We start from the raw sequence: 56,112 nt of genomic DNA, 5'->3' as shown, positions 1-56,112 counted from the left end.
TTGCCGGCGGAGGTGACGCAGCAGGGCATTCGCGTCACCAAGGCGACGAAGAACTTCATGATGGTCGTGGGTTTCATCTCCACCGATGGCAGCATGAACAACCAGGATATTTCGGACTACATCGCCTCCAACATCCAGGATCCGCTGACGCGGGTGACGGGGGTGGGCGACTTCACGCTGTTCGGGTCCGAGTATGCGATGCGGATCTGGATGGACCCGGGCAAGCTGTACAAATACGCGCTGACGGTGGGCGACGTGGTAGCCGCCATTACGGCGCAGAACATCCAGGTCTCGTCGGGCGAAGTGGGTGGGCTGCCGAGCACGCCGGGCCAGCGGTTGGACGCGACCATCATCGGGCCGACGCGGTACGAGACGAAGGAAGAGTTCGAGAACCTGCTACTGAAGGTCAGCACCAACGGGTCCCAGGTGCTGCTGAAGGATGTGGCGCGGGTAGAGTTGGGGGCGCAGACCTACTCCATCACGTCGGCGTACAACAACCAGCCGGCGGCGGGCATCGCGCTGAAGCTGGCGCCGGGTGCGAACCAGCTTTCGACCGAAAACTCGGTGCGCGCGGAGTTGAAGACGCTGCAGGCGTTCTTTCCGCCGGGTTTGCAAGTGGTTTATCCGCTGGATACCGAGCCGTTCATCACCCTGTCGATCACCGAGGTGGTGAAGACGCTGATCGAGGCAATCGTGCTCGTCTTCGTGGTGATGTATATCTTCCTGCAGAATTTCCGTGCCACGCTGATCCCGACGATCGCGGTGCCGATCGTGCTGTTGGGCACGTTCGGGGTGCTGGCGGTGCTGGGCTACAGCATCAACACATTGACCATGTTGGCCATGGTGCTGGCGGTCGGGTTGTTGGTGGATGACGCGATCGTGGTGGTGGAGAACGTCGAGCGCGTGATGGCGGAGGAGAAGCTGTCCCCCCGGGACGCCACGCGCAAATCGATGGAGCAGATTTCGGGCGCGCTGGTGGGCATCGCGCTGGTGCTGTCGGCGGTGTTCCTGCCGATGGCGTTCCTGGGTGGGTCGACGGGCGTGATCTACCGCCAGTTCTCGGTCACGATCGTGTCGGCGATGGTGCTGTCGGTGCTGGTGGCGTTGATCCTGACGCCGGCGCTGTGCGCGACGTTGCTGAAGCCGAGCCATGGGGCGGCCAAGCGGGGGCCGTTCCGCTGGTTCAACCGCGGGTTCGATGGGCTGAACCGCGGCTATGTGGGCGGTGTGGGGCGGATGATCGGCGGGTCGATCTGGTCGATGCTGGCGTTCGTGCTGATCGTGGCGGCGATGGGGTACATGTTCACCCGGATCCCGTCGGGGTTCCTGCCGGATGAGGACCAGGCGTTGTTGTTCGGCCAGGTGGCGCTGCCGGCGGGCAGCACGGCGGAGCAGACGGCGGAGGTGAACAAGGACGTCGTCGACTATTTGCTGAAGACGGAGAAGGACAATGTCGTGTCCGCCTTCTCGGTGGTGGGGTTCAATTTCGGCGGGCAGGGTCAGAATGCCGGGTTCCTGGCGATCAGCCTGAAGGATTGGTCGGTGCGGCCGCTGGCGTCGCAATCGGGGGCGGCGATCGCAGGGCGGCTGATGGCGCATTTCGCGGGGTCCCGTGCGGCGATGATCTTCGCGTTTCAGCCGCCGGCGGTGATGGAACTGGGCAATGCGTCCGGCTTCGACATGGAGTTGGTGGACCGGGCGAATTTGGGGCATGCCAAGTTGCTGGCGGCGCGCAACCAGTTGTTGGGGATGGCGGCGCAGGACCATCGGGTGGCGGCGGTGCGGCCCAACGGGTTGGAGGACGCGCCGCAGTATCAGCTGGTGATCGACAACAACAAGGCGAACGCGCTGGGCGTGGCCAATGCCGACATCAACACGCTGATCCAGGGCGCGCTCGGGTCCACCTACGTGAACCAGTTCATGCGGGAGGGCCGGGTGAAGCAGGTGTACGTGCAGGGCGAGGCCAATGCCCGCATGTTGCCGGACGATATCGGCAAATGGTACCTGCGCAACTCCAGCGGAACGCTGGTGCCGTTTTCCGCCATCGCCAGCGGGAAATGGCTGGTGGGGCCGCAGAAGGTGGAGGGGTATAACGGCGAGACGTCGTTCGAAATCCAGGGCAGCCCGGGGCCGGGCGGCAGCACTGGCACGGCGATGACGGCGATGCAGGACATCGCCAGTAAATTGCCGGCGGGGGTGGGCATCGAGTGGACCGGGCTGAGCTACGAGCAGCAGCAGGCCGGGTCGCAGACGACGGCGCTGTATTCGATCTCGGCGATCGTCATCCTGTTCTGCCTGGCGGCGCTGTATGAAAGCTGGCCGATCCCGTTCGCGGTGGTGATGGTGGCGCCGCTGGGCGTGCTGGGGGCGGTGTTGGCCACCTGGGGCCGTGGGCTGGATAACGACGTGTATTTCCAGGTGGGGCTGCTGACCACGGTGGGGCTGGCGGTGAAGAACGCGATCCTGATCGTGGAATTTGCCAAGGAGTTCTTCGATGAGGGCGCCAGCCTGCGCGATGCGGCACTGCAGGCGGCGCGGGAGCGGTTGCGGCCGATCCTGATGACGTCGCTCGCCTTCGTCTGCGGTGTGTTTCCGCTGGCGATCGCATCCGGCGCGGGTGCGGCCAGCCGGATCGCGATCGGCACGGCGGTGGTGGGCGGCATGGTCACGGCGACGCTGCTGGCGGTGTTCTTCGTGCCGGTGTTCTTCGTGACCGTGTTGGGCGTGTTCCGGGTGAAGCCGCGGCCAAAGCACGCCGCTGCACCCGACCAGCCCGCGATCGAGGCGAAGGCATGATCATGCGCCGTGTTCTCGTGGCTTCGGCTCTGTTGGCGTCGCTATCCGGCTGCACGCTGATCCCGGATTATTTCAGGCCGGGGCTGCCGGTGAGCGACAGCTATCCGTCTGGCCCGGCGTTTGGTGGCCCGGGGTCGGTGCCGGGCAATGTTGCGGGAGTGCCCGCCGCGTCGCTGGGCTGGCGGGATTTTTTCACCGATCCAGTGATGCAGGACCTGATTACGCTGTCGCTGGAGAACAACCGCGACCTGCGGGTGGCGGCGTTGAACGTGTCGGCGGCGGAGGCGCAGTATCGCATCCAGCATGCGAGCCTGTTCCCGACCATCGATGCCACGGCGAGTGGGGATTTCGAGCGGGAGCCAGCGGGTGCGACCGGGTCGTCGGGGGCGTTGCACATCAACGCCTACAGCCTGGGCCTGGGTGCGGCGTCGTACGAACTGGATGTGTTCGGCCGGCTGCGCAGCCTCAGCCGGCAGGCGCAGGAGCGATACCTGAGCTCGGCCGAAACGCAGTTGAGCACGCAGATCGGCCTGGTGGCGAGCGTGGCGTCGTACTACCTGGCGTGGCTGGCGGACCGGGATGCGATCCGGGTGTCGACGGATACGGCGAAGGCGCAGCAGCGGTCGTACGATTTGGAAAGGCTGATCCTATCGCAGGGCAGCGGCACGGCGTCGGACGTGGCTCAGGCGGAATCGACGTTGCGGACGGCGCAGGCGAGTCTGGAACAGTATACGCGGCAGGCGGCGCAGGATTTGGACCAGATCGTGCTGCTGGTGGGGGCACCGCTGCCGCCCGATTTGCAGACGCGGATGATGGCGCAGGCCGGACTGGGGGATAAGTCGGTCTTCCCGGTGCTGCCGGCGGGGCTGCCGTCCGACCTGCTGACCCGGCGGCCGGATATCCGCGCGGCGGAGCACACGCTGCTGGCGGCCAATGCCAATATCGGTGCGGCGCGGGCGGCGTTCTTCCCCTCCGTCGTGCTGACGGGCAGTGGCGGCACGACCAGTGGGACGCTGGGCAGTTTGTTTGGGGCGGGGACGGCATCCTGGCTGTTCCAGCCGCAGATTAGCGTGCCGATCTTCGACGCCGGGTCGAACTTCGCGAATTTGGATTACGCCAAGCTGCAGAAGCGGATCGAGATCGCGAATTACGAGAAGGCGATCCAGTCGGCGTTCCACGACGTGGCCGACGCGCTGGCGGCGCGGGCGACGTACACGCGGCAGGTGGATGCGCAGACCAAGCTGGTGGCTGCGGATACGCGGTTCTTCAATATCTCGCAGTTGCGGGTAAATGCCGGGGTGGACACGTACCTCAATGAATTGGTGGCGCAAAGCTCGCTGTTCGGGGCGCAGCTGAACCTGGTGAGCCTGCGGCTGGCGGAACAGCAGAACCTGGTGACATTGTATAAGGCGTTGGGTGGCGGGTGGACCGACCGGACCAAATCGTGAGGGAGCGGGCGCGGTGGCACTGAAGCGAGACAGCTTGCTCTTCACGCTTTTCCTTGGTGCCGTCTGCGCGTTGCCGCCGTTATCGATCGATATGGGTCTGCCGGGGATCCCGGCCATCGAGGCGACGTTCGCCGATGCGGCCGGGCGCGGGCCGCTGACACTGAGCCTGTTCCTGGTCGGGTTCGCGATCTCGCCGATCATATGCGGGCCTTTGGCGGACCGGTTCGGCCGGCGCTGGACGTTGCTGGTGGGGCTCGGCGTGTTCAGCATTGCCGCGACTGGCTGCGCGCTGGCGCCATCGTTCCACGCGTTGCTGGCGGTGCGAATGGTGCAGGGCCTTGCGGCGGGGTGCTGTGCCATCGTGCCGTTCGCCGTGGTGCGCGACCTGTTCGAGGGTGCGACCGCCCGGCATCGCCTGTCGCAGGTGACGGCGGTGCTGGGCATTGCGCCGATGGTGGCCCCGGTGTTCGGCGCCTGGGTGATGGCGATCGGCGATTGGCGCAGCATCTACGCGCTGCAGGCGCTCAGCGGGTTGATCCTGCTGGGTCTGACGGCGATCGGGTTGACGGAATCGCTGCCGGTGGAACGCCGCCGCTCGGTCTCGCCGACGCATCTGGTGCGCAGCTATGGCATGGTGCTGTCCGACCGGCCGTTTCGCGGGTTTTGTCTGGTCTACGCGCTCGGGTTCGCGTGCATGTTCAGCTATATTTCGGGGTCGCCCGGCGTGGTGATGGGGACGCTGGGGCTGGGCGGATCGGCGTTTTCGCTGCTGTTCGGGGCGACATCCTGCGGGGTGCTGGTGGGCTCGTTGATCAGCGGGCGGCTGAGCAAGCGGGCCGTGTCATCGCGCAAGGTGCTGTCGTTCGGGTTGGCCCTGATGTTCGCCAGTGCGCTGGGGGCGTTGGGGCTGGTGGCGATGGGCGTGGTCTACACCTACACGCTGATGCCGCTGATGGGGCTGGTTATCTTCTGTTTCGGGCTGATCGCACCATCCACCAACCACGAGGCGATGCATAATCTGCCGCAAGTGGCGGGCGCTGCATCCGGCATCATGCGGTGCGTGCAGATGGTGACGGGGGCGGTCGCGAGTGCCTCCGTGGCGTTGCTGGAGCCGTTGCATCATCCGGCGTTGGTGATGACGTTTCTGATGGCGCTGTTCGTCGTGCTCGCCAGTGGCACCTATCTGTGGCAGCTGCGTGGGGAGCGGGCGTTGCGGGTCGCCCCGGCAAATGTGACCTAGGCCCGGATTGCCGCCCGGCAGAATGTGCCGGGGCTGATGCGGCGCCGGGCATTGAATAAACACATTATTTATTCTGGCACCCCTATTGCAGTGACGTGTGGGCTTAGTTCCCACGCCATTCGGAATAGTTAATATGTCAGTTGGATCGGTTTCCAGTTCATCCAGTGCCATCTCGCAATGGCAGGCCTTGCAGCAACAGCGGGCAGCGCAGGACGCCAGTAGCGCGTCGTCTACGTCGTCCAGTAGCACCACCAGCCTTGCGTCGTTTCCGCCGCCGCCACCGCCCGGGCCGCCGCCCAGCGCCGATGATAGCAGCGCCACCGACGCGAGCAGCGATACGAGCGCCACCAGCACGGATGTGTCCAGCTCCGCTTCGAAGCTGATCAGCGATCTGCAGGCGTTCCTAGTCAATCTGCAATCGGGTGACACGTCCGCCAGCAGCAGCACGGCGACCAGCAGCACGGCGACCAGCGGCACTGCCGCGAGCGCCACGGCGACGAGTGCGGTCGCGACGGGCGACACGTCGATCGATGCCGCATCGACGGCGAGCAGCAGCAGCACGTCCAGCGCGTCCAACATCGCGTCGGATCTGACGTCGTTGATCAGCAGCCTGACGGATGGTTCGTCGGGCGCGAGTGGCACGCAGGCGGCGGGTGAGGCGCATAAGGGGCATCATGGCGGGCATCATGGTCCGCCGCCGGACCAGTCTGCCGGGTCGTCGAGCAGCACGGCGCAGGACCCGTTCAGCAGCACGGCCAGCAGCAGCGCCAGTAGTACGAGCAGCACCAGCACGGCGTCGCAGAGCGATCTCCTGCTGAGCCAGCTTGCGGACGCCATCCAAAGCTATTCGTCGCAGGCAACGCAGTCGGCGGCGCAATCCAGCACCAGCACCTCAATCAGCGTTTAGGAGATTAGCATGAGCGGAATCGGGTCGGTTTCATCGGGTTCCACGGTCGCATTGTCGGCTACGAGGTCGTCGTCTTCGTCATCCAGTTCGTCGTCGACGCTGACCACGGACGAGGCGGCGGCCAAGACGGCGGATGCGGCGGCCACCAAGGCGGCGGCGCAGTTGCAGACGGACGAGGCGGCCAAGGCGAAGGCCGCCACGATCAAGGCGGACCAGACGGCTGAGCAGACTGCCCAGGCGGCGGCGGACGTGGCGGACGCCAAGGTCACGGCCGACAACGCAAGCAGCAGCGGCCTGAACGTCACGGTCTAGCCGGCGTTTGCCCAGCCCAAAACGGGCCGGGCGCTGCTGGTTTAGGCCGCTCGGGCGCCGACAGAGTTGCCTTCGACCGTGGTGCGATACATCAGCCGTTGGTAGCGCGATGCGTCGAACAGGCTGGCGGTGTGCAGCACGGCGCGGTTGTCCCAGATCACCAGATCGCCCCTGCGCCAGGCGTGGCTGTAGACGAAGCGCGGTGCGTCGGTGTGCGCCATCAGTTCGGCGATCAGGACCTGGCTGGCGGCGCGGTCCATGCCTTCGATATGACTGATGACGGACGGGCACAAATAGAGCGACTTGGCACCGGTGACCGGGTGGGTGCGCACCAGATCCTGGCTGATCGGTGGCCACATGGCGCGCTTTTCGGCCGAGAACGGGGCGCGGCCCGGGTTGAACGGCAGGCTCCATTCATGCAGGGTTTCGAGCGAATGCACGGCGCGCAGGCCGTCGATGCGGGCCTTTGTAGCGTCGTCCAGCGCGTCGTAGGCGGCGGTGGCGTCGGCGAACATGGTCTGTGCGCCCTCGGGCGGCACGATTTCGCCGTAGAATAGCGAGACGTCGCTGGGGACCTCGCGGAACGAACTATCGGCGTGCCATTGCTCGACCCCGGTGGAGAAGGACGCCTTCATCCCGTCGCGCTGGACGTTGCCGACGCAGAAGACTTCGCGGTGGTCGCGCAGGGTGTTTTCGATGTTGGAGTGGATTTCCAATGGCCCGAGCCGCCGGCTGAACGCGACCAGGTCGCCTGGTGTGACAGCGATTTCGGGAACGATGAGCACACGAAAGCGGTGCAGCAGGTCGACCAGCGTGTCCAACTGCGCCTCGCCGACATCGCCATGGATCGGCACGCCGGCCACCTCGGCAGCGAAGCTCGGCGCCACCTGGCGGACGGTGATGCCGGGGGCGGCCTGGATGGCGTCGGCCGTGTGGGGGAGTTGCAAGTCCAAGTCCTCTCGTTGCGCTGCTCAGGCGGGGGTCGCGACAGCAAAGGTTAGCAAAATGCGTGCCCGGAGGGCGCCATCGGCCTTGACTTGGCGGGCCCGGGTCGGGCTTTTTGCAGCGAGTTCAGGAGATCCGACATGAACGTGATGACGCAGCCGGCATTCGATGGTCTGGATGATGAGCGCCGCCAGGCCCGGGTCGACATGGCCGCGGCGCACCGCATCGCCGTGTTGCATGATTTCCACGAGGGCGTCGACAACCACTTCACGCTGATGAAGCCCGGCGACGCGGACCGGTTCTACCTGAACGAATTCGGCCTGCATTGGTCCGAGGTGACGGCCAGCAACCTGATCGAGGTGTCGCATGCTGGCGAGGTCGTGGCCGGCAGCGGGGTGGCCGATTTGTCCGCCATCTGCATCCACGCGCCGATCCATCGCATCGTGCCCAATGCCGCCTGCGTGCTGCACACTCACATGCCATACGCCACGGCGCTGGCGCAGCTGGCGGACATGACGATCGAGATGACGGGCCAGGCGGCGCTGTATTTCCTGGACAAGGTTGCCTACGACAACGACTACAACGGCTTCGCCGACGACCAGGCGGAGGGTGAGCGGATGGCCCGGGTGATGGGCGACAAGCCGATCCTGATGCTGGCCAATCATGGCGTGATCGTCACCGGCAAGAACGTGGCCCAGGCCTATCACCGGCTGTATTTCCTGGAGCGCGCCTGCCGCACCCAGTTGTTCAGCATGTGGACCGACAAACCGCGCCGCTTCATCTCGGATGCGGTGATCGCCCGGGTGCGCGAGCCGAAGCCGCCGAGCACGCGGTTGAAGATGAGCGAGGCGGATTACCATTTTGCCGCGCTGAAGCGGATCCTGGACCGGACCGAACCGAACTATCTGGACTGACCCGGCCGCCGGGTCATCCAACCTCGCATCGCTCTCGTGCCGGCCTGGTGAGCACTGCCGGGGCTGGAAGAGGCATGACATGACATCGATCCACACCCAGGACACGGACGGCGTCGCGCCGGCGCAATTCGCGTGGGCAGTCATTGCCGTGGCCATCGGGCTGGTGATGGCGGTGCTGGACAGTGCCATCGCCAATATCGCGTTGCCGACGATTGCGCGCGATCTGCAGGTGACGGACGCGCAGTCGATCTGGGTGGTGAACAGCTACCAGCTCGCGGTCACCATGTCCCTGTTGCCGCTGGCCTCGCTGGGGGAGGTGTTTGGGTATCGCCGGGTGCATATCTTCGGGCTGGTGCTGTTCGTGGTGGCGTCGCTGCTGTGCGCGCTGTCGGGCAGTTTGGCGGTGCTGACGGTGTCGCGCGTGCTGCAGGGCTTGGGTGCGGCGGGCATGCTGAGCGTGAACGTGGCGCTGATCCGGTTCATCTTTCCGCGGCGCAGATTGGGCAGCGGCATCGCGATGAACGCCATGGTGGGGTCGGTCGCCACGGCGGTTGGGCCGACCATTGCCTCGGCCATCCTGTCGGTGGCGCACTGGCCCTGGCTGTTCGCGGTGAACGTGCCGATCGGGCTGTTTGCGCTGCTTGCGGCCTGGCGGGCGCTGCCGCAGACGGCGACCACCAGTTCGTACGACGCGATCAGCGCGGTGCTGAGTGCGGCGACGTTCGGGCTGTTCATCAGCGGCCTGGATGGGTTGGCGCATGGGCAGCAGCCGGTGCTGGTGGCGGCGGAGCTGATCGGGACGGCGGTGATCGGCACGCTGCTGATCCGGCGGCAGATGACGATCACCTCGCCGATGTTGCCGGTGGATCTGCTGCGGCTGCCGCTGTTCGCGCTGTCGGTGGCCAGCGCGGTCGCCTGCTTCGTGGCGCAAGGGGCGGCCTATGTGGCGATGCCGTTCCTGTTGCAGAACACGCTGGGGTTCAGCCAGGTGAGCACCGGGTTTCTGCTGACGCCATGGCCGCTCGGCGTGGTGGTGATCTCGCCGTTGGCGGGGCGGTTGGCGGATCGGTATCCGGCGGCCATTCTGGGCGGTATCGGGCTGGCGGCGATGGCGGCGGGGGTGTTTCTGATGGCGACGCTGCCGGCGCATTCGTCCGATTTCGCGATCATCTGGCGGACTGCGGTGTGCGGCATCGGGTTCGGCTTCTTCAACGCGCCGAACAATCGGGCGATGATCGATGCCACGCCGCCGCATCGCAGCGGCAGTGCCAGCGGGCTGTTGGCGACGGGGCGGATCCTGGGCCAGACCATCGGCGCGGCGCTGGTGGCGATGTGTTTCGAAATCACCCCGGCGCATGGGGCGACGCTGGCCTTGCTGGTGGGCGCCGGGTTCGCGGCGTTCGCGGCGCTGGCCAGCCTGATGCGGATTGCCGCCCCGTCTGAGGTGTAGCCTACGCCGCCAGCATACCCAATGCGCCGTCGACGGCGCCCTGCAGCACGGGGCGTTGTGGTCGGGTACGGGCCAGCACGCGGACGCCCAGTAGCAGGCTCAGCAGGAGTTTCGCCAACGCCCCGGCGGGTTGGCGGGTGGTGATGGTGCCGTCGGCCTGCCCAGCGGTGATGCAGCGTTGGAAGAAGGCCTCCAGCATCGCCATCTCCTGCACGACGACATCGCGGAACTCTTCGTCGTAGGGGGCCATTTCCAGGGCGGCGTTGACCAGCAGGCAGCCGCGTCGTTTGCCGTCGGTGGCGGAGCGTTCGACGATTTCGCCGAAGAAGGCGTGCAAGGCCTGCATCGGCGGCAGTTTGCCCAGGCGGGCGACCCGGTCGTGGACGCTTTGTTCCAGGTAATGGTCCAGCGCCTTGCGATAGAGCGACCGTTTGTCGCCGAACGCGTTATAGAGGCTGGCCCCGGTGATGCCCATGTGGTCTGCCAGGTCGCGGACCGAGGTCGCCTGATAGCCCTGGGCCCAGAAGCAGTGCATTGCTGCCTCCAGCACTGTGGTGTCGTCGAATTCCCGCGGGCGTGCCATCGCGTTTTGTAGATCGGTGCGGCTAAAACGACAAGATTGGCCGGGCGCACCCGATCCGGCGCGATGCCTGTGTCAGGGGCTGCTGGCGGCAAAGCTTTCGCTTTGCAACGTGTGGCGCAGCGGTCATCAAGGGCGCGGGGAGAGGCTGGAACGGAGCCGATACAATGCGCACCAAGGTTGCGATCATAGGCGCCGGGCCGGCCGGGTTGATGCTGGGGCATCTGCTGGGGCGGGAGGGGATCGACAGCCTCATCCTGGAACGGCAGTCGCCCGGCTACGTGCTGCAGCGTATTCGCGCGGGGGTGCTGGAGCAGGGCACGGTCGATCTGTTGCGTGACAGCGGCGCCGGGGCGCGGATGCTGGCGGAGGGGTTGCCGCATACCGGCATCGAACTGTCGTTCGACGGGGATACCCATCGCATCGATCTGGCCGCGCTCACCGGGCGCTCCGTCATGGTGTATGGCCAGACGGAGGTGACGCGGGATTTGATGGCGCTGCGGGCGCAGTCCGGGGCGGCGACGGTGTATGAGGCAGCGGACGTGGCGCTGCACGATGTGGGTGGCGCGCCGCGCGTGACCTATGTGAAAGATGGGCGGACGCACGAGCTGGCCTGCGATTTCATCGCCGGGTGCGACGGGTTTCATGGCGTGTCGCGTGCCAGTATTCCGCCGAGTGCGCTGACGGTGTTCGAGCGGGTGTATCCGTTCGGGTGGCTGGGCGTGTTGGTGGATAAGCCGCCGGTCGCGGATGAGTTGATCTATGCGCATCATGCGCGGGGGTTCGCCCTGTGCTCGATGCGGTCGGCGACGCGCAGCCGGTATTACCTGCAATGCCGCATTGAGGAGAGCGTGGAGGCGTGGCCGGACGACCGGTTCTACGCGGAATTGCGACGGCGGCTGAGCCCGGCGGCTGCGGCGGCGCTGCAGCAAGGCGTGTCGATCGAGAAATCGGTGGCGCCGCTGCGCAGCGTCGTGGTGGAGCCGCTGCGGTTCGGCCGGTTGTTCCTGGCCGGGGATGCCGCGCATATCGTGCCGCCGACCGGGGCCAAGGGGCTGAACCTCGCGATGAGCGACGTGCGCTGTTTGTTCGAGGCGTTTGCCGATCATTACCGGGGCAACTCGGCTGCGGGGATCGACCACTACTCCGCCAGGGTGTTGCGGCGGATTTGGAAGGCGGAGCGGTTTTCGTGGTGGATGACCACGCTGCTGCATGCCTTCCCGGAGAGTGACGGGTTTTCGCGTCGCATCCAGCGGGCGGATTTCGACTATCTGGTGTCGTCGCAGGCGGCGCAGACGGTCCTGGCGGAGAATTATACCGGGCTGCCGATCGAGGGCTGACGTCACCATAATTGCTTGGCGGGGGGTGCCGAGCCTATAAGGCCGCCCAATGTCCTCGCCAGAATTCGAGCCCATGCCCTGGATTGAGGATGAGCGCCTTGCCGCGCTCGACCGGACCGGGCTGTTGGACACGCCGCCGGAGCAGGCGTTCGACGATCTGGTGCGGCTGGCGGCGGATATGCTGGGCATGCCGATGGCGGCGATCCATCTGGTGGCGAGGGACCGGCAGTTCGGCAAGTCGCAGATCGGCTTGGACGCGCGGGAGATGCCGCGCAGCATTGCGTTCTGCCCGCATGCGATGTTGGCGCCGGACGGGCTGGTGGTGCCCGACGCCACTGTTGACCCATTGTTCGCGGACAACCCGCTGGTGACTGGGCAGCCCGGGATCCGGTTCTATGCCGGGGCGCCGCTGCAGGCGGAGGGGCTGCCGATCGGTGCGCTCTGCGTCATCGACACGAAGCCGCATGCCGAGGGGCTGAGCGAGCAGCAGCGCTTCGTGCTGAAGACACTGGCGGCGCAGGTGAGCAGCCAGATCGCGCTGCGTCGCGCCGTGTCGGATCGGGACGCGTTGCTGACGGCGCGGTCGCGGAGCGAGGCGCTGCGGCGGCAGACACTGAACAGCGCCACCGACTTCGCCATCTTCAGCACGGATCTGGAGGGGGCGATCAACGGCTGGAATGCCGGGGCCGAGGCGATCCTGGGCTGGTCCGAGGCGGAGATGCTGGGACAGAACGCGGAGCGGATCTTCACCCCGGAGGACAGCCGGGCGGGCGCGATGGAGGACGAGCGGGCCACGGCCTTGTCGACCGGGCGGGCCGCGGACGAGCGCTGGCATGTGCGCAAGGGTGGCGAGCGGTTTTGGGCCAGTGGCGAGATGATGCCGTTGCGCGATGACACCGGAGTGGTGGTGGGCCTGGTGAAGGTGCTGCGGGACCGGACGGAACAGCACCTCGCCGGCCAGCGCATGGCGCAGAGCGAGGCGCGGTATCGGACGCTGTTCGAGGCGATCGACGCCGGGTTCTGCGTGATCGAATTGGGCTACGATGCGGCGGGCCAGCCGAACGATTACCGCTTTGCCGAAGTCAACCCGGCGTTCGAGCGGCAGACCGGGCTGGTCGATGCGGTGGGGCGTTGGGTGCGCGAGTTGATCCCGGACCACGAGCAGTATTGGTTCGAGACCTATGGCCGCGTCGTCGCCACCGGTGAGGCCGTGCGGTTCGAGAACCATGCCGTGGCGTTGGGCCGGTGGTATGAGGTCCATGCGTTCCGGGTCGGCCAGCCGGGCGATGAGCGGGTGGCCGTGCTGTTCAACAACATCACCGACCGCAAAGAGGCCGACCAGGCCCTGCAGCGCAGCGAGGCACATTGGCGCGGCCTGTTCGAGCGGTTGGAGGAGGGGTTCATCCTCGGCGAATTGGTGCGCGAGGGCGACCGCGCGGTGGCTTGGCGTTACCTGGAGGTCAACCCAGCCTGGGGGCGGATGATGGGCGTGCTGCCGAATGCGGCGGTGGGCCACACCATTCGCGAGATCCTGCCCGGGATCGAGGATGCGTGGGTCGACGAGATGGCGCGGGTGGTGGAAACCGGCCGCACCGCCACGTTCCTGCGCCAGGTCGGCGCGCTGGACCGGTGGTATGAGGGCCGGGCGCACCGGGTGGACGACAACCGCTTTGCCGTGATTTTCCAAGAGGTGACGGATCGGCAGAAAGCCGAGCGGCGGCGCATGGCGTTGCTGGACTTGGGCGACCGGCTGCGGGACATGCAGGACCCGGCCGAGATGTCCTATCTGGCGGCGGAGATCATTGGCCCCACGATTGGCGCGGACCGTGCCGGCTATAGCCTGATGACGCCGGACAACGAGCTAGCCACGGTCGAGCGGGACTGGGTGCGGCCGGGGCTGCCTAGCATCGCGGGGGATCATACGATGCGCGACTACGGGTCGTTCATCGACGATCTGGTGCAGGGCAATCACGTCCTGGTCGAGGACGTGGCGAGCGATCCGCGCACGGCGGCCTGGCTGTCGAAGTGGGAGGCGACCGGGGTCCGCGCCTTCATCAACCTGCCGTTGGTCGAGCAGGGGCGATTGGTTGCACTCATCTTTGCCTATAGCGCCTCGCCCCGGGCCTGGTCGGCGGAGGAGGTCTCGTTCGCGCGCAACGTGGCCGAGCGGACGCTGGCGGCGATCGCGCGGCGGCGGGCGGAGGATGAGCTGCGGCGGTTGAATGCCTCGCTGGAAGACGCGGTGCAGGCGCGGACGTCGGAATTGCTGGAGGCGTCCGAGCAGTTGCGGCAGTCGCAGAAGATGGAGGCGGTGGGGCAACTGACCGGCGGCATCGCGCATGACTTCAACAACCTGCTGACCGGGATCGTGGGAAGCCTGGAGTTGATGAGCACGCGGCTGGGCCAAGGGCGGGTGGCGGATCTGCCGCGCTACGTGCAGGCCGCCCGCGGTGCGGCGGATCGGGCGGCGGCGTTGACGCACCGGCTGCTGGCGTTCTCGCGCCGGCAGACGCTGGACCCGCGGCCGACCGCGCTGAACCCGCTGATGCACGGGATGGAGGATCTGGTCCGCCGCACCATTGGGCCGCTGATCGATTTGCAGGTGACTGGGGCGGCGGGGTTGTGGACGACGTTGTGCGACCCGAACCAGCTGGAGAACGCATTGCTGAATTTGTGCATCAACGCACGCGATGCGATGCCGGGGGGCGGACATCTGACGATCGAGGCTGCCAACACGAGTTTGGACGCGCGTGCGGCTCGGGCGGCGGATCTGCCGCCGGGACCGTATGTGGTGATGAGCGTGACCGACACTGGCTGCGGCATGCCGCAGGACGTGATCGCGCGCGCGTTCGATCCGTTCTTCACCACCAAGCCGCTGGGGCAGGGCACCGGGCTAGGCCTGTCCATGGTTTACGGTTTTGCCCGGCAGAGCGGCGGCCAGGTGCGGATCTATAGCGAGCCGGACCGGGGCACGACGATCAAGCTGTATCTGCCCCGGCATGATGGCGAGGCGGAGGTCGCGCCGATGACCGGTGACCTCAACGCCGCCCCGCATGCCCCGGCACACGAGACGGTGCTGGTGGTGGATGACGAGCCGACGGTGCGCATGCTGATCGGCGAAGTGCTGCACGAGCTGAACTACGCCACGGTGGAGGCTGCCGATGGCGCCACGGGGTTGCAGATCCTGAATTCGGATGCGCGGATCGATCTGCTGGTGACGGATGTGGGGCTGCCCGGCGGGATGAACGGGCGGCAACTGGCGGATGCGGCGCGAATCGGGCGGCCGACGCTGAAGGTGCTGTTCATCACCGGGTTTGCCGAGAACGCCGTGATTGGCAGCGGTATGCTGGAGCCGGGGATGCAGGTGATGACCAAGCCGTTCTCGATGGAAGCGATGGCGGCGAAGGTGCGCGACCTGATCAACCAGGGCTAGCGGCCTGGCCTCCGGGCCTGTCTCGTGTTATGAGAATGGCCTCCTTATTGAGGCAGATCTTCGCATGAAACTCGCTTGCATTGTACTTCTTGGCACCTTGCTGGTTGCGCCTGTCGTGCAGGCCCAGATGATGCCGGGGCGGCCGAATCCGGACCATAAGCAGACGGTTTCGATCAACTTCCAGATCAACTATCCGACGAAGCCGGACATGGCGGATGGTGAGTTGACCCGGTCCATGTCGGAGGCGAGCCGGTCGTTGTACGACATCGTTGACCATGAGTGCATCGTGCTTGCCGCGTCGCTGAAAGGAAGCTGTCGCTTGGTGCAGATGACCATTGGCGGCAATGCGGGCAATCGTGCGACGAATAATCCGGTGATCTTTGCCAACGTCAACGCGACGTTCGAGATTACGCCCGCGCCTGCCGTCGAGACGCCGGCCGCGAAGTAGGGTCGCTAGAGCAAATTTCGTGCTGAAAGATGCACGAACTTTGCTCTAGCTCCGGAGGATTGCCTCGACCACCGTCTGTACCTCGAACGCTTCGGTGGCGGTGGCGAGGGGGTGGGGCTCGCCGCGGGTCATGCGGGCGACCGACTCCAACTGGCGTTGCAGGACCAGCGGGCGGGCCTGGACGTGCGGGATGGCGTTGGGGTCCGGCTGCCAGTCTTGCCCGGCCAGACGCTCCGCCGTGGCCCAGTTGCGCAGGCGGACGGAGCCGTTGGGGCCGGAGACGGTGAAGCTGTTGAGGTCGTCCTCGGGCGTTTGGCCAACCGTGCCGGTGAGGGTGACGGGGAGCGTGCCGGCTTGCAGCCGGGCGGTGATCGCGCGCTCGCTACGGGCGGCATCGGGGAAGGCGGCGTGGGCGTCGCGGAGGGTGAGCGGGCCGAACAGGCGGCGGGCGAGGAACAGGAAGTGGGAGACGACCTCCCGCGTGAAGCCGCCTTGTTCCGGACGGTCCAGCCAGGAGGCGGCGGCGTGTTGCCAGCCGCGGGGCCAGGTGGCGAAGGCGACGGTGATGGCCAGGGCGTTGGGCGTGCCGGTGGCGCCTTCCGAAAGCCAGTGGGTGAGCTGCGCCACGGCAAGAGATGAGGCGAAGGGGAAGTTGACCGCGATGCGGCTGCCGGCGGTTTCGGTGAGGAAGCGTTTGCCGTCGGCGACGTCGACCGAGAGCGGCTTTTCGCAGAACACCGCCTTTCCGGCGGCCAGGGCGGCGCGGGCGTGGCCGAGATGGCTGGCCGGTGGGGAGGCGATGTAGACGCAATCGGCCGCGGCGATGACGGAATCGGGCGAGGGCAGGGTTGGGGTGCCGGGGAGTTCGGCGACCAGGCGGGCGAGGGTGTCGGGCGCCGGGTCCCAGATGCCGGCGATGTGGATGCTGGATTGGCCTTGGGCGGCGCGCAACAGGCGTTCCCCCATGATACCGGCGCCGATGATACCGAGTTCCATGCCGTCGCTTGTACTGGCGATTGCCGGACGGATCAAACTGTCCCAGCCTTGCACGGCGAGGGGGCGGGTTGTATCTTACCGTTGTCTTACACGGAGCCGCATATGACGGTGAACCTTACCACGACGGTGTCGACCAAGGGGCAGGTGATCCTGCCGAAAGCAGTTCGTGACCGGCTGCATTGGGATGCTGGAACCCGTCTGGTCGTGGAACACACAGCCGACGGCGTGTTGCTGCGTCCGCTGGTGGATGTGTTTGCGCCCACGCGCAGCGAGGATGTGTTCGGCTGCCTGCACTACGCCGGCCCCGCGAAATCGGTGGAAGAGATGGATGCTGGCGTGCAGCAGGAAGTGAAGCAGCGGCATGCGCGCAGTCGATACTAACATCGTCGTCCGCTATCTGACGGGAGACGACCCGAAGCAAGCCGACAAGGCCCGCGCCTTGATTGGCAGCGAGCCGGTCTTCATACCCCGCACCGTCATGCTGGAGACGGAGTGGGTGTTGCGCGGGGTGTACGAGTTGCCGCCGGGCCAGATCATTCCGGCTTTGCGCGCCCTGGCCGGCCTGCGCGGCGTGAGCGTGGAAGATGCCGCCCTGGTGGCGACGGCGATGGATTGGGCGGAGGCCGGGATGGACTTCGCGGACGCCCTGCATCTGGCGGCCGCGGCCGAGTGCGAGGCGTTCATCACGTTCGACAAGCGGTTCGCCAGGTCTGCAGCGCGATCGGGCGGCGTGCCGGTTACGGCCCCCTGATGATCCGGTCGGGATGAGTGAACACCTCGAACCCGTCTGACCGGGCGACGGCGACCATGGTGATGCCGGCGGCTTCGGCGACGCGGATGGCGAGTGCGGTGGGGACGGAGACGGCGGCCATGATTCCGATGCCGGCGCCGGCGGCTTTCTGCACCAGTTCGACCGAGACGCGGCTGGTCAGCAGCAGGATGCCGCTGGCTGGATTTTCTCCGGCGCGCAGCAGCGCCCCGGTGAGTTTGTCCAGGGCGTTGTGGCGGCCGACGTCTTCGCGGGCGGCGAGCAATCCGTTGCGCCAGAAGCCGGCGGCGTGGACGGCGCGGGTTTGGCGATTGAGGTGCTGCGCCGGGTGCAGGCTGGCGACGGCTTCGGCGATCTGGGTTGCGGTCCAGGCTGGGCCGGGCGGGACGGTGGGCGGGGTGCGCATGGCGTCGGCCAGGCTGTCCATGCCGCACATGCCGCAGCCGGTGGCGCCGGCGATTTGGCGGCGGCGGCGTTCCAGACGGTCCATCCGGTCGGCGGCGATCCACATGCGGAGTTCGATGCCCTGCGGCGCGGGGACGATTTCCAATTCTTCCAGATCGGTGGGGTGGTCGATGATGCCCTCGGCACGGCTGAAGCCGGTGGCGAAATCCTCCAGATCGGCGGGCGTGGCCATCATCACCGCGTGGGTGGTGCGGTTGTAAGTGAGGGCGATGGCGACCTCTTCCGGCACGCAGCGCTCGGCCGGTGTGGCGCCGTTGCGCCTTGTGGGGACGGTGGTGGCGGGCGGCGGGTGGCGGGCCGTGTCGGTCATGCGCCCCAATGTGGCGAGAATTCGGGCGTGGGCAATGCCGGGCTACGCCGGCGCGTGCTCCAACGCGCGGACGACCAACTCGTCCACGCCCTCGGCACCAGTGGCGATATGCGTCTCCAGCGTGTGGATCATTGCCGGGGTCCAGAAGGCGACCAGGTGGTGCTTGATGCCAGGTGCTGCCTCGGCCGCCGGGTAGGAGCGGAAGAAGCTGGCGATCTGGTTTGCCATACTGGTGAGTTTCTCCGGCTGCACGGCGTTACTCCGCGGCCTGGGGGTGGGCGATGCGGGTGAGCGACTCATCCTCGTCGAAGAAGCGGGCCTGCCAGTCGGACACCCGGTTGGTTTTGCGCACCTGCACGGCGGTCACCTTGTATTCGGGGCAGTTGGTGGCCCAGTCGGTGTAGTCGGTGGTGATGACGTTGGCGCCGGTCTTCGGGTGGTGGAAGGTGGTGTAGACCACGCCGGGCTGCATGCGGTCGCTGATGCGGGCGCGCAGGGCGACGTCGCCGGAGCGGCTTTCCAGCCGGACCAGGTCGCCCTCCACGATGCCGCGGCTTTCGGCGTCGTTGGCGTGGATTTCCAGCACGTCTTCCTCGTGCCAGCGGCTGTTCTCGGTCCGCCTGGTCTGCGCGCCGACATTGTATTGCGACAGGATGCGCCCGGTGGTGAGGATCAGCGGGAAGAGCGGCCCGGTACGTTCCTCGGTCGGGATGAATTCGGTGATCATGAAGCGGCCCATGCCGCGCACGAATTTGTCGACGTGCATCATGCGCGTGCCCTCGGGGGCTTCGTCGTTGCACGGCCATTGGATGGAACCGAGTTCGTCCAGCCGGGCGTAGGATACGCCTTTGAAGGTGGGCGTGCTGGCGGCGATTTCGGCCATGATCTGGCTGGGATGGGTGTAGTCCATGCGGTAGCCGAGCGCGTTGGACAGGGCCATCGTCGCCTCCCAATCGGCGAGGCCGCCCAGGGGAGGCATCACCTTGCGGACGCGGCTGATGCGGCGTTCGGCGTTGGTGAAGGTGCCGTCCTTTTCCAGGAAAGACGAGCCGGGCAGGAAGACGTGGGCGTATTTCGCCGTCTCGTTGAGGAAGATATCCTGGATCACCACGCATTCCATCGCGCGCAGCCCGGCGGTGACGTGCTGGGTGTCGGGGTCGGATTGGGCGATGTCCTCGCCCTGGATATAGAGGCCCTTGAACTGGCCCTCCACCGCATCGTCCAGCATGTTGGGGATGCGGCGGCCCGGGTCGCCGGCGAGGGGGACGCCCCACAGATCCTCGAACAGGGCGCGGGTGGCGGTGTCGGAGACGTGGCGGTAGCCGGGGAATTCGTGCGGGAAGGACCCCATGTCGCACGAGCCCTGCACGTTGTTCTGGCCGCGCAGCGGGTTCACGCCGACGCCGGGCCGGCCGATATTGCCGGTGGCCATGGCCAGGTTCGCCATCGCCATGACGGTGGTGGAGCCCTGGCTGTGTTCCGTCACGCCCAGGCCGTAATAGATCGCGGCGGCGCCGCCGGTGGCGAACAGGCGGGCGGCGGCGCGCAATTCTGCCGGGTCGACGCCGGTGAGGGTCGCGGTGGCTTCCGGCGAGTGGCGGGGGTCGGCGATGAAGCTGGCCCAGCCCTGGAACGCGTCCCACTCGCAGCGCTCGCGCACGTAGTCCTCGGCGACCAAGCCTTCGGTGACCACGACATGCGCCATGGCGTTGATGACGGCGACATTGGTGCCGGGGAGCAGCGGTAGGTGGTGGGCGGCGCGGATGTGGGGGCCGCTGACCAGGTCGATCCGGCGCGGGTCGGCCACGATGAGCTTGGCGCCGGCGCGCAGCCGCTTCTTCATGCGGGAGGCGAACACCGGATGGCCGTCAGTCGGGTTGGCGCCAATGACCAGGATGACGTCGGAATGGTCGACGGAGGCGAAATCCTGGGTGCCGGCGGAGGTGCCGAGCGTGGTCATGAGCCCGTAGCCGGTGGGGGAATGGCAGACGCGGGCGCAGGTATCGACGTTGTTGTTGCCGAAGGCGGCGCGCACTAGTTTCTGCATGAGGTAGGTTTCCTCGTTCGTGCAGCGGGAGGATGTGATGCCGCCGACGCTGTCGCGCCCATAGGTTGCCTGCAGCCGCTTGAACTCGCTGGCGGCGTAGGCGATGGCTTCGTCCCAACTGACCTCGCGCCACTCGTCGGTGATCGCCTTGCGGATCATGGGCTTGGTGATGCGGTCCTTGTGGGTGGCGTAGCCCCAGGCGAAGCGGCCCTTGACGCAGGAATGGCCCTCATTCGCCTTGCCGTCCTTGTGCGGGACCATGCGCACGACCGTGCTGCCCTGCATCTCCGCCTTGAAGGAGCAGCCGACGCCGCAATAGGCGCAGGTGGTGATGACGGAATGCTCCGGCTGGCCCTGCGCGATGACGGTTTTTTCGGTCAACGTCGCGGTGGGGCAGGCCTGCACGCAGGCGCCGCAGGAAACGCATTCGCTGCCGAAGAAATCCATGCCGCCGGGCGACACCTTGGAGTCGAAGCCGCGCCCAGCGATGGTGAGGGCGAAGGTGCCCTGGGTTTCCTCGCAGGCCCGCACGCAGCGCGAGCAGACGATGCATTTTGACGCTTCGAAGGTGAAGTACGGGTTGGTTTCGTCCTTCGGGGACTGGGCGTGGTTGGCGCCGGAGAAGCCGTAGCGCACGTCGCGCAGGCCGACCGTGCCGGCCATGTCCTGCAACTCGCAATCGCCATTGGCGGAGCAGGTGAGGCAGTCGAGCGGGTGGTCGGAGATATACAGTTCCATCACGCCGCGGCGCAGGGTGGCGAGCTTGGGCGATTGCGTGTGCACGACCATTCCGGCCTCGGCCGGGGTGGTGCAGGAGGCGGGGGTGCCGCGACGGCCGTCGATCTCCACCAGGCACATGCGGCAGGAGCCGAACGGCTCCAGGCTGTCGGTGGCGCAGAGTTTAGGGATTTTGGTGCCCATCATCATCGCCGCCGCCATGACGGAGGTGCCGACCGGGACGGTGACGGGTTCACCGTCGATGCGGAGGGTGACGGTCTGCTCGCTGGTGTGGATCGGCGTGCCGTAGTCGATGTCTTTGATGAGGCCCATCGGGATCGCTCCGTTCATGCAGCCGCGGCCGCGGGGGCGCGGTCGAAATCTTCGGGGAAGTGGGTGAGTGCGCTCATCACCGGCACGGGGGTCAGCCCGCCCATGGCGCAGAGGGAGGCGTCGGCCATCAGGGTGCAGAGATCGGTGAGCAGCGCGAGGTTCTTGTCGCGCTGGGTGCCGGCGGTGATGCGGTCCACCACCTCCATCCCGCGCACGGCGCCGACCCGGCAGGGGGTGCATTTGCCGCAGCTTTCGCCAGCGCAGAATTCGAAGGCGAAGCGGGCCTGGGCGGCCAGGTCCACCGTGTCGTCGAACACCACTACGCCGCCATGGCCGATGAGGCCGCGGACGGCGGCGAAGGCCTCGTAATCCAGCGGCGTGTCCAGCAGGTGGTCGGGGAAATAAGCGCCCAGCGGGCCGCCGACCTGCACCGCGCGCACCGGGCGGCCGCTGGCGGTACCGCCGCCGAAGTCTTCGACGATCGTGCGCAAGGACAGGCCGAAGGGGATTTCGAACAGGCCGCCGCGGCGGATATTGCCGGCCAATTGTACCGCCAGCGTGCCGAGCGAGCGGCCGGTGCCATAGGCGGCGTAGGCGGCGGCGCCCTCGGACAGGATGAATGGCACGGCGGCGAAGGACAGGACGTTGTTCACGATGGTCGGCTGGCCGAACAGGCCCTGGATGGCGGGGAGCGGCGGCTTGGCGCGCACCGTGCCGCGCTTGCCCTCGAGGCTTTCCAGCAGGGAGGTTTCCTCGCCGCAGATATACGCGCCGGCGCCCATGCGGACCTCCAGCGTGAAGGCGCGGCCGGAGTTGGCGATGTTCGGCCCCAGGTACCCGGTGGCCTCGGCGGCGGCGATGGCGCGCTGCAGGGCGCGGACGGCGTGTGGGTATTCGGAGCGGCAGTAGATGAAGCCCTTGGTCGCATCCACCGCCAGTCCGGAGATGATCATGCCTTCGACCAGGCACAGGGGGTCGCCTTCCATGAGCATGCGGTCGGCGAAGGTGCCGCTATCGCCCTCGTCGGCGTTGCAGACCACGTAGCGTTGGGCGGCGGGGGCGTTGCGGACGGTGTTCCACTTGATGCCGGTCGGGAAGCCGGCGCCGCCGCGGCCGCGCAGGCCGGATGCCTTCACCTGGTCGACGATGGCGGCGCCATCCATCGCCAGCGCGCGGTCCAGCCCGGCGAAGCCGCCATGGGCACGGAAGTCGGTGACGGAGGCCGGGTCGATCACGCCGCAGCGGGCGAAGCTGAGCCGGGTTTGGCGGCGCTGGAGGGAGTGTTGGTCGGGTGCGCCGATGGCGAGGGGATGGTCGGCGCCGTCGAGGAACCCGGCGGCGAAGAGGCCGGGCACATCGGTGGGACGCACTGGGCCGTAGCCGATGCGGCCGGCGGGGGTTGCGACCTCGACCAGCGGCTCCAGCCACACCATGCCGCGGGTGCCGGTGCGGACCAGTTCGATGGCGATGCCGCGCTGGGTGGCTTCCCGCTCGATCGCAGTGGCGACGCGGTCGGCGCCGAGGGCGAGGGCGGCGGCATCGCCGGGGAGGAAGATGCGGATCATCAGCGTGCGTCCGCCAGGATGTCGTCCAAGGCTTCGGCGTCGACGCGGCCGATCGGGGCGCCGTCATACAGGGCGGCGGGGGCGCAGGCGCATAGGCCGAGGCAGAAGACCGGTTCCACGGTCAAGGCGCCATCCGCGGTCTTGCCGCCCCATTCCAGGCTGAGCCGGCGCAGGAGTCCGCGGGCCAGCGCGTCGGCGCCCATGGCCTGGCAGGCCTCGGCGCGGCAGAGCTTCAGCACATGGCGGCCGCCGGGTTCGCGGCGGAACTCGTGATAGAAGGAGATGACGCCGTAGACCTCGGCCCGGGACAGGTTCAACGCCTCGGCGATTTGTGGTTCTGCTTCGGTGGGAACATAGCCGAAGGCTTCTTGCATCGCATGCAACAGGGGCAGCATCGGGCCGGCCATGGTGCGGTGGGCATCGATGATTTGCTGGGCCTGCTGCGCGCCGGGCCAGGACGGGGCTATCGGCCGGGCGGGCGGCCTGCCGCGCGAAGACTTCGCCATCTCACGACCTTCAATCACACGCATGGGTTAGGTTGGGACCGAAAACCTGATCAAACAAGCGAGTTGTCAGGTGTTGCGATAGCAAAGGACTATCAAAGGGTAGGACGAGGTGCTCCCGGGGGAACACCTCGCCTTGGCCTCAGCTGGTCTGGCTGATCTTGCTCAGGGTGCTGTCGGGCACGCCGGCCATGTTGTTGGAGAGCAGGTATTTCGGCGCGGTTTCCATCCAGTGCTTGAGGGTGATTTCCTCGAACCTGCCGGAATCCCAGGTCTGCACCATTTCCAGATCCTCGGTGCCGGTGTTGACCATGGCGTGGCCGTAGCCGGCGGGGATGTAGGCGGAGTCGCCGGCCTTCACGTTGGCGACCTTGCCGCGGCCGCCGGAGCCGAACAGGGCGACCTGCCCGGTGCCCTTCAGGTAGTAGTGGAACTCGTTGGCGTTCGGGTTCCAGTGCAGTTCCTTCATCTGGCCCGGCTTGATGACCATGAGGCCGCCGGACATGGTCTTGGCGATCGGCCACTCTTCGACGGTGGCGAGATGGAAGCTGCCGCCGTCGAAATCGCGCCGGGCGCGGACGTCCTTCAGAAGGCTGAATTTATGGGTCGATTCTTTCGGCCACGGGGCGTCGATCGCCATGGAGGCGGGGACGATCGGGCCGGATTGGATGTAGGTCTCGCCCTTGGGGAAGACGTTGAACGCGGCCGGGGTGAGGCCGAAATTCTTCGCCAGCATGTCCTTCGGGGTGAGATCGATCCAGTCGGTGATCGAGAAGGTGCCGTGTTCGGAGAAGGCGCCGTTGTCGAAGGACAGGATGAAATGGCACGGCTCGTCGCCGATGGTCTGGATGGAGTGGCCGTGGCCTTTAGGGAAGAACCAGAGGTCGCCGGGCACGTAGTTGTTGAACTCGGTCTGGCCGGACGGGTCGAGCACGGTGGTCTGGCAGCGGCCGGCGATGACGTAGGCCCATTCGGCGGCGATGGCGTGCCAATGCAGTTCGCGCGAGCCGCCGGGATTGAGGAACATGTGGACGCCGGCGAGGCCGGTCATGATCGGGAGCTGGTGCTCGGTCGATTCCTTGGCCCAGCCGCCGGAGGTGACCTTTGGCGTCGAGCCATCGAGCGACCGGGTAAATTCCGGCATCTCGGCGACGTCTTTCGGGTCGTGATAGGCGACGGTGGCGCCGGGTGCGAGTTGGGTCGATTGCCGGCCGAAGCCGCCTTCGCCGGGTTTGCCGTGATCCGATATCAGGGTTTCGGCGGCGACCGCGTTGGCCAAGGTGACGAACCCGCCGACGCCGATTGCGGCACTGCCCAGGAAATTCCGCCTGCTGTTGTTCATGTTTATCTGCCTCCCTTCGTTGTTGATCAGAACAGATTAGCCACCTGCGACAGCGTCATCCAGACGCCCCAGGCGATCGGGACCAGCACCACGAGCCAGGCGGCGGCCACGCCCGGGCTGAAGCCGCCGAGCCCGATGCCGAACGAGCCGCCTTCGTTGAGGCGGGGGCCTTGGTCGGCCTGGAGTGCGGCGACCTCGCTGGGCGCCATGAAGTGGTGTTGCGCCAGTGGGCGGATGAGCAGGTTGGCGATGAGGCCGATCACCAGCAGCACCGCCAGAACGTATAGGGTCGTGTCGTAGATGGCGGTCTTTGGCACGCCGTTGGCCCCGGCGGCCTGGCTGATGTAGCTGACCAGGAGCGGGCCGAGCACGCCGGCGGTGGACCAGGCCGTGAGCAGGCGGCCGTGGATGGCGCCGACGAATTGGGTGCCGAAGATATCCGCGAGGTAGGCGGGGATGGTAGCGAAGCCGCCGCCATACATGGATAGGATGATGCAGAAGAACGCGACGAACAGCGCCTTGCTGCCGCTATGCGCGGCCCAGGGCGAGGCGGCGTAGAGCACAATGCCGAGGACGAAGAACACGGCATAGGTCGCCTTGCGCCCGATCCGGTCGGAGATCGAGGCCCAGAAGAAGCGGCCGGCGATGTTGAACAGGGAGAGCAGGCCGACGAACCCGGCGGCGGTGGCTGGCGGGGCGGCGAAGATCTGCTGCAGCATGGGGGAGGCGACGCTCAGCACGCCGATGCCGGCGCTGACGTTCATCAGCAGCACGATCCAGATGAGCCAGAATTGCGGCGTGCGCCAGGCCTGGCTGAGGTGGACGTGGCCGATGGCGCTGAGCCGCCTGGTGTTGGGTTGGGTCCAGCCGTCTGGTTTCCAATTCGCGGGCGCGACCCGGTAGGCGAAGCTGCCGCCCAGCATGAACACGGCGTAGACCAATGCGAGCACAAGGAAGGTTTGCCACACGCCGGGTCCGCTGGCGTCGTGGAAGCGGGCCATCAGCAGGTTGGCCAAGGGCGCGCCGATCATGGCGCCGCCGCCGAAGCCCATGATCGCCATGCCGGTGGCCATGCCGCGGCGGTCCGGAAACCACTTCACCAGCGTCGAGACGGGGGAGATGTAGCCGATGCCGAGCCCGATGCCGCCGAGCACGCCCATGCCGAGCCATAGCAGCCAGAGTTGATGCTGCATGATACCGACCGCCGCCACCGCGAGGCCGAGCGACCAGCAGACGCTGGACACCACGCCGGCGCGGCGGGGCCCCACGCGTTCCAGCCAACCGCCCCAGATGGCGGCGGAGGCGCCGAGGAAGACGATGCCGATTTCGAACCCGACCACGAGGCTCGCGACGGTCCAATCGCAATTGGTGGCGGACAGATAGGTGACGAAGCCCATGTCGGCGGCGCAGGCCGTGCCCACCGAGCGGGTGAGTGGCAGCCAGAATACCGACATGCCGTAGATCATGCCGATGCAGAGATGGATCGCCAGCGCGGCCGGGGGCACCAGCCAGCGATTGAAGCCGGGTTGGGCGACGATGCGGGCACGGTCCAGGAGACCCGCGGACTTGCCGAGTTTTCCGAAATCCGTTGTGGCGCTCATACTCTGGTCCCCAAAATTTCTTCGGCAAAGGAGCGACCTAATCGGTGGACCACAATTGTGTGGTCCGCGAATCGCATTCTGCCGTGGCTGTTATCGCCAGTGCCTTATGACAAGGCTGGGCTAGCAGAAATACCCTAGCAAGTGGCAGGTTAGGTGCGGCGATAGCGAAGCACTATCAAACCGGCGCGCTCAATTGCTCCACCACTCGAAGCAGGGCTGTGACGGTGGGCGGATATGGCTGGCGGTCCGGCAGCACGAGGCCGACCTGGAATGCGGCGTCCGGCTCGGTGATCGGGAGCATGCGGAACGGCTCGCCAGCGGCAATGGTGGCGGCGACGCGTTCGGAGACGATGGTGGCCCAGCCGCCGCTGCGGACATGGGCGAGCAGGGCGATGACGGAGTCGGATTCGATGGCGCAGGCCACGGGCGGCATGCCTGCCGGGGTGAGCAGGCGGTCCAGGATGCGGCGGTTCTGCATGTCCGGCGTCAACAGGCAGAGCGACAGCCGGCTGGCCTGGGCCCAGGTGACGCTGGTCTGCCGGCCGGCGGGGCCGTTCTTCGTCGTCACCAGGCGGTAGCGTTCGGTGAACAGGGGGATGGCGCGGAGGCGGCCGATCGTCTCGGTTCCGAGATAGGTGATGCCTATGTCGGCGCTGAAGTCGCCGAGGGCTTGCAGGATTTCGGCCGAACTGCGGGATTGTATGGTGACCCGGACATCGGCGTGCAGGGCCTGGAAGGCTTGGGTCAGGACGGGGATGTAGGGCAGGGCGGTCGGGATTGCGGCGATCGACAAATGGCCGGACAGGCCCTTGCGGAAATTCCGCACCTCGTCGCGCATGGCGCGGGCGTCGGCGACCAGGCGGCGGGCCCATTCCAGCACCCGCTCCCCCTCCGGCGTTAACCCTTGATAGCGGGAGTTGCGGCGGACCAGCATCACGCCCAGGCTTTCTTCCAATTGCTTGAGCGCGGCGGACAGGGTTGGTTGGGCGACGCCGCAGGCCTCGGCAGCGCGACGGAAATTCTGCTCGCGCGCGATGGCGATGAAGAATTCCAGCTTGTCGATCAATCGGCCACCTCTGTTCTAGCCGGCGCCCGTTGGCCGGGCCGTTGCCTTATTCAGCCCCTTACCATGCGCTGCGGCCAAGGCAATTGCCAGGATGCGCGCGGCGCCGTCCCTTGCTACTCCAGACCCGCCCGCAACCATGCAGAGGACCCGGCCATGCCCGAGATCGAATGGAACCGCCTGAGCGCCGAGAGCCTGCGCGACCTGGCGGAACGGGACGCGATCGTCCTGCTGCCGGTGGCGTCGACCGAGCAGCATGGGCCGCATTTGCCGACGGGGGTGGATGATATCTTGTGCAGTGCCGTCTGTTTGCGCACGGCGCAGATCGTGGCGGCCGGGCGGCCGATCGTGGTCGCGCCGACGCTCTGGTGCGGGCTGGCCGACCATCATGTGGCGTTCGGCGGCACGTTCAGCCTGTCGCTGGCGACGTATCATGCGGTGTTGCGGGATTTGTGCCGTTCGATCCTGGGGGCCGGGTTCGGCCGGGTGGTGATGGTGAACGGGCATGGCGGGAACATGGCGGCGCTGACGGTGCTGGTGGGGGAGTTGACGCGCGAGTTGGAGGCGCCGATCGCGACCGTGACGTATTTCATGGAGGCGCAGGCGGAGGCCGCTGCCATCTTGGACGACCAGCCCGGCGTGATGCATGCCTGCGAGGCCGAGACGTCCCTGATGATGGCGCTGGCCCCGGATTTGGTCGACCGGGCGCGGCTGGGAGAGGCGCGCGGGCCGGATTTCGACATGCTGGCGTCGCTGACGCCGACGCTGAAGCGGTTTCACCGGTTCAAGGAGATCACCGGGTCCGGTGTGGTGGGCGATGCACGCCGGGCGAGTGCGGAGAAGGGCGCGGCTTTGCTGGAGGCGTATGCGAACGGCCTGGCCGAACGGCTGCTGGCCGGGGAGCCGTGGGGGTAGCGCCATGCAATTCAATCATGTGGCCAACAGGCTGGACCCGCGGCATTTCGAAACCGTGGTGGAGATGCTGAAGTTGCAACTGGGCTTCATCGAGTTGCGGCGGACCGAGCGGGCGATCTGGCTGCGCCAACCCGGCAGCAACGTCGATTTGCAATTCAGCCGCAGCGAGACGGCGAACCGGGATGCGGACAAGCTACGCTCCCAGGTGTCGTTCCTGAGCGACACGCCACGGGAGGCGCTGGAGGCGTTGGCCGTTTGGTTTGGGGCGCGGGGGTTGGCGGCGACGGTGGGCAGTTACTCGGACCGGGAGTTCTATTTGGACGCGCCCGAGGCGTTCGTGGACTTCGTGGTGGAGGCGATGCGGCCCGAACTGGCGGATTATGGAGTTTAACGCCGGACGACATTAACTTTATTTCAAGCCGGGCGGGGTGGAATCCGGCGCATGCGCTCCATCCTCCGTCTTGCTCCAATCCTGGCCCTGGGCTTGGTTCTGTCACTGCCGGCGCCGGCTTTCGCCATGCGCTTCGTCTATCAGCCGGATGGGGCGACGGGCGGGTTCGTCGTCGCGACGGGCGTGGTGAGCCTGGGGGATGACGAGCGGATGCGGGCGGTGCTGCACAGCCTGCCGCCGAATACGCGGCTGGAGGGGTTGTCGCTGAACAGCCCCGGTGGCGATTTGGAGGAAGGGCTGAGGCTGGCGACCAGCGTGCATGATGCGCATGTGCCGACCGTTGTCGGGCCGGGTGCGATCTGCGCGTCGGCGTGTTTTTTGGTGTTTGCCGCCGGGTCACCGATGTTCGCCAGCACCTCGGCATTGGTGGGGGTGCATAGTGCGTCCTACCGCGGCACGGAGAGCGCGGACGCCCAGCTGGCGACGCTGCGGATGGTGCGGCGGTTGTCGGAGTTCAACGTGCCCGATGCGATCCTGGGCAAGCTGGTGACGGCGCATCCGAGCCAGATCTGGTGGCTGACCCGGGCGGAATTGGAAAGCATGCGGGTCGACATGACTGTGCCGCAAATGCCGGCGGCGCCCGTGCAGGTGGAGGAGCCGGCCGACAAACCGGCCGTCGCCCTGGCCACGCCGGACGTGCCGGCGGCGGCCAAGGCGTCGCAGGTTAAAGTGGCGCCGGTGAAACCGGGGCCGGTTAAGACGGACGCGGCCAACAGCCAGGCGGCCAAATGGGGTTTCCGGATCGAGCCGCCGGCGAATGGGTTTCACGTCTGGTAGGCTGGGTCGCCACCGGGTTCGAAGCCGTCGACCTCGCGCGCCTGGCCACGATCGATCGCGAGGAAGCGGGTGCCGATGGTTTGGACGAAGCTGCGGTCGTGGGACACGAGGACGCAGGTGGCGCCTTGGGCCAGTAACTCGGTTTCGAGTTGCTCCTGGCCGGGGATGTCGACGTGGTTGGTCGGTTCGTCCAGCAGGTAGAAATTCGGTTCGGTGAGGCGGAGGGCCAGTAGCCCTAGCCTTGCCTTCTGGCCCGGCGATAGGCGGCCGATCGGGCGGTGCTGTGCTTCGACGCTCAGCCCTACGCCGGCGAGCAGGCTGGTGGCGCGGGCGTCGCCGATGCCGGGTCGCGCGGCGATGAAACCGTGCGGGGTATGGCCGTCCGGCAGGTGCGCCATGCCCTGGTCGGCGTGGCCGAGGACCAGGCTGGGGGTGATCCGCAGGCCGGGGGTGGGCGTGGTCATGGCGTGGCGCAAGAGGCGGATCATCTGGGATTTGCCGGCGCCGTTGCGGCCGAGCAGGACCAGGCGATCACCGACACGGATGTCCAGCTTCTCGATGTGGAAGAGCGGGTCGGCGTTTGGGCTCGTGACGGCCAGATCGCGGATCTCGACCAGGATCTTGGCGTGGGTGGTTCGGCTGGCCAGGCGAATGTCGCCGGATTTCTCGCGATGGGCGGGGCGCAGCGTGGCTTCCAGCCGCTCGGCGCGCTCACGCAATTGCATGGATTTTTTCTGCAGCAGGTCGCTGCCACTGTTGACGCCGATGTTGCGCAACTCGCCGGCGTTGCGGCGGAGGCGGGTGACTTCCTTGGCGCCCTTGGCCTGCTGGCGTTCCTGCGCGGCGTCGTCATCGGCGAGCAGGGCGCGGGCGGTGGTGTAGGGGTGGGCGTAGAGGCGGCTGGTGCCGGGGCGGAGGAAGAGGGTCCGGGTGGCGCAGGCATCGAGGAAGCTGCGGTCGTGGCTGGCGATCAGCATGGGGGTGCGCGCGGCCGGGCCGGCGATCCAGCGTTCCAGCAGCGCGATCTTCTCGGCATCGAGGTGGTTGGTCGGCTCGTCCAGCAGCAGGGCGTCGGGCTGGGTGATCCAGATCCGGGCCAGTAGAGCGAGCCGCTGCCAGCCGCCACTGAGGGCGGCGAGGGGGCGGTCGCGCAGGGTGTCGGGGGTGGCGAATTCGTCCAGCACGGCACCGACGCGCCACGCCTCGTGCGTGCGCTGGGCCGGCGGGAGGGCGCGGCGTAGGGTTTCGGCAAGGGTGAGGCCGAGCAAGCCGGGGGGCACGTCCTGTTCGACATAGCCGAGGGTGGCGCCGCGGGAGAGGGTGACGCTGCCCATGTCCGGCTCGGACTCGCCGGCGATGCAGCGCAGGAGGGTGGACTTGCCGGCGCCGTTGGCCGCGACGATCCCGATGCGGTCGCCGGGGCCGAAGCTGAAGGTGAGGTTCTGGAACAGTGGGCGGGGCGTGACCATGCCGAGGTCGCGCAAACTGATGAGGGCCATTGGGTGTCAATCCGTTCGGACGCCGGCCGTGATTGGGCAGGCGGATGCAAGTGGGGCAGTCCGGAACGGAAGCGTGTTGGCTTCGGGCGGCCTGCCCTGCGAAAAGCGTTATCGCAGGGCGGAACAAGGTCCTCTGGGGTGGCGCTGGTTGTATGCGTGCATCCAGCCCTCCCGTGGCCTGGCGTTGCATGAGCTTAGCGGGTTGGGGGCGCCGGGTTCAAGCGTGCTGTCAAGGATTGGGCGGGGGAAGGCCATTCTGGGGCGGTTGCCCAGCCGTGCGTTCTCGTGGATGGTTCTTCCAGAGAAACGGGAACTGGCCGCAAGCAGCCAGGCAGGGAGACATCGATGGACCTAACGCGACGCGGATTGATCGGGGGGGCGGCGATGGCCGCCACTGCCACGCCCAGGCTGGTGCGGGCGCAGACCCCGGGGCTGAAGATCGGCGTGCTGACCGATATGTCCGGCACGTATCGGGACGCGTCCGGCCCGCTTTCCATCGTGGCGGTGCAGCAGGCGCTGGAAGAGTTCGGCGTGGGTGGCGGCGGCATTCAGGTGGACGTGATTTCCGCCGACCACCAGAACAAGCCGGATATCGCCGCCAATCTGTCGCGCCAGTGGTTCGACCGCGATGGCGTGGACATGATCGTCGACGGCACCAACTCGGCCTGCGGTCTGGCGATTGCCGGGGTGGCGAAGGAAAAGAACAAGATCCATATCAATAGCGGTGCGGCGACGTCCGACATTACGGGGGTGCAGTGCAATGCGAATACGCTGCATTGGACGTACGACACCTACATGCTGGCGAAGTCGACCGGCGGGGCGATGGTGAAGGCGGGCGGAGATAGCTGGTTCTTCATCACCGCGGATTACGCGTTCGGGCATACGTTGGAGCGGGATTGCACGGGGTTCGTGACCGGGGCTGGCGGCAAGGTGTTGGGGGCGGTGGCGTATCCGTTTCCGACCACGACGGATTTCTCGTCCCAGTTGCTGCAGGCGCAGAGCAGTGGGGCCAAGGTGATCGGGCTGGCGACGGCTGGCGTCGATACGGCGAACCTGGTGAAGCAGGCGCATGAGTTCGGCATTACGCAGGGCACGACCAAGCTTGCCGGGCTGCTGACGTTCATTTCGGACGTGCACGCGATCGGGCTGGAGGTGGGGCAGGGGCTGATCATCACCAACAGCTTCTATTGGGACGGCAATGACCGAAGCCGCGCATTGTCCAAGCGGTTGGAGGCGAAGTTTCCGTCGTTGCGGCCGGGGATGATCCATGCGGGGGATTACTCGGGCGTGCTGCACTACATGAAGACGGTGAAGGCGATGGGCGTGGCGGAGGCGAAGAAGAGCGGCGCTGCCACCGTTGCGGAGATGAAGAAGATGCCGACCGAGGATGATGCGTTCGGGGCTGGCAGCATCCGGGCGGACGGCCGGGTGATCCATCCGTCGTTCCTGTGGGAGCTGAAGAAGCCCAGCGAGTCGAAATATGCGTGGGATTATTTGAAGCCCGTCGCGAGCACGCCGGCGGCGGAGGCGTTCCGGCCGCTGGCGGATGGGAAGTGCTCGCTGGTGGGCTAGTGTTCGGCAGATACGTTCTGTCCGGGGGGCCAATTGCTGGCCCCCCGGTATTCCGACGGGATCTAGGTTGGTAATTACCAGGGTTGGCCCTGGCCGAACGACCAATCTTCGCGGTCGACGAACACCATGTTGATCATAACGTCGTCAGGGCGCACGCCGAGCTTGCTGCCGAGTTCGTCGACGATCTGCCGGTAGAAGGCGAGCTTGAGGTCCTTGGTGTTTCCGACGGTGCTGGTCACCTGGATCAACATGAAGTCTGGCGATCGCTTCATGCCGAGGAAGTCGGGGTCGTAGATGAGGTTTTCGGGCTGATGCTCGTTGACGACGATGAAGCGGTCGCCGTCCGGAGCCTTGAGGACACCGACAATGGCTTCGTAGACGATATTGGCCGCTGTGGTGCGGTACGCGGCGGGTTTGCCTTGAGCCAGATCAATGCGGGCAAACGGCATGATATTCTCCTGTATGTTTCGGTCGAGTGAGAGACGGGCCAGAGAGGCAGCTATCGAGTTGCAGCACACGGCTGCTGCGGTCGGCGTCGGCGGCGAGGATGGTATCCTACCAAGTGGTTGGTAGCTTTGAGTAGGGCTTTAAATTGGCCGCGTCAAGTTCTACCTTCCACTTGGTTGGTTTTCTTGAAGGTGAGGCGGCGCGATGGGCACAGGGTCCAAGGAAGATATACTGGCGGCGGCGAAGCGCGCTGCGATGGCGCATGGCTATACAGGCTTGAACTTCCGCGACATCGCGGCAGAAGTCGGCATCAAGGCACCCAGTATCTATCATCACTTTCCCACCAAGGCCGATCTCGGGGCCGCGGTGGCGAAGCGTTACTGGGAAGATATCGTCGTGGATCTTGATGCCATATCGGACCAGTCGCCGGATCCGCTGGGCGCGCTACGCCGTTACCCTGAGATTTTCCGGAAGTCGCTTTCGAGCGACAACCGCATGTGCCTTTGCAGCTTCATGGCGGCGGAATATGACGATCTGCCGGACCCGGTGAAGACAGAAGTTCAGGCCTTTGCCGACGTCAACGTGGCGTGGCTCAGCAAGCTGCTGTCGGCTGCGGGGGTTGTCAAACCCAAGGACAGCCAGGCGCGGGCGCGGGCGATCTATTCCGCCGTTGCGGGCGCGCAGCTTTTCGCGAGGGGGCGTTCGGATATCTCGATCTTCGACGCTATGATCGACAGTTATCGTTCGGCCGGGCTGTTGCCGGCGTAGGCTTCGCAGGGTGTGCGTTCAAAGTGGCGTTTCGGGCCAGGGCTGCCATGCCCGAGGGGGCTGCTGGCAGCCCACCCTAATTCACAAATCCGGCTATTCGTGTGTATAAATGCACACATGAATAGCCGGGGGTCGCGACCAAGAGTGATCACTGGCAGTTCAAGCATTCGAGTTTGCCGGGGCGTGTGACGGCGCCGCATCCATAGCGGGACCTGCCGATCGGCACGCTGCGGAGCATAGAGAAACCATGCGGTGTGACGCTGAGGTGATCCCATGACGGCCTATATCGCACTGCTGCGCAAAGATGCGGGAAGTGATTACGGGGTGGACTTCCCTGACTTTCCCGGCTGCGTGACGGCGGGGCAGACGCTGGATGAGGCGCGGCGGATGGCGGCCGAGGCGCTGCTGGTGCATGTCGAGGGGATGGCGGAGGGTGGAGAGGCCTTTCCGGAGCCGTCCAGTCTGGATGCCGTGATGGCGGAGCGGGGCAACCAGGAGGCGGTGGCGTTTCTGGTGGATGTGCCGACGCGGCCGGTCAAGTCGGTGCGGGTGAACGTCATGCTGCCGGAGGATCTGGTGGCGGCGATCGACCGGGCCAGTACGAATCGGTCGCGGTTTTTGGTCGATGCGGGGCCGGCGAAATTGCGGGCGGGGGCTTAGGGGAATCCTTGCCGGTCGCAAGCTTTGCTTGAAACTCGGGTGGGGCGTGTGGTCCTTGTTCGGCCATGCAAACGCCCCCGACCCGTTCCGATGAGATTGTCCGTGCGCCCGCGCCGTTTCGTGAGGCTTTGGCGGAATTGGTGACGATTGGCATGAGCGTCGCCCGAATGATCGGGCGCGCGGCCGAGGCGGAGACTGCCTTGATTGAAGCGCTGGTGGCGGATGGCGTCGCGCCGGTCGCGACCTCGTTGGCCGAGGCGATCGAGGCGGATCGGGTCGCGGTTGCGGCTGGGGAGGCCCGGCGTGATGCCGTCGGGCGGACCGAGATTGTCGCTGCGGCGTTTGCGCAGGTTTCCCGGGCGATCCGGCGGACGGTGTTGTTGGCCGAGCGGCTGGATCGGGGCTGGGCGCGGCCGGGTGGGGCGGATGACCGCCATGCCATGGCGCGGCGGCAGATTGCCCGGGCGGTGAGCGATGCGATTGCGCGCGATGCTGATGCCGAGCGGGCCGAGCGGCTGACCGGGGCGCTGCGGGAGCGGCTGGATTCGTTGGATACGCTGGACGATATCGGCAACCGGCCGGCCGAGGAGATTATCCGCGAGATTTGCCGCGATCTTGGCGTCGATCCCGGGCAGTTGGATGCGACGGTGGCGTCGCCACCGGGTGACGCGAATGTGCGAGCGCCGGGTGCCGAGCGGCGGGCGCGTGGTTCGCCGCCGCGGGAACGCCCGAGTTAGCTTGGCGTGTCGAACAGGATTTTCAGCGGATGGCCGGGTTTTACCACCGGCGACTTGATGACGATGTAGCTGAAGTATTTCTCGATACCGAGGTTGCGGTCGAGCATCGCCTCCACCACCGATTGGTAGTGGGCGATGCTGCGGGTGACGAATTTTAGCAAGTAATCGTAGCCGCCGCTGACCAGGTGGCATTCCACGATCTCGTCGATGGTGGCGACGGCGGCCTCGAACCGGGCGAAATCGCTGCGGCGGTGGTCGCTCAGGGTCATTTCGGTGAAGACCATCACGACCTCGCCGAGCTTGGCCATGTTCACCTGGGCGCCGTAGCCGGTGATGTAGCCGGCGGATTCGAGCCGCTTGGTGCGTTGCAGGCAGGGGCTGGGGGAGAGGCCGACGAGTTCGGCCAGGTCGACGTTGGAGATGCGGCCGTTGCGCTGCAACTGCACCAGAATATTCAGGTCGATCCGGTCGAGCTTGGTCGTCATTACCCCTCCATGTTGCGCGAGGAGGGGTCGGCTAGGCGCGCAGATCCTCCTGATGCGCCTTCACCATGTCCGCCAAGCTGGTGAAACGGAAGTCGTAGCGGCTGCCGGGTGCGGGGACGGTGGCGCCCCAACCACCCTGGTCGTGGCGGCGGTCGATCCAGGCGGAGGCCATGCCGAAGGTTTTGGCCGGGGCGTGGTCGTGGAACAGGCTTTGGGCGGTGTGCAGGATGCTAGATTTCTGGACGCCGCGGTCGGCCATTTTCGCGAGCATGTACTCGAAATTGGCCGGGTTCGGCTTGTAGCTGCCGACGTCCTGGGCGGTGTAGATCGCGTCGAATTCCACCGCCAGACGCTTGTTGCTGCCGGCGAAGCTTTGACGGTCGACGTTGGAGAGGATGACGAGCTGATAGTACTTTTTCAGGTACTGCAGCGACGAGGCGGAGTCCGCGAAAGCGGGCCAGTCGGGGACGGAGGCGCCGAAGCGGAGATGGGCATCTTCCGGCATGTCGGCGCCGAACGCGCTGGCGAGGCGGCGGTGCACCTGTGCCAGGATGTCCGGGTAGAGCATGCCGGGGGTTTGTTCTTCCTGGTCCGACTCGTGGGTGGCGAAGAGTTCGAGCACGGCGTCGCGGGATTGCGTGACGTTGGCGGCCTGCAGCAGGGGTTGCAGGGCGGTGTAGATGCCGCCTTCCCAATCGATGAGGGTGCCGTAGCAATCGAAGGTGAGGGCGGTGAAGTCGGTGAGGCGCATGGTGGTCGCTCCGGTGGGGCGAGATTCGGTGAGGCTCATGGTGCGGCGATCCCTCGGTTGATGGCGTGCGCGCCGGCGAAGTGGCCGGGGGTGACGCCGCATTGGCGCTTGAAGTGGCGGGAGAGGTGGCTCTGGTCGAAGAAGCCGGTGTCGAGGGCGACGGCGGCGAGGGGGAGGCCCTGGCGGAGGAGGGCTTGGGCTCGGTCGACCCGGATGCGGCAGAGGTATTGGTGGGGCGGAATGCCCACCTGGCAGCGGAAGACGGTGACGAAGCGGTGCAGGCTGAGGCCGCAGAGCATGGCGAGTTCGGCCAGGGTGATGGGCTCGGCGAAGTTTTCCTCGATGAAGGCGAGGACGGCGCGGACGCCGGGGGACAGCTTCGGGGCCGGGTCGCGGTCGGGGCAGGGTGTGAGCATAAGCAATGAGGCACGCTCCCATGGTCGTTGGCCGGCTCCGTCGTATCTCCCGTCCAGCCGATTGCAGGGCTGGTATGCGGAAAGCTTAACGGGCCTGGGGCGCCAGGAAAGCCCGATCATGGCGTGTGGACGGCATGTTCTCCTGTTTCGAGGGGCGGGGGCGGGGGTTTGTGCTTCAGGCGGCGAGGGCGCGGGGAGGCAGTTCGGCGCGCAGCCAGCGGCGGAGTTGGTCGTGGTTGCCGTCGCATACGGCTTCGGCAACCCGGCGGCCGACGGCGGCACCAAACTTGTAGCCGTGCCCGGAGCAGGCGGAGAGGGTGAGGGTGCGCCCTCGGGTGCGGGTGAAGAAGGTGTGGTCCTCGGTGAAGGTGTAGGCGCAGGTGACGACCTTGGTGACGGCGTAGGATTGCACGTTGGCGAAGGGGGCGTCGAACAGGTCGCGCAGGCGTTCGCCCTCGCCGGGTTCGGCGGTGCGTTTTGCCGCCGGGTCGTGGGTGAGGCGCTTGTTGACACCGGCGGCAAACTTCAGCCCCGTGCCGTCGATGGGGGGGAGGACGTAGCCGGAGATCGCGCCGCCGACGTTCTGGATGGCCGGGCTGTTGGCCCAGGCGGTGCGGAGATGGGTGGGCGGGTCGAGGTAGACGACGGCGGTGCGGCAGAGGGTGAGGGTGCCGGCGAGGTCGGGCATCAGCTTGAGCGTCCAGGCGCCGGCGGCGATGACGAGCTGGTCGGCGGTGAGGGTTTCGCCGGTCGAGAGGGTGATTCGGGCGGCGGCCTCGTCCACGGCGGTGACGGTGGTGTGGTCGCGAATGGTGGCGCCGTTGGTGCGGAGCCATTGGCCGAGCCCGGCGCCGATGCGTTGGCAGAGCAGGGCGCCGCCGTCCGGACTGTAATAGGCGGCGCGGAAGGTGGCCGGGTCGAGGTAGGGCCAGCGCTCGGCGGCCTGGTGCGGGGTGAAGCTGTCATAGGCGTAGCCGCCGCGGTCGAGGCTGGTGCAGAAGGCGGCGCCGCCGTCGTTGGTGAACTGGTTGATCGCGATGACGCCGCGGTTGGCGTAGAAAGATTGGCCGAGATCGGCCCAGAGTTCGTCCCAAGCATCGAGCGCCTCGGTGATGAGGCGGGCGTAGCCGTCGGCGGTGCCGTACGCGCGGCGCATCAGGCGGTGCTCGTCCCCGGAGGCGGAGAGCGGGTTGGGGATCGGGCCCTGTTCCACCAGGGTGACGGCGTGGCCGCGTTTGGTGAGCGCCCAGGCGGTGGTGAGGCCCGCGATCCCCGCGCCGACGACGATGACGTGCATGGGCTAGGCGTCCAGCCACACGTTTTCGGCGAAGCCGAAGCCCATCATGCCGCCGGTGGGGATCTGGGTGAGGCCTTTCAGCTTGCTGGAGTAGGCGTCGTAGAAGCTGGAGAAGAGGGGGATGCCGATGCCGCCCTTGTCGGCCACCATGGTCTGCATCTCGCCATACATCTGCTTGCGCTTGCCATCGTCGGTTTCGCCGCGGGCGTCGATGAGGAGTTTGTCGAAGGCCGGGTTGTTCCAGGCGCTCTCGTTCCAGGCGGAGTCGGATTTGAAGAACAGGGTGAAGAGGGAGTCGGCGCTGGGGCGGGGATTGATGTTGCCGCCGGTGAAGGGGTGCTTCATCCAGACGTTGGCCCAGTAGCCGTCCTTCGGCATGCGCTGGATGTCGATGTTCATGCCGATGCCCAGCGCGGTCTGCTGCAGGATGACCGCCTGGTCGGTCATGACGTTGCCGGCCATGACGTAGAGGGGCAGCGCGGTGTTGCCGAGGCCGGATTTGGCAAAGTGGAATTTGGCTTTGTCGAGGTCGAGCGGGCGCTGTGGGAGCGCGGCGTTGAAGTAGCGGTTGGACGGGTCGACCGGTTGGTCGTTGCCGACGACGCCGCCCAGGGCGTTCTGCATCTGCTCGCGGTCGAACAGGTATTTGATGGCGAGGACCAGGTCCTGATTCTTGGTCGGGTCGGAATCCTGGCGGAAGATGAAGTCGTTGTAGTTGCCGGATGCGGTTTCCAGGATGCTGTAGCCGGGCGTGGCCTTGATGCGACGGATGACGCGGGGGCCGATTTGCGAGGCGACGGTGATGTCGCCGGCGAGCATAGCGTTCACGCGGGCGGTTTCGTCCTCGATGCTGAAATACTCGATCTCGTCGAGGTAGGGCTTGCCGGGTTTCCAATAGTTCGGGTTTTTCACCACGATGGAGCGCACGCCGGGCGAGAACTCCTTCACGGTGTAGGGGCCGGTGCCGTTGCCCTTGCTGAAATCGGTGGTGCCGTCCTTGACGATCATGAAATGCGGGGTGCCGAGGATGACGGGCAGATCCGCGTTGGGGGAGCTGAGGGTGATGCGGACGGCGCTGGGGCCGTCGGCTGCGATGTCCGTCATTTGGGTGGCGAGGGCGCGGGCGGAGGAGCCGGTCTTCGGGTCCTTCACGCGGTTGATGGTGTAGACGACGTCCGCCGGGGTGAGGGGCGAGCCGTCATGGAAGGTGATTCCGGCGCGGAGTTTAAAGGTCCAAACCTTGGCGTCGGTGGTGGTGAAGGTTTCGGCGAGTTCGGGTTGAGGGACGAGTTTGCCGTCGAGCCGGGTGAGGCCGTTATAGCACATGAAGGCGCGGGAGTAGTCGGTGGTGTTGGTGCCGCGCACCGGGTCGAGCGTGTCGGCGGTGGAGGCGGATTGGCTGGCGACGCGGATCTTGCCACCTGGCTTGGCGGTTTGGGCGTGCGCGGTGTTGGCCTGGAGGATGAGGGCGTCGGCGAGCATGGCGCCCATGCCGGCGCGGGTGAGCCAGCGCATCAGGTCGCGGCGGCCGGTGCCGCGGCGCAGGGCCTCGGTCAGGTGCGCCAGGGTGGTACGGTCATCGCGGTCGGTCATGGTTGGCCTCTCCTCATCGGTGATCCGCGCCCGGTGGCGCAACGATGATGGGGTTGCCTAAGTGGCGGGTGAGATTCTTGGATGATCTTATCGCCGGGGTGCGGCGATGCAGGGGGGAATGGATGATCGACGCGTTGCGGGCGGATGATGCGGTTGCGGCGGCCGGTTTGTCGGCCGGGTTCGGGTGGCCGCATCGGGTGGCGGATTGGGCGATGTTGTTGCGGTTGGGGCATGGCGTGGCGTGGCGGGAGGACGGTGCGCTGGCGGGGACGGCGGTGTGGTTTCCGCTAGGGCCGGACCATGCCTCGATCGGGTTGGTGCAGGTGGCGCCGGGGCTGCAGGGGCGGGGGATCGGGCGGCAGATGATGCGCCGGGTAATGGCGCAGGCTGGCCCGCGCAGTTTGGTGTTGCACGCGACGGTGGAGGGGGCGCCGCTGTATGCGTCGCTGGGGTTCGCGGTGGCTGGGGTGGTCGAGCAGTGGCAGGGCGTGGTGACCCGAGCGGACGCGCCGGGGTTGCCGGTTCGGCGTGGGACTGCCGCGGATCGGGCGGCGATTGTGCGGTTGGACGCGGCGGCGACCGGGTTGCAACGGGCGGCGGTGGTGGATGCGTGCATGGCGGACGCCGCGGTGATGGTGATGGGCGGCGCCTACGCGATGCGTCGCGCGTTTGGCCGTGGTCAGTTGATCGGGCCGATGGTTGCGCCCGATGGGGCGACGGGCGCGGCCCTGTTGCACGCGTTGGCCGAACCCGGGTTCCTGCGGTTGGACGTTCCGGCCGGCACGCTGGCGGCGGAGATGACGGCGCTGGGTCTGCGCAGCGTGGAACCGGTGCAGATCATGCGCACCGGGACCTGGCCCGAACCGATTGGTCCGGCGCGTCGGTTTGCCCTGGCCAGCCAGGCGTTGGGATAGCGGCTATAGCGCCATGCACAGCCGCATCGCGTCGTAGATGGCGGCATGCACGCCGCGGCTGGTGACGGCGTCGCCGATCCGGTGCAGTTCGAACGCGCTATCCGTTGGCGGCTTCGGTTGTTGTGGTGCGCCGGAGAGCAGGGCGTCGATGTCCGTGATGCCGGTGTTGCACGATTGGTCTCGCAGCGCCTGGTAGGCGTCATCCACCGGCAGCGTGCCGTTCTCGATCACGATCTGCGATGCGGTAAGTTCCATGATCTCGCCCGTCAGTTCGTGGCGGAAGGTGGCGACGAGGCGGTTGCCGGCGGGACGCACGTGCAGCAGCGTGTGGTCGATGGTGGAGCGGACGCCGTGCTGGGCGAAGCGTTTGCGGTAGACGACGCGGGCGTTGTACTCCATCTCTGCCCCGACATTGTCGTCGATGGTGACGAATTGGACCGCGCGGCCGTGTTCGGCGAGGTGCAGCGCGCAGGAGACGGCCTGGTGGCGGCCGGTGCCGTCATAGATCAGGACGTCGTCCCGCGCCTCGACCGTGTTGGACAGTACGTCCCAGGTGGTGGTGCAATGTTCGGCGCCGTCCAGCCAGGCGGTGTTCGGCATGCCGCCGGTGGCGACGATCACGGCGTCCGGATGCCCCGCCAGGATCTCGGACTCGGTGGCGTATTGGTCCAGCCGCACTTCTACGCCGAGGCGGGCGAGTTCGGCGACGCGCCAGTCGACGATGGCGATCAGGTCGCGGCGCCAGCTTGCGCGGGTGGCCAGCAGCAATTGGCCGCCCAGGCGGCTGGCGGCTTCGAACAGGATGACCTGGTGGCCGCGTTCGGCGGCGACGCGGGCGGCCTCCAGCCCGGCCGGGCCGCCGCCGACGATGACGACCCGGCGTCCGGGTGTTGTGGCGGGGGCAATGATCTGCGGCATTGTCTGCTCGCGCCCGGTGGCGGGGTTGTGGATGCAGTTGGTCTTCTTGTACATGCAATAGGACGCGCCTACGCAGGGGCGAATGCGTTCTTCCTCGCCGCGCATCAGCTTGTTGACGATTTGCGGGTCGGCCATGTGGGCGCGGGTCATCGCCACCATGTCCAGCAGGCCTTCGGCGATGGCGTGGCGGGCGGAGGCGACGTCCGGAATGCGGGCGGCGTGGAAGACGGGGAGTTTCGTCTCGCGCTTGAAGGCGCCGACCGTGGCGAGAAAGGGCGTGAGCGGTTGCGACATGCCGGGCATGTTGTGTTCGGCCAGGGACAGGTCGGTGTCCATTCGGCCGAAAATGGCGTTGAAGAAATCGATCGTGCCTTCGGATTCCAAGAGTCGGGCGAGGCGGACGCATTCGTCGAAATCGATCCCGTCCTCCGTGCCCTCATCCACCACGAAACGGATGCCGGCGAGGAAGTCGTCGCCGACCCGGCGGCGGATCGCCTCGTGCACCATGATGCCGAAGCGAGCGCGGTTGGCGGTGGAGCCGCCGAATTCGTCAGTGCGGCGGTTGGTGCGGGGGGAGAGGAATTGGCCGATGAGGTGGCCGCCGGTGACCGTCTCGATCCCGTCGAGGCCGCCTTCCTTGCAGCGGAGCGCGGCGTCGGCATAGGCGCGGATGACGCGGTCGATGTCGTGGCGGTCCATCTCGCGCGGGAAGTCACGGTGCCGGGTTTCGCGGATGGCGGAGGGGCCCATGGTGGGCAGCCAGTTCGTCGCGGCCGAGGTGGCGCGGCGGCCGAGATGGGAGATCTGGCACATGATGGCGGCGCCGTGGCCGTGGATGCGGGTGGAGAATTGCTGGAGGTAGGGGATGATCTCGTCGGTGGAGACGTTGATCTGGCCGCCGCCCCAACTGGAATCGGGCGAAACCATCGAGGAGCCGCCGAACATGGTCAGCGCGATGCCGCCCTTGGCCTTTTCCTCGTGGTAGCGCTGGTATTTCTCCATCGGCATGCCGCCGACGTCGTGCGTGGCGGCGTGGCTGGTGCTCATCACCCGGTTGCGCAGGCGGAGATGGCGGATCTGCAGCGGTTGCAGCAGCGGGTCGTTCAGCCGGACCGGCTGTTGGAGGGATGCGCTCACGGAGGTGGTCCTTACGTCACGGGTTGGGCCGACGTGGCCTTGGCGCTGGTGATTGCGCTGCCGAGCCGAAGTAACTCGGCCTCCGGCTGGGTGCAGCGAATGGTGGCGCCGGTGGAGAGCGTTTGGGTGGGGGTTGGCGTGGTGTCGCACAGCCCGGGCAGGCGGACGGGACAGCGATCGAAGAAGGCGCAGCTTTCGTTGGCAACGACGCGCGCGGCCCCGGGTGATGTGCCTTCGGTCGCCGGAGGTAGCCCGTCCAGCCAGCCGGTGCGCAGTTCGGGCACGGAGGCGGCGAGCAGATCGGCGTATGGATGAATGGGACCGCGCGCGAGGGCGGCGCGGCTGCCGTATTGCACGGCCCGACCGGCATACATGATCATCACGTCGTCGGCGATGCTGCGCACAGTGGCTAGGTCGTGGCTGATGAACACCATGGCTAGGCCTAATTCCCGCCGAAGCTCCGCCAGCAGATCCAGCACGGCGGCGGCGACCACCGTGTCCAGGGCGGAGGTGACTTCGTCGCAGATGAGCAACGCCGGGTCGGCGGCGAGGGCGCGGGCCAGGTTCACGCGTTGCTTCTGGCCGCCGGACAGTTCGGCGGGGCGGCGGGTGGCGAGATTGGCGGGTAGGCGCACCATGTCCAGCAATTCTGCGACCCGGCGCTCCCGCGCGGCGCCACCCATGCGATGGTAGAAGGTGAGTGGGCGGGCCAGCAGGCGGCCGACGGAATGCGCCGGGTTCAGCGCCGTGTCGGCCATCTGGAAGACGATTTGCATCTGGCGCAACTGGTCCGCGGTGCGGTCCGCGGCGGCGGGGGGAAGCACAGTGCCGGACAGCCGGACCGTGCCGCCATGTGCGGGCAGGAGACCGGTCAGCACCCTGGCCAGCGTGCTTTTGCCGGAGCCGGATTCGCCGATCACACCCAGCACGGCGCCAGGCAGCAGTCGCAGCCCAATTTCTCGCAGCACCGGGACGCCCACTGGGCCGCCGTAGCTGGCGGCGAGCGCATCTGCCTCCAGCACTGGGGGGGCGGGCTTTGGTGGCTTGGCGGCGGTGGGCGGGGTGTGGATGGAGGGGGCGGCGTCCAGCAGGCTTTGCGTGTAGGGGTTTTCGGGGGCGGACAGGATGCGGGCGGTGGCGCCGATCTCCTGCACCCGGCCGCCGCGCAGCACCACGATCTGGTCGGCCATCTGCGCGACTACGGCCAGATCGTGCGACACGTACACGGCCGTGGCTCCACGCTCGCGCACGGCGGCGCGGAAGGCGCGCAGGACCTCCACCTGGGTGGTGACGTCGAGCGCGGTGGTGGGTTCGTCCAGCACCACCAACTCCGGGTCGGTCATCAGCGCCATGGCTGCCATGACGCGCTGCAATTGGCCGCCGGAGACTTGGTGCGGATAGCGACGGCCGATGCGGTCGGGGTCGGGGAGGGCCAGGCTGTGGAACAGGCCGACCGCCTTGATGTGGGCGGCGCGGGGGGACAGGCCGCGGATGATGGCGCCTTCGGTGACCTGTTGCATCAGCGTGTGCGCCGGGTTGAAGGCGGCGGCGGCGCTTTGGGCGATGTAGGACACGCGGCGGCCGCGGAAGCCCGGCATGTCGGCGGGGCGCAACGCCCGCACGTCGGTGCCGCCGACGTGGATGCGGCCGGCGCGAATGCGGCAGCCGGGGCGCGCGTATCCGAGCAGGGCAAGGGCCGTAGTGGTTTTGCCGGAGCCGGACTCGCCGATGAGCGCCACCACCTCCCCGGCCGCGGCGGAGAAGCTGACGTCGTGGACGATGTCAGCCTCGGCGCCAGACGCACGACGCGCGGCAATGCAGAGGCCGGCGACCTCGACCTGCGCGCCCATCAATCCGTGAGCCGGCTGCGGCCGAGCAGGCCGTCGATAGCGAGGTTCACCGCGATGGTCAGCGTGGCGATGGCGATGGCGGGGACGATCACGGCGGGGGCGGCGTCGTAGATGCCCTCGATATTCTCGCGGACCAGGGCGCCGAGGTCGGCGTTGGGCGGCTGCACGCCGAGGCCGAGGAAGCTCAGGCCGCTGAGGAGGAGTACGGAGAAGACGAAGCGCAGGCCGAAATCGGTGAGCACGGGCAGTAGGATGTTGGGGAGGATTTCGTGCAGCACGATATAGGGCGTGCCTTCGCCGCGGGCGCGAGCGACCTGGATGAAATCCATCGCGTTGACGTTGGCCGCCAGCGATCGGGCGATGCGGAAGGCGCCGGGAATGTAGCTGAACGCGACCAGCCCCACCAACACGGGCAAGGAGGAGCCGAGTGCGGCCACGATCACCAGGGCGAACATCAGGTGGGGCAGGGAGATCAGCGCGTCCGACGTGCGGCTGAGCACGCCGTCGGTCCAGCCGCCGCGCACGGCTGCGAGGATGCCCAGCACCGAGCCGATGGCGGAGGCGCAGATGGCGGCGAGCAAGGACAATCCTACGGTGTAGCGGGCGCCGTAGATTACGCGGCTGAGCATGTCGCGGCCGAGGAAATCGGTGCCGAACGGTGCGGCTGCGGAGGCGGGGGCAAGTGTGCCGACGCGCAGGATGGCGCCAGCCGGGTGCGGTGCGATGATGGGTGCGAGCAGGGCGACGGCAAGCCAGAACACCACCACCGCCAGGCCAATCCAACCCGGCAGCACCGCGCCGTAGCGAAAGCGCGCGGGGCGCAGTGCGGTGTCGCTCATGCTGGGCGCAGGCGCGGGTTGGTGGCGATGGAGCAGATATCGGCCAGCAGCACCAACACCATGTATCCCAGGCAGAACAGCATGGCGCAGGCCTGGATCAGCGGCATGTCCCGGGTGCTGACCGCGTCGACCATCAGCTTGGCGAGGCCCGGGTAGTTGAACACCACCTCCACGATGATGACGCCGCCGAGTAGGGAGGACAGGCTCAGCGCGGCGGCGTTGGCGATGGGGCCGGCGGCGTTCGGTAGGGCATGGCGCAACACGATGCGGCCGGGGCGCAGGCCCTTCAGTCGCGCCATTTCGACGTAGCTGGAGTCCAGGATGCCGACCAATGCCGCTCGCGTCATGCGGCTCATCTGTGCCACCACCGCCAGGGACAGGGTCAGCACCGGCAGGGTGAAGCTGCTGAACAGCTCTGGGATGGACGCGATCCTCGGCGTGGACAAAGCGGGGAACCACTGCAGTTCGACCGCGAAGAGGATCACCGCCACGGTGGCGACGAGGAAGTCCGGCACCGAGACGGCGGCGATGGTGCCAATCGCGGTGATGCGGTCGAACAGGGTGCCGCGCCAGACAGCGGCGGTGATCCCGAGCGCCAGCGATACGGGGATTGATAGTGCCGCCGTCAGCCCGGCCAACAGGAGGGAGTTGCCTAAGCGGGAGCCGATGAGTTGGGCGACCGAGATGTGGCTGGCGAGTGATTGGCCGAAATCCCCTGTCATGAGTCCAGCCAGCCAATGCAGGTAGCGAAGAGGCGCGGACTCGTTCAGGTGCAGGGCGGTGCGCAAGGCGGCGGTGGCCTCCGGCGTCGCGGCCTGGCCCAACAGGGCGTCTGCGACGTCACCGGGCAGCAGGTTGGTGCCGATGAAGACGGCCAGCGACATCGCCAGCAGCGTCAGCGCTGTATGGCCAAGCCGCCGGGCGATCAGTTGCAGCACGAAAATGCGATCCTGGGTTGCATGGCGCGCATAGTCGCGCTGCTCCGCTATTGCTTCTTGGACGATCTTACCGTCGGGATTCTCACATATCGGGATATGGTTTCACATGTTGACGGAGCGTCGTGTTTGATTACTCTGGCGTTTGAGGAGCGATCGATGACGCGTGAACCGACGGCGGATTTCCGCTGGGCACACAGACCTTGCTGCGCGGCATGGCCGTCATCGATGCGGTAGCCGAAGGCGCGCTTACTCTGGCTGCTATTGGCGTGGCGATTGGCTGTACCCGAAGCACCACCCATCGGCTGGCGACGGCGCTGATCCAGGCCGGGTATCTGCGCCTGGCGACGAGTGGCAGCGGCGGCATGAGCTATCGGCTGGGGCCGAAGCTGGTGGAGCTAGGGTTTCTGGCGCGGGAGACGATGCCCGTCGTGCAGGCTGCACGCCCGCATCTGGACCGATTGGCGGCACTGACGCAGGACACCGTGCACCTCGGTATCTCCGAAGGTAGCGAGGTGCTGTATCTCGACAAGATCCCGGGACAACGTGGGCTGGAAATGCGCTCGCGCATCGGGCGGCGCATGCCGATGGCGTCTACGGGCGTGGGCAAGGCGCTGATGCTGGACATGACCGAGGCGCGGTGGCGTGGGCTGTATGACGTGGCCCTGGTTCACCCGGCTACGCCCAACGTCGCGATGCCGGGCTGGGACGAATACCGCGTCGCGATGCAGCGTTTCGCTGCGCAAGGCGCCGCGCTGGACATGGAAGAGAACGAGATCGGGATACGTTGCGTCGCCGCGCCGGTACGCGATGCGGGGGCCGAGATCGTCGCTGCCATCAGCGTCGCCAGCGCCACCCCTTACATGCCGGAGGACCGAATGGACGCCCTGGTGCCCAAGATCATCGATGCCGCCCAGTCGATTTCCCGCGACCTCGGGTGGACGCCCCGGCGGATGCGCGCGCAGGAGATCCCGGCATGACCGGCCAGCCGCAACTGATCGCGCTGGATTGGGGCACGTCGTCGCTGCGCGCGTTCCTGATGGGGGCGGATGGCGCGGTGCTGGACACCCGTGCCGCGCCGATGGGGATCATGCAGGTGCCGGCTGGCGGATTTCCCACCGTGTTCGCCGATATCGCCGGTGCCTGGCTGCGCGATGCGCCCGGCTTGCCGGCGGTGGCCTGCGGCATGGTGGGCAGCGCGCAGGGATGGCAGATGGCGGCGTATTGCCAGGCCCCCACCGGGCTTGCCGGGTTGGCCACCAGCATGCTGGCGGTGACGACCGGCAGCGGACCCGATCTGCGGATCATCCCCGGCATTTCCCTGGACATGGATGGGACGCAGCCGGAGGTGATGCGGGGCGAGGAAACGCAGGTGTTCGGCGCGCTCTCGCTGCATCCGGCGCTGTGGGAGAGCGCGCGGCTGGTGATGCCGGGCACGCACTGCAAATGGGTGTCCGTTCAGCAGGGTGGGATCGCTGGGTTCCAAACCTTCATGACCGGCGAGCTATTTGCCGCCCTGCAGGGCCACACCATCCTGGGGCGCCCGGCGCGCGATGCCGGGCAGCCTGCTACCGAGGGTGAGGCTGCGTTCTCCCGCGGGATTGAGGCGGCGCGTGGCAGCCTGGGCGGGATTGCGCCGCTGTTGTTCTCCGCCCGCACGCTGGTGCTGTCCGGCCAATTGCAGGCGGCGGATAGTTTGAACTACCTCTCCGGCCTGCTCATCGGCGACGAGTTGCGGTGCGCGCTGCCCGACGCGCCTGGCCGCCTGGCGCTGATCGGTGACCCGGCGTTGTGCGATCGCTACCTGCGCGCCTTGGCCCTGTTCGGTGTCACCGACGCCATTACCATCACCGGTGCGACCGAGGCTGGGCTGTGGCAGATCGCCTGCCAGGCCGGGCTGGTCGGCCCGCAAAAGGATGTTGCTTGATGCTTCGCCCCTATCTCGATCGTTTTCCGCTGGTCGCCATCCTGCGCGGCGTCACCCCGGAGGAGGTGGTGCCGATCGGCCAGGCCCTGGTGGCGGCCGGCTTCGCGGTGATCGAGGTGCCGCTGAACTCGCCCGATCCGATCGAAAGCATCCGCCGCCTGGCCGCGGCCATGGGGGCGGACATCCTGGTCGGCGCCGGCACCGTGACCGAGGTGGAGCGTGTGGCCGAAATTCACGCTGCCGGGGGACGCTTGGTGGTGATGCCGCATAGCGACCCGGTGATCGTGCGCGCGGCCAAGGCGGCGGGCATGGTCTGCGCCCCCGGCGTCGCCACCCCGACCGAGGGCTACGCCGCGCTGAAGAACGGCGCCGATGCGCTGAAGCTGTTCCCAGCCGAGGCGATGCCCCCAAGCGTGCTGAAGGCCTGGCGCAGCGTGTTCCCAAAGCAGACGGCGTTCCTGCCGGTCGGCGGCATCACGCCCACCACCATGGCCGAGTACGTCGCCGCGGGCGCGGCCGGGTTCGGCCTGGGGTCGGCGCTGTACAAGCCCGGCTTCACCGCGGCGGAGGTCGCCACCCGCGCCGCCGCCTTCGCCGAGGCGTGGCGCAGCCTGGCCGCCTGAACGTGCTGCCGCTCTCGGGCGCGTTGTTGCAATTGGACGGGACTTTCGGCCTGGCCGGCTGGCGTCGGTTGTTCCTGATGGAGGGTGTGCCGGCCGTGCTGCTGGTGTGCTCGGTCGGGTTGAACTGGGCGTCCACGCCGGTATTCTGGGCCGCGACGACCGAGCATTTGTCCGGCGTCGCAGCCGCGGCGGCCATCGCGCTGATCAACTCCACCGCGCAGTTCGCGGGCATGGGCCTGCCGCCGTTGGTGGGCTGCATCAAGGACGCCACGGGCAGCTACCAGCCCGGCATTCTGATGATCGCGGCTGCACTAGCCATCGGCGGCCTGCTGGGACTGCAGGTGGGGCCAAAGCGCCCGGTGAACGCCCTCGCCACATTGGAGACCCATGCATGAGCAAGCTGCCGCTCCTGGCTGTCGGCGTGCTGCCGCCGTTCCTGGTGGAGCGGTTGCGGGACACCTACGACTACCATCACATCGCTGACGAGCAGGGCTGGACCGACGCGTTGACCACGCTGGCGCCGCAGATCCGCGCCATCGCGGCCACGGGTGAGTCGAAGGTGCCGCGCAGTCTGCAGGACCGGTTGCCGAACCTGCAGATCATCTCCGTCTTTGGCGTGGGATACGACGGGGTGGACGCGGTGGCGGCGCATGCGCGCGGCATTGCCGTCACCCACACGCCGGACGTGTTGACGGACGACGTGGCCGACATGGCGTTCGCCCTGCTGCTGTCCACCGCGCGGGCTGTGGTGCGGGCGGATGGCTTTGTCCGCGCCGGACACTGGGCGCGCGGGCCGCATCCGTTTACGCGCAAGGTGAGTGGACAGCGTATGGGGATTCTCGGCCTAGGCCGAATTGGCGCCGCCATCGCCAAGCGGGCCGAGGGCTTCGGCATGTCCGTCGCCTACACCAACCGCAAGCCGGTGCCCGGCAGCCTGTATCGCTACGTCGCCGACCCGGTGACGCTGGCAGCGGAGTGCGATTTCTTCGTCGTCGCCACCAATGGCGGGGCGGCTACGCGCGGCCTGGTGGATGCGAAGGTGCTGGCCGCGTTGGGGCCGGACGGCATTCTGGTCAATATCGGGCGCGGCAGCGTGGTGGACGAGCCGGCGCTGATTGCCGCCCTGGAATCGCGGCAGATCGCCGGTGCCGGGTTGGATGTATTCGTCGACGAACCCCACGTGCCGGCCGCGTTGCTGGCGATGGAGAATGTGGTGCTGACCCCGCACATGGCCAGTGGCACCACCACCACACGGCACGCCATGGCCGCACTCGCCTACGACAACCTGGCCGCCCATTTCGCCGGCCATGCGGTGCTGACGCCGGTTCCCACCGCTTAGTTAGGGTTTTCCTATGAAGATCACCAAGCTGACCACCTTCATCGTGCCGCCGCGCTGGTGCTTCCTGAAGATTGAGACGGATGATGGCATTTTCGGGTGGGGCGAACCGGTGGTGGAGGGGCGCGCCCACACCGTGGCGACCGCCGTCGACGAGTTGTCCGACTATCTGGTCGGGAAGGATCCGTTCCTGATCGAGGACCATTGGACGGTGATGTACCGCGCCGGGTTCTACCGCGGCGGGGCGGTGCATATGAGCGCCATCGCCGGCATCGACCAGGCGCTGTGGGACATCAAGGGCAAGGCGTTGGGCGTGCCCGTGCACCAGTTGCTGGGCGGCAAGTTGCGCGACCGGATCCGGGTGTATTCCTGGATCGGCGGCGACCGCCCGGCGGAGACTGCGGCGGCGGCGAAGGAAGTGGCCGCCCGCGGGTTTACCGCCATCAAGATGAACGGAACCGAGGAACTGCAATACCTCGATAGCCACGCCAAATTGGATGCCGTGCTGGGCCGCGTGGGCGCCATCCGGGATGCGCTGGGGCCGGATTTCGGCATCGCCGTCGACTTCCACGGCCGGGTGCATCGACCGATGGCCAAGGTGCTGGCAAAGGAGCTGGATGCCTACCGCCTGATGTTCATTGAGGAACCGGTGTTGAGCGAACACTCCGAAGCGTTGCGCGAGATCGCCAACCATTGCGCCACCCCGATCGCGCTGGGGGAGCGGCTGTTTAGCCGGTGGGACTTCAAGAAGATCCTGAGCGAGGGCTACGTGGACGTGATCCAGCCCGACCCGTCCCACGCCGGGGGCATCACGGAAACCCGCAAGATCGCGGCGATGGCGGAGGCGTATGACATGGGGCTGGCGCTGCACTGTCCGCTGGGCCCGATCGCGCTGGCGGCGAACCTGCAACTGGATGCGGTCTGCTACAACGCCTTTATCCAGGAGCAATCGTTGGGCATCCACTACAACGCCACCAACGATCTGCTGGACTACCTGGTGGACCCCAGCGTGTTCGACTACAGCGACGGCCACGTCGCCATCCCGGACGGCCCAGGCCTGGGGATCGAGGTGAACGAGGCGTTCGTGCGCCGCAAAGCCGCCGAGGGCCATCGCTGGCGCAACCCGGTGTGGCGCCACGTTGACGGCAGCTTCGCCGAGTGGTGAGCCGCACCCGGCATTAAAACCCGCTGGGCACTCCCGGCTAATCGGTGAATAGTGCGCCCCGGTTGGACCGGAGGGCGATGCGATGACGCTGTTGCAACACGCGCGGAGGGTGGCCTTGGCGGCCATGCTCGCAATGCCGGGTGTGGCCGCCGCCCAAACGCCCGGCGTGGACCCGGCAGCGCGCGCCGCGTTGCCGGAGGCGCTGCGCCAGTCGGGGGAGTTGAAGGTTGCGACGTCCCTGCAATGGCCGCCCTTCGATTTCAAGGGCGAGGACGGGCAGCCGGATGGGTTGGACATTCGCCTGGTCCGGGCGCTTGCCGCCAAGCTAGGCCTGACGCCGCAATTCACCGACGTCAAATTCCCCGCCATCGTGCCCGGCGTCACCAATGGCCGGTTCGACATCGGCGTCGACCAACTGAACGATACGGCTGAGCGGCGCAAAATCGCCCAGTTCGTCAACTACTACAACGGCGGCTATGGCCTGCTGGTGCGCAAGGACGGGGCGCCGATCGACATCCAACATTTGTGCGGCCACACCCTGGCGATTACCCAGGGCAGCGCGCAGATCGGGCTGGCGGAGAAGGTGTCGGCCGACTGCCAGGCGCGTGGCGAGAAGCCGATTGCCCTGTTGTATTACCCCAACAGCGCCGACACCTACCTGGCCGTCGCCAATGGCCGCGGCGAGGGGTTTCTGTCCGACGAGGCGGTCGGGCTGTACATCGCCCAGCACAGCGACAAACTGACGATGCAGCACGGCAAGCTGGAGGGCAGCACGATCCGCGCCGGCATCGTGGTCGGGCTGGACAACACTGCGCTGGCCGCCGCGCTCCGCCTGGCGCTGAAAAGCATGCAGCAGGATGGCAGCTACACCAAGCTGTTCGAGCAATACGGCGTCGCCGATTCCGCGTTCAACGCGACGGAGCTGAATGCAGCACCGTAGCGAGCCCATCATCGCCCGGCGCCCCCGCTACGGCCAGTGGGCGGGGGGTGCGGTGCTGGCGGTGTTCGCGGCCTGGGTGGTCTACCAACTGGTCACCAATGCCGGGTTCCAATGGGGCATCGTCGCCCATTACATGTTGAACCGAGAGGTGATCGCCGGGCTGCAAACCACCTGCCTGCTGACGGTATTGGTGATGGTGATCGGCATCGTCGTCGGCCTGGTGCTGGCGGTGTTGAAACTGCCCGGCGCCGGCGTGCTATCCCTGGCGGCTGATTTGTATATCTGGTTTTTTCGCGGCACGCCGGTGCTGGTGCAGTTGGTGTTTTGGTACAATCTTGCGTCGCTGTTTCCGCAGATCTCGCTGGGCATTCCGTTCGGTGGTCCGAAATTCTTTTCCGTGTCCAGCACGCTCGCCATTTCTTCCTTTACCGCCGCGCTGCTGGGCTTGGGGCTGAACGAGGGCGCGTATATGGCGGAGATCATCCGCGCCGGGCTGCTGTCGGTGCCGCCGGGGCAGAGCGAGGCGGCGAAGGCGCTGGGCTACCGCCGGCTGCAAACCTTGCGCTGGGTGGTGTTGCCGCAGGCGATGCGCGCCATTCTGCCGCCGACCGGAAACCAGGTGATCGGGATGCTGAAATATTCCTCCCTGGCGAGCATCGTGGCGTTGCCGGAGCTGATGGAGTCGGTGGAGAATATCTACAGCCGCACGTTCGAAACCATCCCGCTGCTGATCGTCGCCTCGCTATGGTACCTCGTGCTGACCACCGTGTTATCCGCCGGGCAACGCGTGATCGAACGTCGCTATGGCGAGCGCCTGGCGTGACGGCGCCGATCGTGGAGGCCGTGGCGATCTGGAAATCCTTCGGCGCCACGCCGGTGCTGAAAGGCGTATCCTTCGCCGCCCGGCGCGGCGAGGTGATGTGTTTGCTCGGCCCCTCGGGCGCGGGGAAGAGCACGCTGCTCCGCTGCGTCAACGGGCTGGAGGCGATCGACCGCGGCATGTGTTACGTCGACGGTGACCCGGTGGGCTATCGCGAGCGCGCCGGGCGGTTTCATCCGCTGAGTGAGCGGGAGGCGAGCCGGCAGCGCGCGGCGATCGGCATGGTGTTCCAGGGGTTCAATTTGTTCCCGCATCTGACGGTGCTGCAGAACGTGATGGACGCGCCGGTGCGCGTCGCCGGGTTGGGACGGGAGGCCGCGGCGAGCCAGGCGCAGGAGATGCTGCGCCGGGTGGGGTTGGCGGAGAAGGCGGGCAGTTACCCGCGGCATTTGTCCGGCGGGCAGCAGCAGCGCGTGGCGATTGCGCGCGCCTTGGCGATGCGGCCGACGCTGATGCTGTTCGACGAACCGACCTCCGCCCTGGACCCGGAGTTGGTGGGCGAGGTGCTGGACGTGATGAAGGAACTGGCGGCGACGGGGATGACGATGTTGGTGGTGACGCACGAAATCGGCTTTGCGCGGGAGGTTGCGGATACGGTGCTGGTGATGGATGGCGGCGAGATCATCGAACACGGTTCACCCGGCGAGGTGCTGCACCGGCCGGCGCATCTGCGGACGCAGGCGTTTTTGTCGCGGGTGTTGTGATGGCGGATCCATGGCTGGTCGTGATCGATATGCAACTGGTGTTCGGGGAGCCGGGCAGTCCTTGGTATGCGCCGTGTTTCGATGCGGTGGCGTCGCGGATTGCGGCGATGATTCCGGCGTTTGGGGAGCGGGTGGTGTTCACGCGGTTCATTCCGCCGACGGAGATTACCGGGAGTTGGGTCGGGTATTACGAAAAATGGCCGTTCGCGGTGGCGGCGGGGCGGGAGGACCGGATTTGGCGGATTGCGCCGGTGTTTCAGCCGGGGGCGGTGGTGGATACGCACCAGTTTTCGAAGTGGACGCCGGATTTGCGGCGGGTGGTGGGGGAGACGCCGGAGTTGGTGCTGACGGGGGTGTCTACGGATTGCTGCGTGTTGGCGACGGCGCTGGCGGCGATTGAGGATGGGGCGCAGGTGAGGGTGGTGGCGGAGGCTTGCGGGGCGAAGACGCCGGCGTTGCAGGAGGTGGCGTTGGGGGTGATGCGGGGGAGGGGGCCGCAGGTGGTGGTGGGGTAGCGGTGCAGGGCCCTTCGTAAATTCATTGCTCACTGCTAGGTCCCCGAATTGACATGTATGGTCACCATCGCCAGCTCCGCAAAGGCAGAAACCTTGAAATTATGCCGAGAAGGTGCAAAATACTGGCGCAGACGTAGGGCAAAATTGATGTTGATTGAGTTCTCTGTAAGCAACTTTCGATCCGTTGCGGAGCTTCAGACGCTCTCAATGGTCGCGGGGTCATCGCGATCTGCCCGAGGCGTGCATAGCCACGACACTGGAATCGCCGCTGTCCCGCACCTTCTAAAAGCGGCGGCAATACTTGGTCCGAATGGAGCGGGAAAGTCCACATTAGTAAATGCCATGTATTTTATGCGGCAATTCGTTGTTTCATCGGCACGGGATTCTCAAGAAGGTGAAGAAATAGGGGCAGAGCCATTCTTGTTTTCGAATGAAACGCGGAAGAAACCGTCCCAATTTGAAGCTATTTTCGTCGAGAACGGGACAAGATATCAGTATGGTTTCTGGGTCACCAAATCTGTTGTCGTAAAAGAGTGGTTGTATGCAACCCCTCCCGGACGGAAGTCCCAAAAATGGTTTGAGAGAGGGTATGATCCCAAGACCAAAAAGCAGACTATAACTGTTGGATCTTCGGTCAAAGGTGAACGCGAGGTTTGGAAAAAGTCGACACGCGATAACGCTCTGTTCCTTTCTGTCGCCGTGCAACTCAAATCCGAACATTTTCTTGAGCCGTTCGCCTGGTTTCGAGATAGATTGCGTGTTGTCAAGTCTAGTCAGCGACTGAGCGAGAGCTTTAGCGCAGAGAAATCCACAAGTATAGAAAAAAAGAATATCTTAAAGTTTTTGCATTCCGTTGATGTGAATATTTCGGATATTCGAGTAGTTGAGAAAGATCCAGAGCAAGCGTTCTCCCAACTTCCTCTTTCAATCAGAGAGCCGTTATTAAAAAGCATGTCGGTTGGTAAGCGTCGCGGGCGAATCGCTGAAGTGCACCTCGGCCACAAGACTGAAAGTGGTGAGGTGGTCTTCTTACCTTTAAATGAAGAGTCTGATGGTACGAAGGTTCTTTTTGCGTTGTCTGGGCCGTGGTTAGATGTGCTAGAAAATGGGCGGGTTTTGGTTGTTGACGAGCTTCATAACAGCTTGCATCCATTAGCATTTGAATTTCTTGTGGCAGTTTTCCAGGATACGAAATGGAGTAAGAAGTTTGGGCAGATGATATTTACCACCCATGAGACGCATTTCTTATCGCAAGATAGGATCCATAGAGATGGAATATGGCTCGTCAAACTTGATGGCGTCCGTGGCACGAAACTTACACCCTTATCCGATTTTAAGGCTCGTTCAGGTGAGGCGTTTGACCGCGGTTATCTTGGTGGGCGATATGGATCCATTCCGCGCATTAGGATTAATCCAGCCGAAACCCTTGCGGTTGTTGGGAATTCTAAGGATCCCTCTGAGCTATGATTACCCGAATTAGGTCTGCACGAAGCCTAGAGGGTGTTATGCACTCCGCATGAGGTCGGCGGCCTGCCTG

The 56,112-nt window shown here is 66.5% G+C and carries 53 protein-coding genes (1 of these 53 only partly in view); 31 read left to right on the top strand and 22 right to left on the bottom strand.

The window, feature by feature from the left end:
• The 5 genes from GSQ76_RS05635 to GSQ76_RS05615 all read left to right on the top strand — a co-directional run.
• Nucleotides 1–2,796: the 3' portion of an efflux RND transporter permease subunit gene (locus tag GSQ76_RS05635; protein WP_158742931.1), read on the top strand. Its footprint begins 351 nt before the window's first position; the window shows 2,796 of its 3,147 coding nt (coding positions 352–3,147); its start codon lies off the left edge, out of view; it ends in the stop codon at nt 2,794–2,796.
• 2 nt (nt 2,797–2,798) lie between these two features.
• Nucleotides 2,799–4,244, top strand: a complete 1,446-nt coding sequence (locus tag GSQ76_RS05630) for an efflux transporter outer membrane subunit (protein WP_158742930.1) — start codon at nt 2,799–2,801, stop codon at nt 4,242–4,244.
• Nucleotides 4,245–4,257: 13 nt separating this feature from the next.
• A complete protein-coding gene (locus tag GSQ76_RS05625) occupies nt 4,258–5,484 on the top strand; it encodes a multidrug effflux MFS transporter (protein ID WP_158742929.1) in 1,227 nt (408 codons plus the stop codon).
• 133 nt (nt 5,485–5,617) lie between these two features.
• Nucleotides 5,618–6,391 (top strand): hypothetical protein, encoded by a 774-nt coding sequence (locus GSQ76_RS05620; protein WP_158742928.1) that lies wholly within the window; start codon nt 5,618–5,620, stop codon nt 6,389–6,391.
• A 9-nt stretch (nt 6,392–6,400) separates the two neighbouring features.
• Nucleotides 6,401–6,703: a hypothetical protein gene (locus GSQ76_RS05615; RefSeq protein ID WP_158742927.1), complete on the top strand. Its 303-nt coding sequence runs from the start codon at nt 6,401–6,403 to the stop codon at nt 6,701–6,703.
• Nucleotides 6,704–6,744: 41 nt separating this feature from the next.
• On the opposite strand, the gene GSQ76_RS05610 is transcribed toward GSQ76_RS05615, so the two are convergent.
• Entirely contained in the window at nt 6,745–7,650 is a 906-nt protein-coding gene (locus tag GSQ76_RS05610) for a TauD/TfdA family dioxygenase (protein ID WP_158742926.1), read from the bottom strand.
• A gap of 138 nt (nt 7,651–7,788) precedes the next feature.
• On the opposite strand from GSQ76_RS05610, the gene GSQ76_RS05605 reads away from it, so the two are divergent.
• Together GSQ76_RS05605 and GSQ76_RS05600 are read left to right on the top strand one after the other, a co-directional pair.
• Complete coding sequence (locus GSQ76_RS05605; RefSeq protein ID WP_158742925.1) at nt 7,789–8,562, top strand: class II aldolase/adducin family protein; 774 nt, start codon at nt 7,789–7,791, stop codon at nt 8,560–8,562.
• A 79-nt stretch (nt 8,563–8,641) separates the two neighbouring features.
• Nucleotides 8,642–10,012 carry an MFS transporter gene (locus tag GSQ76_RS05600; protein ID WP_158742924.1) on the top strand — a complete coding sequence of 457 codons (1,371 nt, stop codon included), beginning with the start codon at nt 8,642–8,644 and terminating at the stop codon, nt 10,010–10,012.
• Between the two features lies 1 nt (nt 10,013).
• Here the strand turns inward: GSQ76_RS05600 and GSQ76_RS05595 are convergent, their stop codons facing one another.
• On the bottom strand, nt 10,014–10,595 hold the full coding sequence (locus tag GSQ76_RS05595) for a TetR/AcrR family transcriptional regulator (RefSeq protein WP_158742923.1): 582 nt from the start codon (nt 10,593–10,595) through the stop codon (nt 10,014–10,016).
• Between the two features lie 164 nt (nt 10,596–10,759).
• On the opposite strand from GSQ76_RS05595, the gene pobA reads away from it, so the two are divergent.
• From pobA to GSQ76_RS05580, 3 genes are all read left to right on the top strand, one after another.
• The gene (pobA, locus tag GSQ76_RS05590; RefSeq protein ID WP_158742922.1) at nt 10,760–11,932 is read left to right on the top strand and encodes a 4-hydroxybenzoate 3-monooxygenase; all 1,173 of its coding nucleotides are present in this window, start codon (nt 10,760–10,762) and stop codon (nt 11,930–11,932) included.
• A gap of 73 nt (nt 11,933–12,005) precedes the next feature.
• Entirely contained in the window at nt 12,006–15,365 is a 3,360-nt protein-coding gene (locus GSQ76_RS05585; RefSeq protein WP_158742921.1) for a PAS domain S-box protein, read from the top strand.
• A gap of 64 nt (nt 15,366–15,429) precedes the next feature.
• Nucleotides 15,430–15,813, top strand: coding sequence for a hypothetical protein (locus GSQ76_RS05580; RefSeq protein ID WP_158742920.1), 384 nt, complete (start codon nt 15,430–15,432; stop codon nt 15,811–15,813).
• Nucleotides 15,814–15,858: 45 nt separating this feature from the next.
• Here GSQ76_RS05580 and GSQ76_RS05575 read toward each other — a convergent pair whose 3' ends face one another.
• Complete coding sequence (locus GSQ76_RS05575; protein WP_254070256.1) at nt 15,859–16,845, bottom strand: Gfo/Idh/MocA family protein; 987 nt, start codon at nt 16,843–16,845, stop codon at nt 15,859–15,861.
• Between the two features lie 66 nt (nt 16,846–16,911).
• On the opposite strand from GSQ76_RS05575, the gene GSQ76_RS05570 reads away from it, so the two are divergent.
• On the top strand, nt 16,912–17,190 hold the full coding sequence (locus tag GSQ76_RS05570) for an AbrB/MazE/SpoVT family DNA-binding domain-containing protein (RefSeq protein ID WP_158742919.1): 279 nt from the start codon (nt 16,912–16,914) through the stop codon (nt 17,188–17,190).
• Complete coding sequence (locus GSQ76_RS05565; protein WP_158742918.1) at nt 17,171–17,560, top strand: type II toxin-antitoxin system VapC family toxin; 390 nt, start codon at nt 17,171–17,173, stop codon at nt 17,558–17,560. The genes GSQ76_RS05570 and GSQ76_RS05565 overlap by 20 nt, the downstream gene beginning before the upstream one ends.
• Here the strand turns inward: GSQ76_RS05565 and fdhD are convergent.
• The 8 genes from fdhD to GSQ76_RS05525 all read right to left on the bottom strand — a co-directional run bounded on the left by fdhD (nt 17,547) and on the right by GSQ76_RS05525 (nt 27,527).
• Nucleotides 17,547–18,353 (bottom strand): formate dehydrogenase accessory sulfurtransferase FdhD, encoded by an 807-nt coding sequence (gene fdhD, locus GSQ76_RS05560; protein ID WP_158742917.1) that lies wholly within the window; start codon nt 18,351–18,353, stop codon nt 17,547–17,549. The genes GSQ76_RS05565 and fdhD overlap by 14 nt on opposite strands.
• A 42-nt stretch (nt 18,354–18,395) precedes the next feature.
• Nucleotides 18,396–18,605 carry a formate dehydrogenase subunit delta gene (locus tag GSQ76_RS05555; RefSeq protein ID WP_254070255.1) on the bottom strand — a complete coding sequence of 70 codons (210 nt, stop codon included), beginning with the start codon at nt 18,603–18,605 and terminating at the stop codon, nt 18,396–18,398.
• A gap of 4 nt (nt 18,606–18,609) precedes the next feature.
• A complete protein-coding gene (gene fdhF, locus GSQ76_RS05550) occupies nt 18,610–21,450 on the bottom strand; it encodes a formate dehydrogenase subunit alpha (RefSeq protein ID WP_158742915.1) in 2,841 nt (946 codons plus the stop codon).
• Nucleotides 21,451–21,464: 14 nt separating this feature from the next.
• Complete coding sequence (locus tag GSQ76_RS05545) at nt 21,465–23,015, bottom strand: NADH-quinone oxidoreductase subunit NuoF (RefSeq protein WP_216850914.1); 1,551 nt, start codon at nt 23,013–23,015, stop codon at nt 21,465–21,467.
• Nucleotides 23,015–23,521, bottom strand: a complete 507-nt coding sequence (locus GSQ76_RS05540; RefSeq protein WP_158742914.1) for a formate dehydrogenase subunit gamma — start codon at nt 23,519–23,521, stop codon at nt 23,015–23,017. Before GSQ76_RS05540 ends, GSQ76_RS05545 begins: the two co-directional genes overlap by 1 nt.
• A gap of 139 nt (nt 23,522–23,660) precedes the next feature.
• Nucleotides 23,661–24,860 carry a cupin domain-containing protein gene (locus GSQ76_RS05535; RefSeq protein ID WP_158742913.1) on the bottom strand — a complete coding sequence of 400 codons (1,200 nt, stop codon included), beginning with the start codon at nt 24,858–24,860 and terminating at the stop codon, nt 23,661–23,663.
• 26 nt (nt 24,861–24,886) lie between these two features.
• Nucleotides 24,887–26,461, bottom strand: a complete 1,575-nt coding sequence (locus GSQ76_RS05530; protein WP_158742912.1) for an OFA family MFS transporter — start codon at nt 26,459–26,461, stop codon at nt 24,887–24,889.
• A gap of 175 nt (nt 26,462–26,636) precedes the next feature.
• The gene (locus tag GSQ76_RS05525; RefSeq protein ID WP_158742911.1) at nt 26,637–27,527 is read right to left on the bottom strand and encodes a LysR family transcriptional regulator; all 891 of its coding nucleotides are present in this window, start codon (nt 27,525–27,527) and stop codon (nt 26,637–26,639) included.
• A 153-nt stretch (nt 27,528–27,680) separates the two neighbouring features.
• Here GSQ76_RS05525 and GSQ76_RS05520 point away from each other — a divergent pair, with 153 nt between their 5' ends.
• Genes GSQ76_RS05520 through GSQ76_RS05510 form a run of 3 tightly spaced genes read left to right on the top strand, consistent with a single transcriptional unit; the run spans nt 27,681 to nt 29,667 of the window.
• Complete coding sequence (locus tag GSQ76_RS05520; protein WP_158742910.1) at nt 27,681–28,439, top strand: creatininase family protein; 759 nt, start codon at nt 27,681–27,683, stop codon at nt 28,437–28,439.
• 4 nt (nt 28,440–28,443) lie between these two features.
• Nucleotides 28,444–28,830 (top strand): hypothetical protein, encoded by a 387-nt coding sequence (locus GSQ76_RS05515; protein WP_158742909.1) that lies wholly within the window; start codon nt 28,444–28,446, stop codon nt 28,828–28,830.
• Between the two features lie 51 nt (nt 28,831–28,881).
• On the top strand, nt 28,882–29,667 hold the full coding sequence (locus GSQ76_RS05510; RefSeq protein WP_158742908.1) for a hypothetical protein: 786 nt from the start codon (nt 28,882–28,884) through the stop codon (nt 29,665–29,667).
• On the opposite strand, the gene GSQ76_RS05505 is transcribed toward GSQ76_RS05510, so the two are convergent.
• Nucleotides 29,655–31,166: an ABC-F family ATP-binding cassette domain-containing protein gene (locus GSQ76_RS05505; protein WP_158742907.1), complete on the bottom strand. Its 1,512-nt coding sequence runs from the start codon at nt 31,164–31,166 to the stop codon at nt 29,655–29,657. The genes GSQ76_RS05510 and GSQ76_RS05505 overlap by 13 nt on opposite strands.
• A 345-nt stretch (nt 31,167–31,511) precedes the next feature.
• Here GSQ76_RS05505 and GSQ76_RS05500 point away from each other — a divergent pair, with 345 nt between their 5' ends.
• Nucleotides 31,512–32,738, top strand: coding sequence for an ABC transporter substrate-binding protein (locus GSQ76_RS05500; RefSeq protein WP_158742906.1), 1,227 nt, complete (start codon nt 31,512–31,514; stop codon nt 32,736–32,738).
• A gap of 74 nt (nt 32,739–32,812) precedes the next feature.
• Here GSQ76_RS05500 and GSQ76_RS05495 read toward each other — a convergent pair whose 3' ends face one another.
• Nucleotides 32,813–33,187, bottom strand: coding sequence for a tautomerase family protein (locus tag GSQ76_RS05495; RefSeq protein WP_158742905.1), 375 nt, complete (start codon nt 33,185–33,187; stop codon nt 32,813–32,815).
• A gap of 202 nt (nt 33,188–33,389) precedes the next feature.
• On the opposite strand from GSQ76_RS05495, the gene GSQ76_RS05490 reads away from it, so the two are divergent.
• The 3 genes from GSQ76_RS05490 to GSQ76_RS05480 all read left to right on the top strand — a co-directional run bounded on the left by GSQ76_RS05490 (nt 33,390) and on the right by GSQ76_RS05480 (nt 35,350).
• Entirely contained in the window at nt 33,390–33,953 is a 564-nt protein-coding gene (locus GSQ76_RS05490; RefSeq protein ID WP_158742904.1) for a TetR/AcrR family transcriptional regulator, read from the top strand.
• Between the two features lie 273 nt (nt 33,954–34,226).
• Nucleotides 34,227–34,613 carry a type II toxin-antitoxin system HicB family antitoxin gene (locus tag GSQ76_RS05485; RefSeq protein WP_158742903.1) on the top strand — a complete coding sequence of 129 codons (387 nt, stop codon included), beginning with the start codon at nt 34,227–34,229 and terminating at the stop codon, nt 34,611–34,613.
• 152 nt (nt 34,614–34,765) lie between these two features.
• The gene (locus GSQ76_RS05480) at nt 34,766–35,350 is read left to right on the top strand and encodes a hypothetical protein (protein WP_158742902.1); all 585 of its coding nucleotides are present in this window, start codon (nt 34,766–34,768) and stop codon (nt 35,348–35,350) included.
• On the opposite strand, the gene GSQ76_RS05475 is transcribed toward GSQ76_RS05480, so the two are convergent.
• The 5 genes from GSQ76_RS05475 to GSQ76_RS05455 form a co-directional block, all read right to left on the bottom strand.
• The gene (locus tag GSQ76_RS05475) at nt 35,347–35,835 is read right to left on the bottom strand and encodes an Lrp/AsnC family transcriptional regulator (protein ID WP_158742901.1); all 489 of its coding nucleotides are present in this window, start codon (nt 35,833–35,835) and stop codon (nt 35,347–35,349) included. The two genes, GSQ76_RS05480 and GSQ76_RS05475, sit on opposite strands and share 4 nt — an antisense overlap.
• 31 nt (nt 35,836–35,866) lie before the next feature.
• The gene (locus GSQ76_RS05470; RefSeq protein ID WP_254070253.1) at nt 35,867–36,625 is read right to left on the bottom strand and encodes a haloacid dehalogenase type II; all 759 of its coding nucleotides are present in this window, start codon (nt 36,623–36,625) and stop codon (nt 35,867–35,869) included.
• The gene (locus tag GSQ76_RS05465) at nt 36,622–37,002 is read right to left on the bottom strand and encodes a helix-turn-helix domain-containing protein (protein ID WP_158743000.1); all 381 of its coding nucleotides are present in this window, start codon (nt 37,000–37,002) and stop codon (nt 36,622–36,624) included. The genes GSQ76_RS05470 and GSQ76_RS05465 overlap by 4 nt, the downstream gene beginning before the upstream one ends.
• Nucleotides 37,003–37,177: 175 nt before the next feature.
• Entirely contained in the window at nt 37,178–38,299 is a 1,122-nt protein-coding gene (locus tag GSQ76_RS05460) for an FAD-binding oxidoreductase (protein ID WP_158742900.1), read from the bottom strand.
• Nucleotides 38,300–38,302: 3 nt separating this feature from the next.
• Entirely contained in the window at nt 38,303–39,892 is a 1,590-nt protein-coding gene (locus tag GSQ76_RS05455; protein ID WP_158742899.1) for an ABC transporter substrate-binding protein, read from the bottom strand.
• A gap of 122 nt (nt 39,893–40,014) precedes the next feature.
• On the opposite strand from GSQ76_RS05455, the gene GSQ76_RS05450 reads away from it, so the two are divergent.
• Complete coding sequence (locus GSQ76_RS05450) at nt 40,015–40,806, top strand: GNAT family N-acetyltransferase (protein ID WP_158742898.1); 792 nt, start codon at nt 40,015–40,017, stop codon at nt 40,804–40,806.
• A gap of 3 nt (nt 40,807–40,809) precedes the next feature.
• Here GSQ76_RS05450 and GSQ76_RS05445 read toward each other — a convergent pair whose 3' ends face one another.
• From GSQ76_RS05445 to GSQ76_RS05430, 4 genes are read right to left on the bottom strand one after another with little or no spacing between them, the layout of a single operon-like run.
• Nucleotides 40,810–42,861, bottom strand: coding sequence for an NADH:flavin oxidoreductase (locus tag GSQ76_RS05445; protein WP_254070252.1), 2,052 nt, complete (start codon nt 42,859–42,861; stop codon nt 40,810–40,812).
• An 11-nt stretch (nt 42,862–42,872) separates the two neighbouring features.
• Nucleotides 42,873–44,711, bottom strand: coding sequence for an ABC transporter ATP-binding protein (locus GSQ76_RS05440; protein WP_158742897.1), 1,839 nt, complete (start codon nt 44,709–44,711; stop codon nt 42,873–42,875).
• On the bottom strand, nt 44,711–45,550 hold the full coding sequence (locus tag GSQ76_RS05435) for an ABC transporter permease (protein WP_158742896.1): 840 nt from the start codon (nt 45,548–45,550) through the stop codon (nt 44,711–44,713). The genes GSQ76_RS05440 and GSQ76_RS05435 overlap by 1 nt, the downstream gene beginning before the upstream one ends.
• Nucleotides 45,547–46,488 carry an ABC transporter permease gene (locus tag GSQ76_RS05430; protein ID WP_254070251.1) on the bottom strand — a complete coding sequence of 314 codons (942 nt, stop codon included), beginning with the start codon at nt 46,486–46,488 and terminating at the stop codon, nt 45,547–45,549. The genes GSQ76_RS05435 and GSQ76_RS05430 overlap by 4 nt, the downstream gene beginning before the upstream one ends.
• 185 nt (nt 46,489–46,673) lie before the next feature.
• On the opposite strand from GSQ76_RS05430, the gene GSQ76_RS05425 reads away from it, so the two are divergent.
• The 11 genes from GSQ76_RS05425 to GSQ76_RS05375 all read left to right on the top strand — a co-directional run bounded on the left by GSQ76_RS05425 (nt 46,674) and on the right by GSQ76_RS05375 (nt 56,042).
• Nucleotides 46,674–47,465 (top strand): IclR family transcriptional regulator, encoded by a 792-nt coding sequence (locus GSQ76_RS05425; RefSeq protein ID WP_408836171.1) that lies wholly within the window; start codon nt 46,674–46,676, stop codon nt 47,463–47,465.
• Nucleotides 47,462–48,412, top strand: coding sequence for a 2-dehydro-3-deoxygalactonokinase (locus GSQ76_RS05420; protein ID WP_158742894.1), 951 nt, complete (start codon nt 47,462–47,464; stop codon nt 48,410–48,412). Before GSQ76_RS05425 ends, GSQ76_RS05420 begins: the two co-directional genes overlap by 4 nt.
• On the top strand, nt 48,412–49,035 hold the full coding sequence (locus tag GSQ76_RS05415; RefSeq protein WP_158742893.1) for a 2-dehydro-3-deoxy-6-phosphogalactonate aldolase: 624 nt from the start codon (nt 48,412–48,414) through the stop codon (nt 49,033–49,035). The genes GSQ76_RS05420 and GSQ76_RS05415 overlap by 1 nt, the downstream gene beginning before the upstream one ends.
• Nucleotides 49,014–49,430 carry a hypothetical protein gene (locus GSQ76_RS05410; RefSeq protein ID WP_158742892.1) on the top strand — a complete coding sequence of 139 codons (417 nt, stop codon included), beginning with the start codon at nt 49,014–49,016 and terminating at the stop codon, nt 49,428–49,430. The genes GSQ76_RS05415 and GSQ76_RS05410 overlap by 22 nt, the downstream gene beginning before the upstream one ends.
• Complete coding sequence (locus GSQ76_RS05405; RefSeq protein WP_158742891.1) at nt 49,427–50,374, top strand: 2-hydroxyacid dehydrogenase; 948 nt, start codon at nt 49,427–49,429, stop codon at nt 50,372–50,374. Before GSQ76_RS05410 ends, GSQ76_RS05405 begins: the two co-directional genes overlap by 4 nt.
• 13 nt (nt 50,375–50,387) lie before the next feature.
• On the top strand, nt 50,388–51,536 hold the full coding sequence (gene dgoD / locus GSQ76_RS05400) for a galactonate dehydratase (RefSeq protein ID WP_158742890.1): 1,149 nt from the start codon (nt 50,388–50,390) through the stop codon (nt 51,534–51,536).
• Between the two features lie 82 nt (nt 51,537–51,618).
• Nucleotides 51,619–52,476 carry a transporter substrate-binding domain-containing protein gene (locus GSQ76_RS05395; protein ID WP_158742889.1) on the top strand — a complete coding sequence of 286 codons (858 nt, stop codon included), beginning with the start codon at nt 51,619–51,621 and terminating at the stop codon, nt 52,474–52,476.
• A complete protein-coding gene (locus GSQ76_RS05390) occupies nt 52,463–53,299 on the top strand; it encodes an amino acid ABC transporter permease (RefSeq protein WP_158742888.1) in 837 nt (278 codons plus the stop codon). The genes GSQ76_RS05395 and GSQ76_RS05390 overlap by 14 nt, the downstream gene beginning before the upstream one ends.
• Before the next feature lie 8 nt (nt 53,300–53,307).
• The gene (locus tag GSQ76_RS05385; protein WP_158742998.1) at nt 53,308–54,060 is read left to right on the top strand and encodes an amino acid ABC transporter ATP-binding protein; all 753 of its coding nucleotides are present in this window, start codon (nt 53,308–53,310) and stop codon (nt 54,058–54,060) included.
• On the top strand, nt 54,060–54,575 hold the full coding sequence (locus GSQ76_RS05380) for a cysteine hydrolase family protein (protein ID WP_158742887.1): 516 nt from the start codon (nt 54,060–54,062) through the stop codon (nt 54,573–54,575). Before GSQ76_RS05385 ends, GSQ76_RS05380 begins: the two co-directional genes overlap by 1 nt.
• Nucleotides 54,576–54,632: 57 nt before the next feature.
• Complete coding sequence (locus GSQ76_RS05375; protein WP_158742886.1) at nt 54,633–56,042, top strand: ATP/GTP-binding protein; 1,410 nt, start codon at nt 54,633–54,635, stop codon at nt 56,040–56,042.
• The last annotated feature ends 70 nt before the right edge of the window (nt 56,043–56,112 follow it).

It is taken from the genome of Acidisphaera sp. L21 (assembly GCF_009765685.1).
In the GTDB taxonomy this organism is placed as follows: Bacteria; Pseudomonadota; Alphaproteobacteria; order Acetobacterales; family Acetobacteraceae; genus LMUY01.
Note: the sequence above shows the minus strand (reverse complement) of the source record. Positions and strands in the feature narration are given on the sequence as shown.

Coding starts and splice junctions, on each gene's coding strand:
- GSQ76_RS05630 (WP_158742930.1), top strand. CDS start 2,799: ATGCGCCGTGTTCTCGTGGCTTCGGCTCTGTTGGCGTCGCTATCCGGC.
- GSQ76_RS05620 (WP_158742928.1), top strand. CDS start 5,618: ATGTCAGTTGGATCGGTTTCCAGTTCATCCAGTGCCATCTCGCAATGG.
- GSQ76_RS05615 (WP_158742927.1), top strand. CDS start 6,401: ATGAGCGGAATCGGGTCGGTTTCATCGGGTTCCACGGTCGCATTGTCG.
- GSQ76_RS05605 (WP_158742925.1), top strand. CDS start 7,789: ATGAACGTGATGACGCAGCCGGCATTCGATGGTCTGGATGATGAGCGC.
- GSQ76_RS05600 (WP_158742924.1), top strand. CDS start 8,642: ATGACATCGATCCACACCCAGGACACGGACGGCGTCGCGCCGGCGCAA.
- GSQ76_RS05595 (WP_158742923.1), bottom strand. CDS start 10,595: ATGGCACGCCCGCGGGAATTCGACGACACCACAGTGCTGGAGGCAGCA.
- pobA (WP_158742922.1), top strand. CDS start 10,760: ATGCGCACCAAGGTTGCGATCATAGGCGCCGGGCCGGCCGGGTTGATG.
- GSQ76_RS05585 (WP_158742921.1), top strand. CDS start 12,006: ATGCCCTGGATTGAGGATGAGCGCCTTGCCGCGCTCGACCGGACCGGG.
- GSQ76_RS05580 (WP_158742920.1), top strand. CDS start 15,430: ATGAAACTCGCTTGCATTGTACTTCTTGGCACCTTGCTGGTTGCGCCT.
- GSQ76_RS05570 (WP_158742919.1), top strand. CDS start 16,912: ATGACGGTGAACCTTACCACGACGGTGTCGACCAAGGGGCAGGTGATC.
- GSQ76_RS05565 (WP_158742918.1), top strand. CDS start 17,171: ATGCGCGCAGTCGATACTAACATCGTCGTCCGCTATCTGACGGGAGAC.
- fdhD (WP_158742917.1), bottom strand. CDS start 18,353: ATGACCGACACGGCCCGCCACCCGCCGCCCGCCACCACCGTCCCCACA.
- fdhF (WP_158742915.1), bottom strand. CDS start 21,450: ATGGGCCTCATCAAAGACATCGACTACGGCACGCCGATCCACACCAGC.
- GSQ76_RS05545 (WP_216850914.1), bottom strand. CDS start 23,015: ATGATCCGCATCTTCCTCCCCGGCGATGCCGCCGCCCTCGCCCTCGGC.
- GSQ76_RS05540 (WP_158742914.1), bottom strand. CDS start 23,521: ATGGCGAAGTCTTCGCGCGGCAGGCCGCCCGCCCGGCCGATAGCCCCG.
- GSQ76_RS05535 (WP_158742913.1), bottom strand. CDS start 24,860: ATGAACAACAGCAGGCGGAATTTCCTGGGCAGTGCCGCAATCGGCGTC.
- GSQ76_RS05530 (WP_158742912.1), bottom strand. CDS start 26,461: ATGAGCGCCACAACGGATTTCGGAAAACTCGGCAAGTCCGCGGGTCTC.
- GSQ76_RS05520 (WP_158742910.1), top strand. CDS start 27,681: ATGCCCGAGATCGAATGGAACCGCCTGAGCGCCGAGAGCCTGCGCGAC.
- GSQ76_RS05515 (WP_158742909.1), top strand. CDS start 28,444: ATGCAATTCAATCATGTGGCCAACAGGCTGGACCCGCGGCATTTCGAA.
- GSQ76_RS05510 (WP_158742908.1), top strand. CDS start 28,882: ATGCGCTCCATCCTCCGTCTTGCTCCAATCCTGGCCCTGGGCTTGGTT.
- GSQ76_RS05505 (WP_158742907.1), bottom strand. CDS start 31,166: ATGGCCCTCATCAGTTTGCGCGACCTCGGCATGGTCACGCCCCGCCCA.
- GSQ76_RS05500 (WP_158742906.1), top strand. CDS start 31,512: ATGGACCTAACGCGACGCGGATTGATCGGGGGGGCGGCGATGGCCGCC.
- GSQ76_RS05495 (WP_158742905.1), bottom strand. CDS start 33,187: ATGCCGTTTGCCCGCATTGATCTGGCTCAAGGCAAACCCGCCGCGTAC.
- GSQ76_RS05490 (WP_158742904.1), top strand. CDS start 33,390: ATGGGCACAGGGTCCAAGGAAGATATACTGGCGGCGGCGAAGCGCGCT.
- GSQ76_RS05485 (WP_158742903.1), top strand. CDS start 34,227: ATGACGGCCTATATCGCACTGCTGCGCAAAGATGCGGGAAGTGATTAC.
- GSQ76_RS05480 (WP_158742902.1), top strand. CDS start 34,766: ATGAGCGTCGCCCGAATGATCGGGCGCGCGGCCGAGGCGGAGACTGCC.
- GSQ76_RS05475 (WP_158742901.1), bottom strand. CDS start 35,835: ATGACGACCAAGCTCGACCGGATCGACCTGAATATTCTGGTGCAGTTG.
- GSQ76_RS05470 (WP_254070253.1), bottom strand. CDS start 36,625: ATGAGCCTCACCGAATCTCGCCCCACCGGAGCGACCACCATGCGCCTC.
- GSQ76_RS05465 (WP_158743000.1), bottom strand. CDS start 37,002: ATGCTCACACCCTGCCCCGACCGCGACCCGGCCCCGAAGCTGTCCCCC.
- GSQ76_RS05460 (WP_158742900.1), bottom strand. CDS start 38,299: ATGCACGTCATCGTCGTCGGCGCGGGGATCGCGGGCCTCACCACCGCC.
- GSQ76_RS05455 (WP_158742899.1), bottom strand. CDS start 39,892: ATGACCGACCGCGATGACCGTACCACCCTGGCGCACCTGACCGAGGCC.
- GSQ76_RS05450 (WP_158742898.1), top strand. CDS start 40,015: ATGATCGACGCGTTGCGGGCGGATGATGCGGTTGCGGCGGCCGGTTTG.
- GSQ76_RS05440 (WP_158742897.1), bottom strand. CDS start 44,711: ATGGGCGCGCAGGTCGAGGTCGCCGGCCTCTGCATTGCCGCGCGTCGT.
- GSQ76_RS05435 (WP_158742896.1), bottom strand. CDS start 45,550: ATGAGCGACACCGCACTGCGCCCCGCGCGCTTTCGCTACGGCGCGGTG.
- GSQ76_RS05420 (WP_158742894.1), top strand. CDS start 47,462: ATGACCGGCCAGCCGCAACTGATCGCGCTGGATTGGGGCACGTCGTCG.
- GSQ76_RS05415 (WP_158742893.1), top strand. CDS start 48,412: ATGCTTCGCCCCTATCTCGATCGTTTTCCGCTGGTCGCCATCCTGCGC.
- GSQ76_RS05405 (WP_158742891.1), top strand. CDS start 49,427: ATGAGCAAGCTGCCGCTCCTGGCTGTCGGCGTGCTGCCGCCGTTCCTG.
- dgoD (WP_158742890.1), top strand. CDS start 50,388: ATGAAGATCACCAAGCTGACCACCTTCATCGTGCCGCCGCGCTGGTGC.
- GSQ76_RS05395 (WP_158742889.1), top strand. CDS start 51,619: ATGACGCTGTTGCAACACGCGCGGAGGGTGGCCTTGGCGGCCATGCTC.
- GSQ76_RS05390 (WP_158742888.1), top strand. CDS start 52,463: ATGCAGCACCGTAGCGAGCCCATCATCGCCCGGCGCCCCCGCTACGGC.
- GSQ76_RS05380 (WP_158742887.1), top strand. CDS start 54,060: ATGGCGGATCCATGGCTGGTCGTGATCGATATGCAACTGGTGTTCGGG.
- GSQ76_RS05375 (WP_158742886.1), top strand. CDS start 54,633: ATGGTCACCATCGCCAGCTCCGCAAAGGCAGAAACCTTGAAATTATGC.